The following is a 57671-nucleotide window of genomic DNA, read 5'->3' as shown; positions in this document are numbered from 1 at the left end:
ACACGTACATTGTCAATGACCTGAAAAGAGCTGCTGAATTATTACCTGCACAGGCAGAACTTCCTGCAAAGGATTACGGAAGACCTCATAAAGCGGCAGCCTGGGCATTGTTAGCAAAAGTATACCTGTTTATGAAAGACTGGAAGAATGCGGAGTTCTGGGCCAACGAAGTAATGACCAAAGGAAACAGAGCTTTATTGGGGAATTTTGCAGATGTCTTCAAAGCTGAAAATAACTACAGCTCAGAATACATCTGGTCTGTTCCCGGAACTACAAAGTTTACTGCCTGGGGAAGTATTCTTCCGGGGGTAATGCTTGAAAACAAAGGATGGGGAGAATATAACGGATGGGGATATTTTCAGCCAACAAAAGAGTTATTTGATGAATACGAAACGGGAGACCTTAGAAGAAGTGCTACCATTCTTAAAATAGGAGACAAGTTTACCTTTAACGGAAAAGAAAGAATATACGCTTCTACGAATTCCCTTACCGGATATCAGTTTAATAAATATATGGATGCCTTCAAATATGAGTTGAAAAGTGGTCACGTGAGTGCCAACGGAGATTATCCATGTACAGACCTTGCCGTTCCGATTATGCGTTATGCTGAGGTGATACTGATTAAAGCAGAAGCTTTACTGATGCAGGGAAAATCTGCTGATCAGGAGATCAATATGATCAGAGCACGTGCAGGTTTATCTGCTAAAAACGGATGTACAATGGCTGACCTTAAACATGAAAGACGTTGCGAGCTGGCAGGTGAATGGGCAGACAGACACAGAGACCTTGTACGTTGGGGAGATGCGCAGGCTGCTTATGCTAAGCCTCTGCATGGTATCAACGGACAGGTAGTCTGGGCCGCAAGAAACTTTAATCCGGCTGTACATAATGTTTGGGCAGTTCCACAGGCTGAAATCGTAAACAGTCATGGGATCATTAAACAAAATGAAGGCTGGTAAAATTTAATCTTTATCTACAAGCCGCTATATCATTGCAGAACTTTCTGTGATGATATAGTTTTTTCAAAGGCAGGCCTTTCTGGTCTGTAATATTATAAAGTTAAACGAATGAAACTATCAAAAATATGGGCTGTATTGGCCATTGCTGTTTTTTCTGAAAATCAGGCACAGAATTATCTAAATTATAATGTAGGGAATGCACATTCACATAATGATTATATGCAGGAGATCCCTTTCTGGCAGGCATATTATGCCAATTTCGGTTCTATAGAAGCAGATGTTTTTCCGGTAAAAGGCCAGCTTTGGGTTGCTCATACTGAAAAAGAACTTTCTCCGGACAGAACACTGGAAAGTCTTTATCTCGATAATATTTCAAAACAGATTAAGCTGAACAAAGGAAATATCTATCCTGATGCTGGTAAGAAACTTCAGTTGCTGATTGATATTAAGCAGGATTATAAAACTTCACTGGCAGCTTTAGTGAGTACACTGGAAAAATACCCGGAGATTACCGGAAACTCCGGAATTAAAATTGTGATTACCGGAGGAAGACCTCAGCCTGCAGATTTTAAGAACTATCCCAACTATCTTTACTTTGATGGAGATATTGACCAAAATTATTCTGCAGATCAGTTGAAAAGAATCGGAGTGTTCAGTGCAGATCTTCCGGGATTGGTAAAATGGAACGGGAAAGGAATTCCAAGGGATGAAGAAACCGCAAAAATTAAAAGTGTGGTTGACAAAGCTCATGTGAAGCAAAAACCTGTTCGTTTTTACGGAGCTCCGGATTTTCCGAATGCATGGGTAAATCTGATGGATTTGGGAGTAGATTATATCAATACCGATCATATTCCGGATCTTAAAAAATTCATGAACACGATTCCGAAAAATTTTTATAAGAATACAAAGGAATATGCCACTTATACTCCAACGTATCAGTCAGATGGTGTGGAGAAAAAAGTAAAGAATGTCATTCTTCTTATTCCGGACGGAACTTCTTTACCACAATATTATGCTGCCTTTACAGCTAATAAAGGGAAACTGAATGTTTTCAATATGAAATCCACAGGGCTTTCCAAGACCAATTCATCCAATGCCTATATTACAGATTCAGCACCGGGTTCTACAGCGTTCGCAACAGGAGTGAAAACCAAAAACACTTTTGTCGGAGTTGACAACATGGGAAAATCACTGGTACAGATCCCTGATATCATTGCTGAAAAAGGAATGGTTTCAGGCCTGATTTCCACCGGAGATGTTACAGATGCAACGCCTGCTGATTTCTACGCTCATTCGGATAACAGAAACAGTTCGGAGCCTATTCTGAAAGATTTTGCAGCTTCAAAAACGAAAATCCTGATTGGTGGCCCTACAAGTGGATTGTCTCAGGGAAATATGCAGAAATTTAAAGATGCCGGAATCGATCTCTATCAGGATTTGAAATCAGTAACGAAAATCAATAACCGTACGCTGGTTATTGATCCTCTGGCCTCACAAAGAATCAGCAATGGAAGAGGAAACTGGCTTGCAGATGCCTTTGATCTTACTTTAAATGATTTAAAGAATAATAAAAAAGGGTTCTTTATGATGATTGAAGCGTCGCAGACTGATGGAGGAGGACATAGCAATAATATAGAACAGCTGGTGACAGAATTACTGGATTTCGACCATGTTGTAGGGAAAGCTATGAAATTTGCTGACGAAAATAAAGAAACCTTAGTGATTGTAGTGGGAGACCATGAAACCGGAGGTTTAACACTTTTGGATGGCAGTCTGAAAGAGGGTTGGGTATTCGGGAATTTCAGTACAAATGATCATACTTCTATTCCTTCAAGTGTTTTTGCGTACGGACCCAATTCAAAAGAGTTCACAGGATTATTTGAAAATACGGAAATCTTCAGCAAAATACTGGCAGCTTACGGAATTCAGAAGTAGCTTTTGATTTACACTTTTTTACTTTTACAAAGAGAGACTGTTTCCATCCGAAGCAGTCTTTTTTCTCAATTTTCATTTTAAAAAAAGACTGTCTCAAAAATAGAGACAGCCTTTGAATAAATCTAACAAATAATAATTTAGAAATTGGTGTTAACGATCAATTGAGAAAGCTCAGCATTCACAAAATCAATAGGCATTATTCCGAATGTTCCCTGAGTATTGGTCTGGAAGAATGTTTTAAGTCTTGGATTGATATTATTGGATACGGTAGGAATGCTTGGGATCCCGAAGATTCCTGGTTTATAACCGCTGGTGAAATTCAAGAAAAGTTTGCCATTCGTATCAGTTTTAGCTTCGTTAAGCAGGCTGGAGATTGCATTCCACTTATCATCATTGTTGGTTACCTTGTAATAATCCTGAACTTTCAGCTGTACACCTGAGTTATTGATGTCAAAAGTAGTATTGTCAGCCCATGGTGAAGCGTTGATTCCCTTGGTTGTTCCTGAAGAGAATCTTCTTAATAATTTGATCTTTCCTCTTACAGCACCCAGCGTGGGAATATTAGCTCCAAGATCCCATTTAGACGGATTTTTCTGAACATAAGAATCAAAAGTCTGTTCAAAAGTTCTGGTGGTGTTGGAAGCATCATATTCTTCTTTAACAGACATGATAATGGTTTCTGACGGATTGTTCTGAAGGAACGTATAACAGGCATTCAGTACATCATCAAAATTCATATTCTGATAAATTGCACCATGATGAATGGTAAAAGCATTATCAATATGTCTGCAGCGGATATCCAGAAAACGTACACCGGCATTCAGCTGTTCTGCAATGCTGAGGTCCTGGGTTTTAGCCGTACCTGATACAAGAGGGGCATCTATACGTGCTCCGGAATCATGAGTACCGGGAATTGATATTTTTGAAATAGAAATATTATCCTGAAGACCGGCCATCCAGCTATTCAGAGAAACAGGCAGTAATGAAGCTCTGCCAGCTGTTTTTGTTAAAGAAGCGACATTGTTTTCATTGGAATCCCTTTCCAGGATACTGTCGTTTGAACAGGAAAAAAAGATGGATGCAGTAACCACTCCAAGAGTGATGGCTGTCATACGTTTCATGCTTTGTTTGAACATAGTTTTTTTATTTTTAAAGTAGCTTAAAAATAAGAATATATCAAAGCATTAGGAGTTAATTTAACTTTAAGAGATAATTAAGTTGGTTTAAAGTCAAGTAGCTGGAGGATGGATGATGGAAGTTTGATTTTCTTAACGCAAAGTTTATTTTTAATTCCGGAAATGTAGAGGAAGCAAAGATGAAATCAATAAAATTGATTCTTTCTAAGCGGAGGTATAAAAGAAAGCTTCATGACCGACGTATGTCGGCCTCTTAGCTCACTTTACTACAACATTAGAATTAATTTAACTTTGCGTTAAAGAAATGTGGTTATAAAAAATCATAATAAATGAGTGTTGAAGTTCACCGTCAAAGAGTAACCTCTAGCGTCCAGCTTCAATCTCCTCTCTTAAAACACAAAATCCTCTTTTAAACCGGGAAGCCTGAACTTGTGGTCTCCGATAAAGAAATCATTCATTTTAATAAGAGCCGGGAATTTATGAGTAAATTCTTTATGCGAGTTTTCGGGTAGTTTGGTATCATCATCACAGGATGAATATTCTCTGTCAACAATTACTTGGCCTGTAGAAAAATTGATTTCATTGGTGAAACTGAAATCACAGGTATCTTCAAAATGATCGTACAAACCTATCAGATAAAAATCTCCGTTCTGAAATCTGAACGTATGTTTATATTTCTGGGTATGCCTTGAATTGGTAAAAAACAGCTGTTCGATAACAAGACAGTTATTTTTTATATTGATTGTAAGAGTATTATCGGAAGGATAAAATCCGAATCCGCTTGAAAAAATGATATCAGAATTTTCTTTCCATAGTTTCAGACCACTGTTTTCCTTTTTCAGAATATAGAAAACCCTTTTATAGTCACTTGTACCTTCCGGGTTCTGCTCGTATGATGCTTTTATATTCGTATTAAATACAAGGACCGTTTCATCTTTTCCATCTTTGTCAAGATCACCTTTGGCTTCTGCAATCTGAGTATAACCCTTCGGAACCGAAAAACTTTTCAGCTTCTGAGCAGATAAGCTCGTCACAGATAAGAATATCAAAAAGTGAATGACAGATTTCATGATTATCAGTATCATTAAAAATGTGGTAATCCGAAATAAAAATCATTTTTCAAATTACCACATTTTTATATTGTTAAATTAATGAGTCAGTATGCTTTCAAGATCTTTCCAGAACATTGGATAAGACTTTTCTACCACATCTTCATCTTCAATATTGAGTTCTTTAATCAGGCAGAACGGAGCGAAACTCATCGCCATTCTGTGATCCTGATAGGTCTTGATTGAAATATGGTCTTGTGCTTCTCCAAAGCTGGTTGATTTAATTGTTAGATCTGTGATTTCTGTTTCGGTACCCAGTTTTTTAAGCTCATTATATAAGGCAAGAAGCCTATCAGTTTCCTTTACTCTTAAAGTTCCCAGTCCGGAAATTTCAAAAGGAATTTTTAAGGCTGCGGCTGTTACGCAAAGAGTTTGTGCAATATCCGGACAGTTGTTCATATCCAGGACAATTTTTTCCGGGAAAGAAAAGCCGGGCTGAGGTTCCAGCGTTAATTGATGCTCATCTTCAGAAAATGTAGTTTTAATCCCGAAGAACTTTTCGTAGATATCAGCAATGGCAGAATCTCCTTGTGTGGATTCTTTATAAAAACTTTTCAGATGAATTGTTTTTCTTCCCAATGCACAGATAGAGTAGAAGTAAGAAGCCGAACTCCAGTCGCTTTCCACTTCATAATTTGCAGCCTCAGCATTCTTGTCAGGAGTAAATGGTTCTACTTTGATGGTATTCCCTTCAAAGCTGCTTTGGATGCCAAATCTGGTCAGGATGTCAAGTGTCATTTCAATATAAGATCTTGAGGTCACTTCTCCTACAAGATTAATGACTAATCCGTTTTCAAGTTTTCCGGCAATAAGAAGCAGTGAAGTGATAAACTGGCTTGAGATATTCGCAGGAACATTTACCGAAGTCTGGGTGATTTTTCTTCCTGTAATCTTTAAGGGGGGAAAACCTTCATTCTCCATATATTCAATTTCCACTCCAAGATCCCTCAATGCACTTACCAGATTTTTGATTGGTCTTTCTTTCATTCTTCCGGAACCTGTAAGAACAGTTGTCTTTCCTTCCTGAATAGAATAATAAGAAGTAAGAAAACGCATCGCCGTTCCTGCATGGTGGATGTCCACGGTTTCTGTGTTCTCAGATAATGCTTTTTTCAGCAGCTGAGTATCCTGGGAATTGGATAAATTCCCGATTTTTATATTACTAAACAGGCTTTCCAGAATCAATAAACGATTCGAAATACTCTTCGAACCGCTGATCTGTACTGTTTTATCTCCCGATAATTTTGATTTTTCTAGCTTCATTATGATCTACATTTCTAAAAAAATAATGAGTTACAAATTGATGTGGTATTCATAACTCATCATTTATATTTATTTCAATTTTTCGTTGTTCTGATGCCGGTCTTTATCACGGTCAGTTTTTATTTTCATTTTTCTGTCGAAAGCATCCTGCAGATTAACTCCGGTTTGATTGGCTAAACATAATGTTACAAAAAGCACATCTGCCAGTTCTTCCCCAAGATTTTTAGTCTTATCACTTTCCTTCTCGCTTTGTTCACCATACCTTCTGGCAATGATTCTTGCTACTTCACCTACTTCTTCTGTCAGCATTGCCATATTGGTAAGTTCATTAAAGTATCTTACTCCAATGGTTTTTATCCATTCATCTACCTGCTGCTGTAACTGTGTAATTTCCATTATTGATAAGCTCCTAGAGTTGGGTTGGTGGTTCTGGAAACATTCACAATATCAAAAGGTACCGTTGCTGCAACAGTTGCATTTCCTTTTCCAAGGGCCGGAGAACCGGGTTTTACCCTTAAATTCATTTTAGCCATAAAATAATTGACAAACTGTGGTTCTGCATTCTTGACCGTTTGTATCACATTCGGATTATTGTCAAAAGTGAAGCCGGATCCTGTTGCACTGGTATATTTGATTAATGAATTTTGAAGTAAGAATTCAAACTGCTGGCCTGGGGTTTGTTCGAAATGAACCGCATCATCCCGGTCAGAATACACAATACTGTTTTTGATGTCAAGAAGCTGCAAAGCGCCCTGCTGTGATTGCCCGGCATCATTTTTCCATTCATTGGCTGCAAAAATTCCTGCTCTGTCAAAAGAACTCATCGTCCTGGAGTAATTGGCAATCGTAGCGTGAGTATAGCTATGTTTTCCACCAAGGAAAATACCGATACATGATAAACCGCAATTGTTCATGACAAGATTATTGGCATTCACGGTAGAACCCACGGCATAAATTCCGTATTCAAAGAAAGTATGGATGAAGGAATTGGTGATGGTAGCATTGGTTTGCTTCATATCCAGTCCTCTCGTACCGCCGAAAAGTCTTGCATGGTTCATCTTAAGGGTAGAATTGGCCTCCATTTTAATAGAATTCCAGTTTTTAGGAATCGTATCATAATAAGGATCATTCCTGTCTCCGCGAAGAATAACCTGATCCGCCTGAGTACCGTTAATATTTAAGACCGCTCCCGAAGAAACTTTCATTCCGCTGTTTTTGTGGAAGTATACTTTCGTTCCGGGATTGATATCCAATGTTATATTAGGATTAATGGTAAGATTTCCGTAGATGATCTTTGCTTTATCATTATTCCATGTTGTGGAACTGGTAATTACATTCGGGTTGCCAGGAGTCTGAATAAAAAATTCTGCATCCTGAACGACAGAAAATAAAGTTACATGCTGTTGTCCTGTTGGACTGGTAAAAAGAACTTTGTCTTCCGCTATGGCCTCCGGTCCTGTAGCTTCCGGGGCAATTTCAACAAAAATATAAAGACTGTCTTTCTTTCTTAAAGGAACATTCTTAAAATCATATCCCGGTTGTCCATCTACATTGATTCTATATAATGAAGCGGCTCCTTTTTCAAGGTTCACTCTTGGGATCATAATATCCTTATCTTCATTATTATATACTTTCACAACATAAGTTTCTGAACGTACCTGATGGTATACCGTATCACAAAATACCGTATCTCTTGAGAAACGAAGCTCCTGCGTAGGGCTGTCAAACGTTATATCATCTTTATTACATGATACTGCTACAAGTAACATCCAGAAGGAAAAAGCAAGTAATAATTTGAATTTCATTGAAATTAAAGTTTAAGTAAGTTCCAAATTTAACGAAAATACTTTGAATTTCTTATTAATAAAAAAATATTGAATTCAGTATTTGGAATTTTAAAAAAATGTTGTATTTTTGCAACCTAAAATTTAGCAGAGAAATATCCATTACTATTTCGAAAGCAAACTTTAATTTTTTTAAAAATAGTATTATGAAAAACGGAATCCACCCAGAAAATTATAGACTTGTTGTTTTCAAAGATATGAGTAACGACGAGATGTTTCTTTGCAAGTCTACTGCAGAAACAAAAGACACTATCGAGTACGAAGGACAAGAGTATCCTCTAATCAAAATGGAAATCTCTTCAACTTCTCACCCTTTCTACACTGGTAAAGTAAAACTAGTTGACACTGCAGGTAGAGTTGATAAGTTCATGAACAAGTATAAAAAATTCGCTAAGTAATTTTTGTACATTAAAAATATTAAAGTCTTCCAATTTTTGGGAGACTTTTTTTATTGTAAATTTGTTGATCTTGAATTTTAAACTTTAAACTTAAAAACTGAATGATGCAGTTGGTATTTTCAGACGCACAATATTGGGAAGATTTTCTTCCGCTTACTTTTACCCGCCCGGTTGCTGCGATGCGATGCGGAATCCTTACATTTTCTGAAAGATGGCAGAAAATACTTGAAAACACTGAGGTAACTTATTTCACAGAAATATACCTTCAGGATAAATTTAAAAGCCCGGAAGAAAAAGAAAGCCTTTTTCTTGTTCCGAATTTCCTGCCAACAGAAACCGTGATTCAACAGATTAAAGACCTTAAGCAAGGGGAAGCATTGGTGTATGAAGACGAATTAATCGCCGCAAAAATCAATATGAAAGGTTTTTCTCTGAACCAGATTGAGAAAATGACGGATATTAAGGAAGATCTTGTTTTCTTTAAAAGACCAAAAGATCTGTTTACCTATAACCATCATGCGATTGACTTTGATTTCGAGCTTCTTACCAAAGGAAAAACCTCACAGGAGCTGTCTTCAACCAATGGGTTCTTAGGCGATAAAAAAGATCTGTTTATAGAAGAAGGAGCTTATGTTGAATTCTCTACCATCAATACAAAAACAGGTAAGATTTATATCGGTAAAAATACTGAAGTGATGGAAGGTTGTCATCTTCGCGGGCCAATCGCCCTTTGTGATGATTCCAAATTTAATCTTGGAGCTAAAATTTATGGAGCTACCACAATCGGTCCTCACTGTAAAGTAGGTGGGGAAGTGAATAATATCATTATATTCGGATACTCGAGTAAAGGACATGAAGGTTTTGTAGGTAACTCTGTGATTGGCGAATGGTGTAATTTCGGAGCGGATACCAATTCTTCAAACATGAAAAATAACTATGGTAATGTGAAATTCTGGAACTACAGAACAAAATCATTTGAAGATACGGGATTACAGTTTGCAGGTCTGATTATGGGTGATCATTCCAAAACAGCCATCAATACCCAATTGAATACAGGAACGGTAATTGGAGTAGCTTCGAATATCTTCAAACCAGGTTTTCCACCTAATCTTGTAGAAAACTTTTCATGGGGCGGATTGAAAGGTGATGAAAGGTTCAAGCTTGATAAAGTATATGAGGTAGCAGAAAGAGCTATGGCAAGGAGAAAAGTTGCTTTAACAGAAGAAGATAAAGCGATTCTGAAACATATTTTTGACACGTATTAATTCGATTATAATAAAAACTTCAAATTTTTTTGAAGTTTTTTTATTTTTGATGTAATAGATAAGTAACTGCAATTGTCTTACCTATAAGAAACAAAACTCATGACCCAAGAAACTTTCAAGAATACGGTGTTTATTCTCAAAGACGAGATGTATCGTTTTGCGAAACGGTTTGTCATGAGCAGTGATGAAGCGGAAGATGTAGTACAGGATCTCATGATGAAGTTTTGGCAGAAGAAGGATGAGCTTGAGCAATTCGGGAATTTTAAATCCTATGCGCTGAAGTCGGTCCGGAACGAATGCCTGAACAGATTGAAGCATCACGACGTAAAGATCGGCTTTGCGGATATGCAGCTTCACCGCTCGGAGCTTTACAGTATGGAAGTTGATAACCTTAAGGAACATATTGTAGGATTTATCAATCAGCTCCCTGAGAAACAGAAGATGGTCATCCACTTGAAAGATGTAGAAGAATATGATGTTTCCGAAATTTCTGAAATGCTGGAAATGGAGGAAAATGCAGTAAGGGTAAACCTGATGCGTGCGAGACAAAAAGTAAAAGAACAAATCTCACAACTGATGAGCTATGAAAAAAGATCAATTACAAGATAAATACGACGAAGTCTTCCGGGAGATCAAGGAAGAAAAAATGGACTGGAGCTTTGAGGATTTTCTTCAGACTGCAGAAAGTACGGAACCTGAACAGGATGCTGTACCTATTATTCCATTGGAAGAAAAAAAGAAACCCTCTTTTCCCAAATGGTTCTGGATGGCCGCCAGTGTGATGCTGGTCTTCGGAATCGGCTTATTTCTTAATGATAATAATTCCGGCACAGCAGATGTGCAGGACAGAGAAAAACTGGTAAAAGATGAAATCTTAAAACAAAAGTCCGGGTTTATGGAAGAAAACAGTGATCACCAGGAACAGGTAGCGGTGAATCATACCGATTCTATTTCCGGAGTGAAAAAAGATTCTGTTTTTCAGGATAACCAGGTGGCAGAAAAAGATGTAATGGATGATATTCTACCAAAAAGAGGAAGGCTTAAAAAAGAAAGAAAACCCAGATATGTTGATAATTCTTCCTTCCCGGGTAAAAATTTAAATGATTCTGCAACAGCATACAATGACTCATATGTCATTGTAAACGGAAAAAGAATCAGCAGTGAAAAAGAAGCCATAGATGTTGCAAAATACTCCTTTATGAAACTAGGAAGTGAGTTAAAAAAAACAGTAGCATCTTCTCAAAAAAATGAAAATCTTGACAGCGAATACTAAAAATCAGATCAATCTCATGAAAAAAATATTTTTTATAATAGCCATAATGCTGAGCAGCTTTGCAACTTATTCTGCACAGACTGAGAAATTAGACAAGCTTTTTCAGGATTTTGAAAAAAGAGGAAGAGTAACCTCTATCAACATCAAAAAACCGATGTTCAAGCTATTGAATACCATTGATGTTAATGATGCCTATATCGGAAAGATAAAACCTATACTGAACGATGTAGAGGGGCTTAAAATTCTGATTATTCCTAAAATTACTTTCCCGGATCGTTTAAAAGATGAAAATCTTGCGAACATAAAAATGAATGAAGAAAAAACAGAGAGAATAAACAAGGCTTTAAACGCTCTCAACTTCAATGAGCTGATGTCCATGAGCAGTGACGGAACTTCTATGAAATTTCTGGCTGAGGAGGAAAAAGACAATTATCTGGAGAATCTGGTTTTTAATGTGGATTCCAAGGAAGAGAATATCATTTTTATCCTCAATGGAAAGATGAAGCTTTCGGATGTTAATAAGATCATTAATTCTGGTGAAACAATTACATCTTCTGTGACGAGTTCTGTAAGAAATGACCTTACATCAGGCAATACCTCTTCTTATCTGAATGGAGATAACAGAAATGTAGGCCAGTTTTCAAAAATAGATGCCAGCGTGGGAGTAAATGTTACCTTTAAGCAGGAAAATACCAGCAGTGTAAAAGTAATTGCAGATGCAGATAAACTTCAATATGTTATCACCAAGGTGGAGGACGGAGTATTGAAAATATACGTAGACAATAAAGGAGTCCGTAATCTGAGATTTAAAAATCTTAATGTTAATGTTTCTGCTCCTTCACTTCAAAGTATCAAGACTTCATCAGGAAGTATTTTTACAGCAGTGAATCCTGTTAATGAAAACAGTATGGAGATTGAAGCAGAGTCAGGTTCTGTTATTAAAGGAACTTTTAATGCGAGACAGGCTGCCGCTGTTACAGCGAGTTCCGGGGCTGTTTTGACTGCTGAACTTACCACACAGAAACTGGCTTTGGATACCTCGAGCGGAGCAAGCGTAAAATTATCCGGTCAAGCTGTTTCCGCCGTCATAGAAACGAGCAGTGGTGCTTCATGTAAAGCAGATGACCTTAAAATTGCCACGGCAGTAGCAGAATCTACTTCGGGAGCAAGTCTTTCGTTGCTGGTTACAGATAAACTGAAAGTAAATGTTTCTTCAGGAGCCGATGTAAAATTGAAAGGAAACCCTGAGTTGGATGCCAAAGTGGATAAAATTTCAGGAGGAAGCCTAAGACAAATCAAGTAAAAACTAGATGATATCAACGTCCCCAAAAGACCTAATTCCGCTGCTGTTCAATAATCCTGATAACTGATCTCCAAAACTTTTAACGCATGGAAAAATTAATAAGAGAAGTCCGGGTCCTTAAAATCTACGCCGCTGTACTTACCGTACTATGTGTAATGTTTTTCTTTCTTGCTTTTAAAAATCAGTCTTCCAACGAACGTTTCAAAGAAATAGATGTAGAACGTATCAATATCGTTGAGAAAGATGGAACTTTAAAGATGGTTATCAGTAATAAGGAGCGCCAGCATCCCGGATTGGTGAATCATAAGGAAATGAAACCCCGTGAAAGAGAAGCAGGACTTATTTTTTTCAATTCCCTGGGAGATGAATGTGGAGGGCTTGTGTATGACGGCAATGAGAAAGAATCCGGAATGGTCTATTCTGTAGACCAGAGAAATACAGATCAGATTATGCAGCTTCAGTATTTTGAAGGTTCAGGAAAAGACAAAAAAAGAGTATATGGTTTAAAACTCTGGGATCGACCTGATGATTTCCCGATGGAGGATATTATTAAGGCTGCTGATTCTATCAGGAAACTGAAAAATCCGGAAGCTTCTAAAAAAGCATTCGCACAACTACAGGAAAAAGGTAAACTGGGAAGTGAACGCTTTTTTGCAGGTAAGACAGCCAATGGTGATGTAGGCATATTTATCCGCGATAATAAAGGGAAAGTAAGATTACAATTATACATCGATAAAAATAATCAGACCCATATTGAGAATATTGATGAAAATGGAAGTCTCATCAAATAGATCTTACTGGCCCAATTTAACCTATAATAAAGTAGTTTCAAACTTATTCAATTATTTTGTACCGTAACCGTTCTCACAAAAGGGCGGTTTTTCGATTTAAGTTATTGATTATTAAATTTTATTTAAACTATCAAAAAGGATTTTCATATCTCACCAAAATAACCTAATTTTGCAAAGAAAGTAAAGATGTCTATTCATAACAAAATTGTAGAGACAGCCATCACTTTCGATGACGTTCTTCTAGTCCCTTCTTATTCAGAAGTTTTACCTAACCAGGTTTCATTAAAATCAAGACTTACCGACAAAATCACGCTGAATGTTCCGATAGTTTCCGCTGCGATGGACACTGTTACTGAAGCTGATCTGGCCATTGCTTTAGCAAGAGTCGGAGGGTTAGGATTTATCCACAAAAACATGACAATCGCTGAGCAGGCAGCTCAGGTAAACCGCGTAAAACGTTCCGAAAACGGAATGATCTCTGATCCGGTTACGCTATCTAAAGATCATACTTTAGGGGAAGCTAAAGATCTTATGTCAAGATATAAGATTTCCGGCCTTCCGGTAGTGGATGCTGATAATGTTCTGATCGGAATTATTACCAACAGAGATGTAAAATATCAGGAAAATCTTGATATGAAAGTGGAAGAGATTATGACCAAAGATAATCTGATCACTTCAGATAAAGATACCAACCTTGAAAAGGCTAAAGAAATCCTTCTTAAAAACAGAGTTGAAAAACTTCCTATCGTAGATAAAGATAACAAACTTGTAGGTTTAATTACGATCAAGGATATCGATAATCAGTTAGAATACCCTAATGCTAATAAGGATCAAAACGGACGTCTTATCGTAGGAGCCGGAGTAGGTGTAGGAGAAGATACATTAGCGAGAATTGAGGCTTTGGTACAGGCTGGAGTTGATATTGTAGCCATCGATTCTGCACATGGTCATTCTAAAGGAGTTTTAGATAAAATTTCAGAAATCAGAAAAGCATATCCTGAACTTGATATTGTAGGAGGAAACATTGTGACAGCAGATGCAGCCAAAGACCTTATCGCTGCCGGAGCAAACGTATTGAAAGTAGGGGTGGGCCCAGGATCCATCTGTACAACAAGAGTAGTTGCCGGAGTAGGTGTTCCGCAGTTATCCGCAATTTATAACGTTTACGAGTATGCTAAATCTCAGAATGTAGCGGTAATTGGTGACGGAGGTATTAAACTTTCAGGAGATATTGTAAAAGCCATCGCCAGTGGAGCAGGTGCTGTAATGTTAGGTTCACTTTTAGCAGGTACGGATGAGGCTCCGGGAGAAGAAATTATCTTCCAGGGAAGAAAATTCAAATCTTACCAGGGAATGGGTAGTCTTTCAGCAATGAAGAGAGGCGGTAAAGAAAGATATTTCCAAAGTGAAGCTAAAAAGTTCGTTCCGGAAGGAATTGAAGGAAGAGTTCCGCATAAAGGAAAACTGGAAGATGTTATTTTCCAGCTGACAGGAGGTTTAAGAGCCGGTATGGGATACTGTGGAGCAAAAGATATTGAAACCCTTCAAAAAGATTCCAAGCTGGTAATGATTACAGGAAGCGGATTGAAAGAATCCCACCCTCATGATGTAATTATCACGCAGGAAGCCCCAAATTATTCTTTATAAAATTATAATTGAATTTAAATATGAGAAATCGCACAATATGTGCGGTTTTTTTATTTAAATTATCTTATTGTCAGGATTACTTTATTCAATCTTCCTGTACTTAAACCTGGGTTTGATAACTTTGTTAAGAAATTGTCCCTTGGATCTGGCTTTTTTAAAATTCTCTATAATCTCAGGAGGTACCTTAAGATAGTCATAAACTGCTCCTGACTGATATATAATTCTTAATATTTCAGTATCCGGAAAATAGATGAAATGATTGACAACACTTGAAGGCATACTTCATTTCATGCAAAAAACATTCCTCGTCAAATAAAAAGCTTCCGGAATATCCGAAAGCTTCAGTAATTGATTTCTTGAAACAGAATAATACTTTATTTTTTCACGAATTTAAATTGATGTATCTGAAAATTCCGGGTATTTATTTTTAATATATATCCTCCGGAAACAAGTTGTGAAACATCAATCTTGGAATCAAACATTTCTGATTTTACCAGGCGTCCGTCAATATTGTAAATCTCGATGGTTAGCCCATCGTCAATACCGGAAATAGTAATAAAATCAACCACAGGATTAGGGAAAATCTGAATTTTATTTTTTGAAAGGTCTGAAGTGCCTAATGTAGTGGTCTGTACATCACCTGTCATGGTGGAGTTTACTGCAGTAAGATTTCCTCCACATTGCCCGTTAGTCATTGCTGTATTTTCAACCCAGGTTCCGACACTGTTACCGGGAGGTATCGGAACAGAATTATTAGCTGTTGAGTTATAATAAATCAGATAAGGAGTCGTAAAAGTTCCGTTTCCTTCATCACCAAGAAATTCCCATCTTGTAAGAGCATTGTTCCATTGGATTTTAAATTCACAGGTACCTAATCCACTACAATCTTGTCCGCCGTCAATAGGACTGGTCATGTAGATGTTCTTACTAAAGGCATCTACTCCTGTTTTGTTAAATACATACGTATTAGGCGGGCTATCAAACAGATTGGGACATCCACTGAAAGTTATTGTCTGTGTAAAAGCTGAGCTTCCTATAACAAGACATAATAAGTAAAGAATTTTCATAACGATTAGTTTTGAGATGGATAGACTCCTGCTAATGCAATGATACATTTCAGCGTAATAAACGGAGGTCTGTTTTCGTGAGGCTGGCTTCCTCCTGTGCTTCCTACCATTGTGTTTTTCATGGTCGTATTTGCCGCTGCATCGGAATATTCTTTGTCGAGTGTTTTGGTGTCTGCCGGAAGATTATTGGTGGGAGAATTTTGATTTCCTTCCGTCGTTACAGCATTCACAGTATGATTATGAGCCGGCATTTGTGTTATCAATAATGTTACACTCTCAGTTCCGCCGGTTTCTCCCATAGTATACATTGTAGGGCCGCCCGGAGCCTGTCCGTTATGAACGAGTACTCTTCCCCGCATATCAGGTAGAGCAAATGTGGTGGTTCCGTTTCCTCCATAAGTGGTTCCTAACAGTGAAAAAAGTGCTTGATTTTGCGCGATGGGCAGAAGCTGCCCATTACATTCTGCCCAGTATTTTGGAGCAAAATTATAAGGTACAAAGGCTATTTGCCCTAAAAATGGTTCTGATGCCTGTGCTTTTAGGGCAGGGGCAAATGCACTGCCTATCAGCAGTGTACATGCAAAAATTAAGTTTTTCATGATAGCAAGAATTTTAAGTAGTATAAAATTAGAAAATTTTTTACATAAAATACTTGATTAAAAGAAAAACCTTTCGTTATATAACAAAAGGTTAGATTTTATTTATTGAAAAATGATTTATTATAGATTTTTTCTCTAATATTTAACAGCAAATAATGTATTATATGATCATTTTAATTTTTTAGATTATCTTTAAAATCATCGATTCTGAAATCAGTCAATGCATTTCCTTTTTCAATTTTTTCTTTGGAGTATAATCTGAAATCGTTTTCTGTTTTTTCTAAAAGATAATCATAGGGGCCTACATGAGAGATCAGTTTTACCAGAACCGGAGAAATCTCAAGACAGATAAACAATCCCATGATAAAAGTGGCAGCCAGTCCAATGATAGCAGAATTCTTACCAAGTTCGTCCAAAGCCTGAAGCCTTGCTGCAAAACCATTGAATTTATCCTCAAAAGTTTCTGTAGATTTTCTTTCCGTTTCCAGATTTGTGTATACTTTGGATATTTCTTTGTCTAGATATTCAAGTCTTGGAGCCGCTTGTTTCTGATAATTTTCCAGATCCAGCCTGCGTTGCTCCTTCAGTTGCTGTTTACGTTTTGCATTGGGACCATAGCCTTCTTTTCCACTGGTAAGTCCGGATTGTTTACCCAGAATTTCTTTTTCAAGCTCTACCGAAGCCGAATCATATGCCTGCTGATACTGAGCGATTTTTCCTGAAATCTGCTGCTTTTCTGTTTCAAAAGGTCCGCTCTGCTGAAGAATTCGCCCGTTCATTTCACCCTGAAGCTGTTTTTTATTTCTTTGGATAATGGTATTCAGCTGTTTGTTGACTTCTTTCTCAAAAATTTTAAGCTCCAAAGGTTTGGAAATGATAATTCCCAGAAACGTAGCAAGGATAAGACGCGGGATAGCCATCAGGATCTGATTCCACCATGTTCCTGTCTTTTTGATGGAAGAAACAATATAACGGTCAAGATTGAAGATCATCAGACCCCACAGGATTCCAAATCCTGCAGCCGCCCAAATATTGTCGAATACTGTATACATCGCATAGCCTGCAGATAAAGTGGCGAATACTGCAGTGAAAAGTACAATACCCCCGATGCCGGAAAACTTGTTCCATTCACTCGGAGTTTTTCTCAAAATATGGATGTTCCCGCCTGAACATACCATCAGAAACTTTTGGAACCAGTTTATTGTATGAGTCCCTTGATTTATAGTTTGTTGGTTTGTTTTCATAACTGAAAATTTATACAAAGGTAGTACTAAAAATCATACCAATGTAAAAGATAGTATTATGTTTTACCAAGTAATTGAGTGTGTTTTCGTAAGATATTGTTTTTCAGTATGTTAATTTTTGATTTTGAAAAATTGAAAAAGAATGTGAATCTATTTCAATCTGTCCGGATTTTGTTTCAGGAAGCTCTCCCATCCGGAATACGATTTCGTATCTGCTATGGTCCCGGAATTAAAATGATGACATACGGCTACGGCAAGACCATCGGAAGCATCTAAATATTTTGTTGGAAATTCTTTTAATTTAAGAAGGTTCTGAAGCATTCCTGCTACCTGTTCCTTGCTGGCATTTCCGTTTCCTGTGATCGCCATTTTGATTTTTTTTGGAGAATATTCGGTTATAGGAATATTTCTGTAAAGACTGGCTGCCATAGCAACGCCCTGAGCACGGCCAAGTTTTAGCATACTCTGAACGTTTTTCCCATAGAAAGGAGCTTCAAGAGCAACTTCATCAGGGTGAAACTCATCAATAAGAGAAAGGGTTCTTTCAAAAATATACTTCAGCTTGGTTTCGTGATTGGGATATTTTTTCAGGATAAGTTCATGAATAGAAACCATCTCCATTTTTCCTTTTTTTACGGAGATGATACCAAATCCCATTACCGTAGTCCCCGGGTCAATTCCTAAAATTATTTTCTCTGAAATCATTGCTTCAAAGATAGGACTTTCTATGTTTTTTAGTGGAAAAAGTATTGATAATGATTTTCGTTTATGTTTAAAATTTTAATATCTTTAAATAAAAATGATCATGAAAAATGTATTTAATGTATTAATTGTTCCTGTCTTTCTCTTGTTTAGCTTTAAAGAGAGAAATAATTTAGTTCAGAATAAGCATTCAGAAACTTTGGCAGCAAAGAGCGAACGGATCATTTATTTGTTTTTCAAAGCAGATAAAGATCAGTCAGGAAATGCAAAAATTACTCTCCAGAGTACTAAAATTGCAGATGGAAGATTAAAACATACGCCTTCTTTTGAAAGAGATGCCGTCCGTAAGGGTGATCTTATAATTACATTAACAGGAGCTGATGGAAAAGAAATGGGTAAACAGCTTGTGAAAGATCCTTTCAATCCTGAACTGGAAGTATATGAAAAAGAGGGAATATCCAGGCATAAAGCTTCCCTTCAAAATACTGAGTTCAGTGCCAGGTTTTCTTACTCTGAAAATATACAGTCGGTAAAGATAGAAAAAGCAACTGAGGATGGTGCACAAGTAATATTCACACAAAAACTATAATCATGAAAAAAACTTTATTATCCCTTTTAATAGGAAGCAGTTGTTTTGCACAGACTTTTGAGACCGTTCCGCTATTACAGAACGGGGACAACAGTAAGCGGATCGTTATTGCAGTGTTGGGAGACGGGTTTACCGCTGCACAGCAAACTGCTTTTACCACATCGGCTCAGAATACAATCAATTATCTTTTTACGAAAAGTCCCTATACAGAATATAAGAATTACTTTAATGCCTATGCGGTAAAAGTGATTTCCACAGAATCAGGAGTAAAGCATCCCGGAACCGCTACAGATGTTGCAGAGCCTGTAATTCCTGTAACCAATCCCAATAACTATCTTGGGTCTACTTTCGATGTAGGAGTTCACAGATGTATATACAGCAATACTACCAATAAAGTAGGACAGGTTCTGGCCGCCAATATCCCGGACTATGATATTACCTATGTGCTGGGTAATTCTACAGAATACGGAGGTTGTGGCGGGACCTATGCTTTTGCTTCACTCAACGGTTCTTCCAATGAAATTGTAGTGCATGAGCTGGGGCATTCCTTTGGAAAATTGGCCGATGAATATTGGTTTTCAGGTTCGCTGGAATCTCCCAATAAAACACAAAATTCTAATCCGGCAACGATAAAATGGAAAAACTGGGTAGGATTAAATGGGGTAGGAGTATATGCCCATGCTGAAAGCCCAAGCTGGTTCAGACCCCATCAGAGCTGTGAAATGAGATATCTTAACCAGCAGTTCTGCTCTGTGTGTAAAGAGGCGATTATTGAAAGGATTCATACTCTGGTTTCCCCTGTAGATTCCTATACTCCGGCCAATAATACAACCGTTGATGCTACATCCAATGTTACCTTCACGGTCAACGAAATTCTTCCCATTCCGAACACGCTGGTTAATTCATGGAGCTTAAACGGAACGGCTCTGGGAGCAACGGGAAGTAGCATAACGATTACTCCCGGACAACTTAACAACGGAAATAATACTTTGACATTATCGGTAGTGGATAACAATCCGCTTTTAAAAGTAGACAATCACAGTACGCTCCATGTTACCAATGTTTCATGGACTTTGAGCAAATCAACTCTTAAACTCTCAGAAGTAAAAGCGGAAGAGCGCCGTTTCAGTATTTATCCTAATCCGACAGATGGAGAATTTTTTATTAAAGGCAAACAGGGCTTTTCAAAAGATGTAAAAGTAGAAGTGTATGATACTTCAGGAAAGCTTATCCCATCCAGATTTGAACTGAATGATTCTGCAATACGGATTAATATTAAAAACTATCCGGCAGGTACTTATCTGTTGAATGTAAAAGAAAATAAAAACCTGATCATTTCTCAGAAAATCATTAAAGAATAATTACACGAAACCGGCTCTGGGAGCCGGTTTTATTTTTCCAGTTTTTTCTCTGCTATGGGTACCCACCGTCCGTCATGGCGAAGAAGTATTATTTTATCGACTAAGAATTTAGTTTTGTATTCCATGTTTTCATATTTTTCCCAGGCTTTAAGATAATTTTCCCAGGCCAGATCTCTGTATCCTACAGTCATATGCGGATTAAACGAATACTTTGCGAAATTAAAACGCTCTTTTACCCTATGATAAAGTTCTGTTAATTGACGACTTTCTTTGGGCTGAATATAGAGGACAGGATTTTTAGGATTGGGAAAGCTTCCAAAACCATCCAGTTCTACTTCAAAAGGTGTAATTTGTGTATTGATTTTCTGAAAAGCAATGTGAATATCTTCTTCCAGTTCAATTTCTCTCGAAAAGGGAGGACAGAGTGTAATATGTGCTTCGTTTTTCAAAGCCTTGGAATTGGCATAATTTGTTGCCAGATCCTGTTTAAAAACTTTTATTTCTTCAATAATTTCCTGAGGAGGGTAAATGGCTATGAAGTACATTTTTTTCATACGGTAATTTAGTCTTTTTAAAATTCCGGAAATTAATGTTTTATCCTGAGCTGTGTAAGCGTATTCTCAAGATGATCAGTGATCTTTTTTACTTCAATATGAGGTCTGAAGATCGCGCCTTTTCCTCTTTCTTCATCTGCAATATTAGACAGAATAATCACAGACGTTTTGGTGTCCGGATAATAAATATTTAAAGAAGGAGAACCTTTTACATAACCACTGTGGAAATAGGAATTGGGCTGTCCGATGTTAAGCATAATTCCGTAAGCATAACCCATTTTCCCAAAGATAGCATGGTGTCTTTCCGCACTTTTGGCCATGAAGAGCTTCAAAGTTTCGGGTTTTAGAATTTTCCCGTTGTACAGGGCATTATTCCACAAATGAAGATCCCCAATGGTAGATAGTATTCCACCGGCAGGTGTTCCGATTTCTGATCCGCCTAATCTTTTCGGCATATTGGGAACTTCTGAGAACTTGGAAGGTGTCCCAACATAAGCACTGGCAAAGTTATTTCCTTTGAAAATGTCTCCTGTTGAGGAGTGAGTCATACCTGTTCTTTTAAAAAGTTCCAATGCATTTTCATGATAGGATTTTCCCGAGACTTTTTCCACAATTTTTCCAAGTGCATTGAAGCCATCGTTGGAGTAATAGAAATCTGAACCGCTTTTGAACATCAGTTTTCCTCCCATCAGATTCAATCCTGAGGTATGGTTTAACAGCTGGTGAATCGTAATGTTTTCATATTCTTTGATCTGAAATTCCTGCAGGTATTTTGAAGCCTTATCTGTTACATTCAGTTTTCCCTGCTCCATCTGAAGTAAGACCAAAACAGCGGTAAATTGTTTGCTCACAGATCCTATCGCAAAAATGGTATTGCTGTCAATTTTAGTTTTCTTCTTAAAATCAGAATATCCGTTTTCTCTTCTGTAAAGAGGAATGGTGTCTTTAAAAACAGCAATGCTCCCATTAAAATGATACTTTTTAAAAGCAGAATCAATCTGTTGTTCCAAAAGTGTTTTCTGAAAAGCCGAGATGGTGGAATCTATAATTGCTTTTTTATCAACCGGGGTAATTTTTGGACCCTCAGTTGTTGTACAGGAAAATAAAAAACAGAAAAAAGACAGGAATAATAAATTTTTGATCACAGGTGTTGTATTTTTAAATGATGATTATACTCTTAAAGATACTAAAATATCCTGAAGAGCATTAAGAGAAGCAAATTGCGTGCTAGGACAGGCTGCTGGAACAACTTTATATAGATTTAATAAGCTTTTGTGAAATGTTTCAATGTTATGAATAAAGGAATTACTAAGAAAATAAATATATTAAAAAACCTGTGGACAAAAGCTCACAGGTTTATCTTAATATCAGGTCACTGAACCAGAAAACATATTCTCCGTCTTCTTCTTCAGGACTTGCTTTAGGTTTAGGATAAGTCTTTTTGACGGTTTCCCCGATTTTGAATTCAACAGGATTTTTGAAAATAGGTCCATCAAAAGTAAAGGTATGAAACTCTCCGTTTTCTCCGCACGGATCTACATTTTCAGGAAGATCATCAATGAATTGCTGATCAATAATCCTTCCGGCGAAGCTTTTATCCAGAAAAGATCCGTTCACACACGTTACAATTGTTTTAAAGCCAAGATCTAAAAATTCACGGATGAGGTCAGTTGTATTTTGTTTCCATAGGGGAAATAAGGCTTTCATACCGATAGCATTTAATTGGTCTTCCCTGTATTTTCGCAGGTCTTCCAGAAAAATATCTCCGAAAATGGAATGGGTAATGCCCTGAGCCTTAATTTCAGTCATTGTCTTACTCATGATCTGTTGGTATTCTTCCATGGATGGTTCTTTGGGAAGTTCCATTTTGATCAAAGAAATCCCAAGGCTTTCTGCCTGTTTTTCTAAAAGCGATACATGAACTCCATGCATAGAAATCCTTTGAAACTCCTGATTGATGCTGGTAAGCAGTGTAGAAATCTCATATTGATCCTCCTGTAGTATTTTATAAAGAGCAAGGGAAGAATCTTTTCCGCTGCTCCAGTTGAATAATGCTTTTGGTTTCATTGTAAAATAAAAATCTCCCAAAAGTAGGGAGATTTTCTTATTTTGAAACGGGCTTTCCGTAGTTATTTTGGGGGCTTGTAATATCAAGCTTTTCCTTTTCTGCCTGTTCTCTTTTTTGTAATTCTTCAGTATTTCTAACCATATCGCTTTTGTGAGCATTTTCCACAGGAGTAGTTTTACAAGAACTTAATACCACAAAAAGATCAAACACCGAAATAATTTTAATACATGTTTTCATTCGAATTTTTTGATGACAAATATATAGGGTCAGGATAGTTTATATTTAATTTTTAACAAACATTATCAATCTGCTTATCAAAAATCAGCGTTTTTTCACATTAAAAATAAAAACCTCAAAGAAATCCTTTGAGGTTTTATATAAAAGATGTTTGCTGTATAAGCTTACATATTTCTTCTGTACTTACCACCCACTTCAAATAACGCGTTGGTAATTTGTCCTAAAGAACAGTACTTCACAGCATCCATCATCACTTCAAACAAGTTTTGCTGGTTGATGGCTGCGTGCTGAAGTTTTCTTAAAGCTTCCTCAGACTTATTTTCATTGGCCTGCTGGAAGTTGTGAAGAGACTCAATCTGTGCCTGTTTCTCCTCTTCCGTAGAACGGATAACTTCTCCTGGTAAAACGGTTGGTGAACCATCTTTTCCTAAGAAGGTATTCACTCCGATAATAGGATATTCACCGGTATGTTTCAGCCATTCGTAATGCATAGATTCTTCCTGGATTTTTGAACGCTGATACATCGTTTCCATCGCTCCGAGAACACCGCCTCTTTCTGTGATTCTGTCGAATTCCGTATATACAGCTTCTTCTACAAGATCCGTTAATTCTTCAATGATAAATGATCCCTGAAGCGGATTCTCGTTTTTAGCCAATCCTAATTCTTTATTGATGATTAACTGGATTGCCATCGCTCTTCTTACAGACTGCTCGGTAGGAGTAGTGATCGCTTCATCATAAGCATTGGTATGAAGTGAATTACAGTTGTCGTAGATTGCATACAGTGCCTGAAGCGTGGTTCTGATATCATTGAAATCAATTTCCTGAGCGTGCAGAGAACGTCCCGAAGTCTGGATGTGGTATTTCAACATCTGACTTCTTTCGTCTGCTCCGTATTTTAATTTCATCGCTTTTGCCCAGATTCTTCTTGCTACACGTCCGATTACTGAATATTCAGGATCGATACCGTTGGAGAAGAAGAAAGATAAGTTCGGTGCAAAATCATTGATATCCATTCCACGGCTTAAATAATATTCCACATAAGTGAACCCGTTAGCCAGTGTGAATGCCAATTGCGAAACCGGATTGGCTCCTGCTTCAGCAATATGGTATCCCGAAATAGAAACAGAGTAGAAGTTTCTTACTTTTTCTCTGATGAAATATTCCTGAACATCACCCATTAATCTTAAGGCAAATTCTGTAGAGAAAATACAGGTGTTCTGCGCCTGGTCTTCTTTTAAGATATCCGCCTGAACAGTACCACGAACCGTAGCAATTGTTTTAGCTTTAATTTCTGCGTATACATCAGCAGGAATTACTTCATCACCGGTTAATCCTAAAAGCTGTAATCCCAAACCATTGTTGGATGGAGGAAGTTCACCATTGTATTTCGGTCTTTCTAATCCTTTATCGTCAAATTTTTCCTTAAGCTTAGCTTCTACTTTAGACTCTAAACCGTTTTCTTTGATATATTTTTCAACATTCTGATCGATGGCAGCATTCATAAAGAAAGCCAACAGCATCGGTGCAGGACCGTTGATCGTCATTGAAACCGAAGTTAGTGCGTTGACAAGATCAAATCCGGAATATAATTTCTTAGCATCATCCAGTGTTGCAATAGAAACTCCCGCATTCCCGATTTTACCATAAATATCCGGTGGTAAAGCAGGATCCTGACCATATAAGGTTACAGAGTCAAATGCTGTAGATAAGCGTTTTGCAGGCATTTCTGCAGAAACATAATGGAATCTTCTGTTGGTTCTTTCAGGGCCTCCTTCTCCTGCAAACATCCTTGTCGGATCTTCACCGGTTCTTTTAAACGGATAAATACCTGCCGTGTAAGGGAAGCTTCCCGGAAGATTTTCCTGGCCTTTCCATTTGATCAGATCACCCCAGTCATTGTATTTTGGTAATGCAATTTTAGGAATTCTCAGGTGAGATAAAGACTCAGTAGAAGTTTCAACTTTAATTTCTTTTCCTCTTACGAAATAAGAATAAAACTCTGCATGGAATGCTTTTTTTGTATCATCCCAGGTCTTCAGGAAATCGATATTTTCCTGTTGCAGCTCTTTTTCCGCCTTTTGGTATTCAGCATCCAGAGCGTCATTGGAAATGATATTTTTTACGCCTTCAATATGATACATTTTTCTGGCAAGTTCAGCCTGTTTCTCAATATTGATGTCGTATTGTTTATTGTTTTCAACAATTTCAGAAAGGTAACGGACTCTTTTTGGAGGAATAATCGTTACTTCTTCTGTCACTTCCTGTTCTACAAAAGTTTTTAGATTCAATCCGGAGAATTTATCGTTTACTTTTGAAATTAATCTGTTGTATAATTCTGTTGTTCCATGATCATTAAACTGAGATGCCTTGGTGGCATACACCGGCATATCATCTAATGAGCTTTCCCATAGCAAATGGTTTCTCTGGAACTGTTTTCTTACGGCCTGAAGAGCATCCAGTGCTCCACGTTTGTCAGATTTATTCAATGCTACCAGATCCGCATAGTCTAACATATCAATTTTTTCCAACTGTGTAGAAGCTCCATATTCAGGAGTCATTACATACATGGAAACATCTGCGAAGTCAGAAACTTCTGAACCAGACTGTCCAATTCCCGACGTTTCAAGGATGATAACATCCGGATGAGCCAGTTTTAATACATTCAGTGCAGAATGAATAAATGGAGAAACAGAAACGTTATTTTCTCTGGTTGCCATAGAACGCATATAAACTCTTGGATCATTGATTGCGTTCATACGAATTCTGTCTCCCAATAAAGCACCTCCGGTTTTCTTTTTGGAAGGGTCAATGGAAATAATAGCGATTTTTTTATCTGTATTGGAACGTAAGAAACGTCTTACCAGTTCATCCGTTAATGAAGATTTACCTGCTCCTCCGGTACCTGTAATACCAATGATTGGAATAGTCAGATCTTTAGACTTTTCGTCAATAGCTTTTACAAGCTCAGGTTTTTCTTCCGAAAAGTTTTCTACGGCTGAGATGATTTGTGCAATGCTCGATGGATTTTCAAAGCTGATATTGTCAAGATCTTTTGCTGTAACATCTTTTCCTGTTGCAAAATCTGATCGGTGTACCAGGTCATCAATCATTCCCTGAAGCCCAAGCTCACGGCCGTCATCCGGAGAATAAATCCTGTCGATACCATAAGACATAAGGTCCTTGATTTCTTCCGGAAGGATTACACCGCCTCCGCCACCAAAAATTTTGATCTGCGGTGAGTTTTTTTCTCTTAAAAGGTCATAGATATATTTGAAATATTCATTGTGACCTCCCTGATATGAAGTTAATGCAATAGCATTGGCATCTTCCTGGATGGCTGTATTTACAACTTCCTCTGCTGATTTATCGTGTCCCAGGTGGATCACTTCACATCCTGTTCCCTGAATGACACGACGCATAATATTGATCGCAGCATCATGCCCATCAAATAATGAGGCAGCAGTTACGATTCTTACCTTGTTGGTTGGAGTATATTTTTGGGTTTCCATAAAAATTCTAGACAGTTTCTAAGTTCTCAAATATAGCAATAAAATAAAAACCTCGTATTGTAGGGTAAAATTCTGATTTTTAAATGTTTATGATAATTGTTTTTTAAGTTCGAAATACTTTGTTGGAGGCTAGGTCTGTATTTTACAGATTACTACACTATTCTGTAAAAATATAAATGTCAGCAGATAATAACCCGCTGACATTTTTTCTTTTGTGTCATGAAGTTTGGCCTTTATTTCATAAAAAATGACTTGTATTATTACTTTTCTGAAAAAAGTGTTTTTCTTTTGCTGTCCAGCCCCCAGTTTAATCCTAAAAATGTAATAAGATTATTCTTGTCACCATAATTTTTTCCAAAGGCAGCATTGATGTACACACTGTCAGAAACTTTATAGTTGATGACTCCATTGGAACGGTAGGTATCATCCAAATCGCTGCTTCTGTAGATGAACTCATAGCCAATAGAGAATCTGTTGTATACAAGCTCTATTTTTCCACCGAAATCATAATTATCAGTCCTGCTGAATCCGCTGGCTGCATCATAAACCGTTTTATCCTGCATGTATCTCGCAACGGCATAGAAATTTAATCTTTTTTCGATCTTTGAAGCATCTGTGGTAGAGGCTTCTTTGATGATTACTTTTGATTTTTCATTATTTTGATCTTCTTTTTTCTGTGGAGTTTTTGTTCTTTCCAGATTGATCCCGGAACTCATGGTCATCCAGAATCCCAATTTCCCGAATTGATTATTCTTAAACTGATTGTCTAAAAAGAAAGTACTGTAGGCAGAAGCTACATCCAGCTGAAAAGCAGGTTTTTCGTCCAGGTACTTTTTATATTTTTCAGTTTCGGTTTTGTAATACTCTGTGGCAAATTTTTCTAATGCTTTTGCCTTCTTCTCGTTTTTTTCATCCGGACTGGCACTGGATACTTCTATATCATTATATTCCTCTGATTTTTCAAACTCTGTCTGAATTTCAGTTAATGCCTTTGAAATATTTTTATTGGAGTCTGTAATAGCCTCTATATTTTTTTTGTTTCTTATTTTAAATACTGTGGTTCGTAATGAAAAAGATACCGAAGGATTTTCAGTGTCAAGATCTTCAATTTTATAATTTCTCAGAAAGGCAAATGAGACAGAAACGTTTTTGGCTTCACTGAATATGTTATTTTTATACTCATAACTATTATCTGGTTTTTTAATGCTTTTAATGCCGGCATACTTTAAAGCATCCATTTCCGTCAGAGGAAATAAATGAGTAGGAGTAAGTTCTACTGCATAGGCATTGGGAAGACCGTCGTTCTCGCTGAATGAATTGACAATACTGGACATAAAAGCCTTTTTTGATTTCGGGGTTTCCAGATCAGAACTTGCCAGGCCGAGAAGCATTACACTTGGTGCATTGGAAAGCTCGAGTTTGTTTAACTCTGCACTGATTTCTTTGCTTTGAGCAAACAATAATGTCATATTAGACATCAGCGCTGCTAGTAGTACTATCTTTTTCATAGCTCAACTTTTATGTATTTATAAACACCATAGATAAACTTACCGGATAAATCATCAGTGGTTTTACCTTCAAAAGGATTGAAATGAAAATTCCTGGAAGGAATCTGAGGAAATTCAAACTTTATCCTGCATGTATTGATTAAAATCTGCAGATGATTTACCTGCATATTAATATTGAAAGAAGTTGCGAAAAGTAAATGATCTGATGCTAAATCTGCTTTTGGAATGGTGAAAGAGAATTTGTCGTCATTTAAATTATTATCATCTACTCTCTTTCCGTTAATGATAAAATGAGGGTCGCCAAATTGTGTGTTGGCACTGATGATTACATTCACTTCAACATTATTTTCTTTAAAGTGAGTGATTTTTACTGTTTTTTGAGGGATTTTTTTCATGTCTGTTGACTTTTGGGTTTGTGGATTCAGCTCTTAATTCTATTTCAAATGTATAATTTGTAATATTGGTATTCAATTACCTTTTTGGGTGATATTGCATTGCTTTAAAATATAAAAGCAGTCTTTTATTCAATAATTAAATAGTTCCAATGATTCTGCGCCACAATTAAATTTTCTATTTTTGCAGCATATTTTTACAGACATGCAAAAAGCGTTGATATATTTCGCATTGGGAACTGTAGTAAGCTTCCTGATTAATTATTTCTTTTTAAGTTCAGAAAACATCGGTTTGGAGTTATACTATGCTGTTGCTTTTGGTGCTGCCTGGGGTATTGCTTATTATTTGGATACTCCGGATTTTACATTGGCTAAAAAGCTGGGACTATCTTTTGTAGTGATGGCTATACTGGTTGGGGCAGGTACTTTAATTTTTAAACTTGAACTGGCTATTCCATCTATACTGAAGTTTTCCATGGTATTTGTGGCCTATTATGTCATCGCAAGTTTCAGGGCAACAAAGTCACTGAGAAAATAAATAAAAAAGGGGCTGTCCGATACGACAGTCTCTTTTTTTTATTAATGAATCATCATGAAACTGATCAGGGCAAGACCCAGCAGTAAAAACATGAAGGCAATAAAGTTAATGGTGAATAATATCATCCCGACAATAATACTTACCAGGCCATGAGCACGATATACGCGCCGGTGGGCAATAAAGAAATAGGCCATCGTGTACAATGACAGGAGTGATATTGCTAAATACAAAATGGTATTAACCGGCCAGAGGTCTGTGAGACCTGCTAATTTGGAGAGTAAGAAAATGAATAAGATGGTGAGCAGTAAAAATGAGAAGTAATGCAGCGTGAAAATTCCGTGATCAAAATACCACCATTTTTTCTTGCTATGGAAAACCCATAAAAAGAATGCGAAAAGAGGGAGGTAGATAAAAAGTGCTTTGGGAAGATTGTGAAAAGACTTTTCTACCATACCGGCCATAATCTCTTTTTTCTTCACCCCTTTTTCTTTAAGTTCAAAGAATTTGTGAACAATTGGGGCTTCAATAAAACTAAGAGATGACGGATTTTTAGCTTTAGCCGAATCATAAGCCTTTCTGGTTTTGTATTCACCAAAACTAACATCCGGATCTATCTTTTTGTCCATGTCAATGATATCTTCTATTTCAGAAGAGTCGGGAACTGCTTTCAGGCCTTCAATGGCAAGAGAGTCTTCTCCATTCAGATGTTTTTTTGCTTTTATACTGTCTATCAGCTTTTGTTTTTCAACAGGCTTCATGACTTTCAGAAGATTCGTCTTTCCATTTTCTCCGGTATTTCTCTCTTTCGAAGAACCAATATTAACCATAGGAAAAAGGGCAAACACAAAAAATGTAATAAAACTGACAAAAATATAAAGCTTTACAGGAGGTACAAACTTCTGTCTTTTCCCTTCAAGATAAGTGTTGGTCAGTTTACCAGGTTTAAATAACAGGTTTTTTACAGTTCCCCAGAACTGGCCATCATAATGCGTGAAATCTTCAATGAAATGGGTAAAAAGAAAATAAAAGGGCTGCCGTCTTTCAGTATTTTCCTGTCCGCAGTGAGGGCAGTACCTTTCTTCAACCTGATGCCCGCAGTTCAGGCAGGTTTTGTCTTCTCTTAGTTTTCCGTGACTCATGGATATAGAATATGATTAACGCAAATATAAATATTTCAATGATATTATAATTATATTCAGGTGTTTTACGGAAATCTTTAAAGTAAATTTAATAAAAAGAAAGAGTTGAGGGAATAAACTCTTTGCTGTTTCATTGTGTTTTTAGAATCTTCGAAGTGTTTCTTTTCATCGGCACATGAGTTCACAACATCTGTGCCAAATTATAAATAATGTTAAAATCTAATGATAGAGGGGTATGACGTACAGATTATATAGATTAAATAAAATATGTTTTTGGGTTACAAAAATAATTTGTACCTTTGCACACCCTTTTAGGGGTAAATTATGTTTAATCTTTAACTAAAACGTGTGAATACATTAAGTTACAAAACTGTTTCAGCGAACAAAGCTACTGCTAATAAAGAATGGGTTGTGGTAGACGCTGAAGGACAGCCGTTAGGTAGATTAGCTTCTACGGTTGCAAAGATTTTGAGAGGTAAGCACAAAACGAACTACACACCTCACGTAGATTGTGGTGATAACGTAATCGTTTTGAATGCTGGGAAAATTACACTTTCCGGAAACAAGTGGGCTGATAAGACTTATATCTGGCATACAGGATATCCTGGTGGACAGAAGTCTATGACTGCGGCTGAACTTCAGAAGAAAGATTCTTTAAAGGTATTAGAGAAGTCTGTAAAAGGTATGTTACCTAAAAACAGATTGGGAGCTGCTATCCTTAAGAACCTTTATTTATATGAAGGAACTGAGCACAAACATGAAGCTCAACAGCCAAAAACAATTAATGTTAACGAATTTAAATAATTAATTATGTCTATAGTTCACAAAATCGGAAGAAGAAAAACTTCTGTAGCTAGAGTTTATGTAAAACCAGGTTCTGGTGTTATTACAGTAAACGGAAAAGATGCTAAAGAATATTTCTCTACAGACGTGATGGTTTACAAATTAAACCAACCGTTTATCCTTTCTGAGACTGTTGGTCAGTATGACGTTACCGTAAACGTATTCGGTGGTGGTAATACAGGTCAGGCAGAAGCTATCAGATTAGGTATTTCTAGAGCTTTATGCGAAATCAACGCTGAGTTCAGATTAGCATTGAAGCCAGCTGGTTTACTTACAAGAGACGCAAGAATGGTGGAAAGAAAGAAGCCAGGTCAGAAAAAAGCAAGAAAGAGATTCCAATTCTCAAAACGTTAAGAATTGCGATAAGCTTAAAGCAACATGCAATAAGCTATTTGAAAAACTTATTAAAATTTTTAATTCGCTTCAAAGCCTATGGCTTACTGCCTGAAGCTTAAAGCAAAAATTGCCCGTTACGTTTAGCATCCAAACGCTTCTCCCATCTAAAGAAGTTGTTGATTGTTTAAAAGACGGAAAGTAAACTAACAAAAACAGAAAACATGGCAAAAGCAAATGTAAAAGACCTTTTAGAGGCTGGCGTACACTTCGGTCACATGACCAGAAAGTGGAATCCAAATATGGCTCCATACATTTTTATGGAGAAAAACGGTATTCACATTGTAGACTTACATAAAACAGCAGTTAAATTGGATGAAGCTTGCAACGCTTTAGAAAAATTAACTTCTGCAGGTAAAAAAGTTCTTTTCGTAGCTACTAAGAAGCAAGCGAAAGAAGTAGTTGCAAAACACGCTTCTGAACTTAATATGCCTTATATTACAGAAAGATGGCCAGGTGGTATGTTAACGAACTTCGTTACTATCAGAAAGGCTGTAAAGAAGATGAATGCTATCGACAAAATGAAAAAAGACGGTACATTCGAAACTTTATCTAAAAAAGAAAGATTACAAGTTGACAGACAAAGAGCTAACCTTGAGAAGAACTTAGGTTCTATCGCTGACATGGTAAGACTTCCATCTGCTGTATTTGTAGTTGATATCTTGAGAGAACACATCGCGGTAACTGAAGCTAAGAAACTAGGTATTCCAGTTTTCGGTATCGTTGATACAAACTCTGACCCTAGAAAAGTTGACTTCGTTATCCCAGGAAACGATGATGCTTCTAAGTCTATTGATATGATCCTTAGCGTAGTTTCTGAATCTATCAAAGAAGGTCAGTCTCAAAGAAAAGCTGATAAAGAAAAATCTAAAGAAGAAGGAGAAAAAGTATCTGCTGATACAGATGCTGATTTCGATGCAGAATAATTGAAGATTTTCTTTAATATAGGAAAAACGCTGGATTTCGATCCAGCGTTTTTTTTATTGTTTATACTTAAGATTTCTTAGGACATACCATAAGTTCCGGGAGATCAGGGTCTGTACCAGGCACTATTACTCCTATTCTGCAAACACCGTTGCAGCACATTTCGCCAAGTTCAATACTACAGCCGTCTATACAGCTTCTGTATCCTCCTTTGATTGTTCTTAGCTCAGTTCTTGAGACTTTCTTTAAATTTTTCATGATTTTTAGTTTAGTTTTTTTCCTACTCTATATGCTTTTCGGATACCGCAATTATGTATTTCTAAATATATGGAAATATTTACTATCTGTTGATTTTATAGAATTATTTTTGAATTTGTGCCATTTATGATTTATAGAACTGCTTTCAGATCATATTCAAGCTTTCAAAATAATGTAATATAAACTTGATTTTAAGGCTGCATGTTTCTTTCTGTTCTATCAAAAATAGAAAACAGATAACTCATTAAAAATAAAAACCTGCAGAATTCTGCAGGTTATATCTTAATTTGAAAGTTTTATGGAATAAGAGGTTGTGATAAACTTTGTAGACTGGTATACCGAGTTGCAAAGAATACCCGATAATCTGTAATTTTGATTTTTCGGAACCATGGTATATCCAATTTTCCCTGCACCAATGGGGATTTTCTTGAAGAAATTACCCCCGCTTACTGTAAGCACCATATTGCATGGAGATTTGTTTTCTACAGAAATAGAAGTCCTTGGATTTTTTGGATCATCATTATTCAGAAGGTCGTTCAGAACTTCAGCAGTTTCCGGCTTATAGGTCTTTATAAGTTCATTATATTCTCTTTCTGTATTGGCTCTGTTGCCTGTTGAATTACCGGCAGGATAAGGATAGGAGGTTCTTCCCGGATAACCGCCGTAATTTACATTACAACCGGCAAAGATTACTGAAACTCCGGCAAAAACTAATAGTTTTTTCATACTATTTTATTTTTTGTTTTTTCTTTTGTTTGATGGCCTGTTTTTTCTGAACCTCATCCTTTTTGATTGCACTGGCTTGCGTTTCGGACATTTTAGGGCTGTCCACCGTTACAAATATACTTTTTTTAATATCTTTCTGGGAGAAATATTTTATATCACAAATATTACTGCTGAGCGTGTATGAACCTTTATTGATCACAATAAAATTTTCTCCGTGGGCAGGAACAGCGAGGTTATAGAAGTCTTTTCCTTCAACTCTCAACACAATATTACAATCAGAATTATTTTTAAATAAGAGTATAGCCTCCTTGCGTGTAATATCTTCATTGAACATTGCATTCAGAAGCTTCACTGTTTTCTCCTTATGTTCAGCAGAAGTCTCTGCGATAAGTTTTTTAAACTCTTCAGCATCATCTGAATTAGGGTTTCTCATAATGCTTTTAGGGATATCGGAGATAACAGGCCTTGCTTCCATAGGTTTGGCAGTACGGGCTCCCTTTGTCCATTCAGAGTTTTTTAAAGCAATAAGCTTAGGCTTCAGCACAGTTCTTTTGGGATCATCAGGGTGTGCATTCTTTAGGTATTCTTCAATTTCTTTAATATTCGTGCTTTTTAGAATATCTTTACTGCTTTTCTGAGCCTGTGTAAAGCCGGGAATAAGAAAAGTGAAGAATAAAATCGTTAAAAAATTTTTTTTCATCAGGGTTTTATTTCATCAGCTTATCCGGAATTTGATGTAAGTTATGGTTTTCCCTTTTGCTGAGAATAACTCTTCATAATACGTTTTGATATCTCTCAAATGCTCCGTATTTGGGTCGTATTCCGGGGCGCCATAGATATCATGATGAGCAGAAATGATCTCATAACCTGCTCCCTGTAAATATCCCAGCGTATACCCATGCAGGAATTCTGAATCGGTTTTCAGGTGGATAATACCTCCTGGCTTCAGAAACTTTTTATATCGGTTTAAAAAATCCGGATGTGTTAATCTGTGTTTTGTTCTTTTATATTTAATCTGTGGATCAGGGAATGTAATCCAGATTTCATCTACTTCATTTTCTGCAAAGAAATAATCTACAAGTTCTATTTGAGTTCTCAGAAAAGCTACATTAGTCATGTTGTTTTCTACAGCTTCTTTAGCGCCAAACCAAAATCTTGCCCCTTTAATATCAACCCCGATAAAGTTTTTTTCAGGAAATGTTTTTGCGAGTCCTACAGAATATTCTCCTTTTCCGCAGCCCAGCTCCAGTACAATAGGATTGTCATTTTTAAAGAAATTTTCTCTCCATTTTCCTTTAAGTTCGAAACCATTCAAAGCATCTTCTCTTGTTGGTTGAATGACATTCGGTAATATTTTGTTTTCTGCAAATCTTGCTAATTTATTCTTGCCCATTGAGTTATAAAATGAGTGCAAAAATAGTGAAAATTTATGGAGTCTCTATGTCTTTTGGTAGTAAAAGACATAGAGATCATTCGTTCCTGGTTTCTGTTAATGGCTTCCTAAAGCCACCATAATTGGCCTTTCAATTGTTTTTTGCGACGCATATTGAGCCCCGCAAACCAGGCTGGTGAAAAGATATTGCCCTTTATCTATCACAATGGAACCTTCACCCTGAGCAGGAACTGCCAGCCTGTATTTGGTAGTTCCAACACCTTCCATTCTTACAATGATATTACAGTCTGATTTATTTTGTATCAAAACGATGCATTCTTTAGTATTGGGATCATTATCAAATAAGGAATTCAGGATCTTTACAGTTCTATTTTTATGTTCTACAGGAGATACAGCCATCAGCATGTTGAATTCTTCTGCTTCAGTATTGGGAACGGCAGTATTGGCAGCAGCATTTACAACATATGTATTTTGAGCAGTGCTGGGCGTATACACCGTAGTAGATTGTTTTGCCGCAAGCTCAGCTTTATATTTTGCAATCTGTTTTTGTTTGATGATGGCATTCATTTCATCAAAAGTAATTTTGGTAGAAGGTCTTCTCCGTAGCATAGCAAGCATTTCCTGCATATCTTTTACTTTTTGATCAGCAGGATGTGCATTTTTGATATACTCTTTCATCATTTCCATGACCCTTGGTTTAAGAACGGACCTTCGGGGATCATCAGGATGGGCATCCCGTAAAAAAGCATTGATCTCGTAAATATTCTTACTTTTCAAAATATCACTGTAGTCTTTCCCTTTTTTTTGAGAAGACATAGTAACGAAAAACATACAACAAAGAAGTAAAAGTACTTTTTTCATTAATTCATATTAAGTTAGAAATTTGGTGTTTCTCTTTTAATTTGCTTTCACGGATCGGTTAGTTTTTATTTGGATAACGAAATACCAGTGTTTTTATTTTAAACACTTGTTTGTGAGATAAAATTAAACATATTTTTGAATATTTAAGAATAATATGTTTTAAAAGTTGAATAATTCATAGTGTAGTTGCTCTAATGAAGCTTCATTGCTGTTTTTCAGCCATTCAACAAAAAATACCCCATGTAACGTACATGAGGTATAAAATATTTCAAATGATTCTTTTATTAATTGCTGCCTACAACTTCCTGAAGATGTGAGCTTCTTAACCTTTTCTGATAAATAGGAAGATATTTTTCAATAGGGACTTTTATTGCTTCAAAGTTACCCGCCAAAACATAAGCCTGGATATTTTCTGAGGAATACACAAACTGAAGAAAGTTATCAATTAAGTTTTCCGGTATTTTAAATTTTGTGAAATAATCTTTACCCAGATAATTTTTAATCTGTGCTATAGAACTGTTCATTCTTTCATAAGCCTGGTAACGCTGTTTTTTCTTTCTTTCTCCGGAAAGAATATCATAGATGCTTTCCAGGCTGAAGGTAAGCCCGCCATCCCGGAGTCCGGCAACAGGAAGTTCCGGAGGTGTTCCGTCTCCTTTTGGTTCAGGAAGACCAATTACTTTTTTTAGAGCGTATGCTTTGTCTTCTTTTCTTAAAGAGTTTACATCATACCGAAGATTTCCGGTAGGTTTAAACCTGCTGAGAACGATTTCCTGAATTTCGTAATACGCGATTTTGAGCTCAACCAGATTTTTCTGCTCCATAGATTGAGGAGTCAGCTTGATGTCTTTTCTTTCGGTCACAATGGAGGTAAACCGGATCACGTCCCCGATATTGGCAGGAATATTAAAATTACCATTGTAGTCCGTGAGAACGGTTTTCTGTGTGTTCAGGTTGGTGACATACACCTGATTGAGATATAAAATAGAGTTGTCTCTCAGAAATACCTCCCCGGAATATATTTGTGCATTAATTTTTGCCAGAAAAACCAATAGCAGTAGAGTAAACAGTTTCTTCATATAATGCGCAAAATTACATAGAAATAAAGCAATTCTGTGTAATTAGATGAAGAATAGTGGTTAAAGTTATATTAAACTTTGGGATTTAATTGTTAAGGAGTGTTAGAAACTTGTCATATATTAAAAAATGGGAGATTTCTATAAAAAAAACCGGAAGAAAGAATTACTGAAATTTCAGGTACTCTTTCTTCCGGGTTTATGTTTTTATCTGTGTTTTACCAGCAGCCAGCTCGTGTATTTTATCATCAGGCTGGAGCCATATTCAGTCCAGGTGATAAAGTACCAGTAATTTGCGGTAGGAACATATCTGCCGCCCACTCTTCCGTCCCAGGTATATCTGTTTTCAGGAGTACCTCTGAAGACTTCTGCACCATATCGGTCAAAGATCCGGAATACGAGATTGTCATTCTTCATTAAAGCAGAATAGTCTATTACTTCATTATAACCGTCTCCATTCGGAGTAATGGTGTTGATCAGATTAATAATGGCAAATGGTTTTTTAACATCTTCACACATTTTAGAGTCTCTTACAAATACATTGTGTGCTCCTCTGGGTACATTGTAGAAAATATTGGAACTCTGCCATACCACCCCATCTAAAGAATATTCATAAGGAGGTGTACCGCCGCTTGCCCCAACTTTTACAGTTGTTCCATCAATTTCAATAGCGGTTATTATAGGCAGAGGCAATTCCGTAACATTTACATATTGCTTGTATACACAGCCATTAAAGGTAAGCTCTACCCAATAATTTCCAGAAGCAACATTCGTAATGGAGGGAGTGGTAGCTCCTGTACTCCAGAGGTATTTTTCAAATCCAGGCCCTGCATTAAGAGTGGTAGTGGTTTTCGGGCAAATTTCCTTGTCTTTTAAAATATCTGATTTTTTAGGAACTTTAATGTTGATTTTCAGAGTTCCTATTTCAGGACAAACTCCATTTTTTTCAAAACGGATATAATAAGTCTGTGAAGTAGTAATATTCACTGGAGATAAAACCGCATTTACATTATTCTGAGCATCTGCTAAAGTTGCATGAAAGGTGTAAGTTACATTGGGATCCAAGGTAAACTGAGGAATAAACTGTGTTAAATTGACACTTTTAATTCCGTCCAGATCATCATCACAGGCGCTTTCTGTAACGGTTTTTGTAATCAACGGTATTTTAGCTCCGATACTGAATTGTAAAGGTTTGATCACAGAAGCGCATCCGTCCGGAGAATCTACTCTGATATAAATGGTAGTGGTTGCTGTATAGCTCCAGTTGTTAGGAAGGGTATTGTTGTTCCCTGCATTGGCATCTGAAACACTGGCATAGTATCTTACATTAGTAAAGTAATTGGGATTATTAAGTACAATTGGAGTTATATTGGATAGTAAAACAGTAACTGTTCCATCCAGATTATCATCACAGAAAACACCATTGTAGTTATCCAGAACAATCGCTTTATTGAAGAGAGATAATGTTATTTGTGCGATACTTTTACATCCGATATTGTTTTTTACGACGGCATATACAATGGTACCGTTGGGTGCATTGTAAGCTGTTGTATTGCTAATCAGAGCTGCTGCATTTTCATTCTGGGCATCCAACATGGTAGGATAATAAGTAATGGTAACCGGGGAATTGGTGGTAATATTTGCTGTCGTCAGGTTGAAGGTTCCCTGCCCATTGATATCACAGGCAAATAATGTTGCATTCATTACCGTAAGAGCCTGGATATTGATGGTAACCGTAACTGTTTCACAATCCGGAAAATCAGGATCATTGCCGCAGAATGTATAAGTGAATGTATCTGTTCCGGATGTTCCGGGCGTATTTACAGTATAAGTAATAACTCCTGTTGTTGCATTTATTGTTGTGGTTCCCAGTGTAGGAGCTGTTGTAATCGCTACTGTATTAGGCGCAGTTGTTTGTGTAGAACTGCTTAATGTTGGGGTTATGGTCAGCGAGGTACATACATCGTAGGTTTTAGTACTTAGTTTTGTACAGTTCAGGACTTTGAGCTGTTGAGTAACCAAAGGAGCACAACTTCCCATTGTTACGGAGCATGTATAATACCCTGGTAGTGTAGGGGTGATTGATGATGTGGTAGCTCCGGGGACGATAATCCCGTTTCTGTACCATTGGTAGGTATCATAGATTAAAGGATCTACCGTTAGAACCATCCCGGGAATACAGCCGCCTCCTGATTGCAGAATAACAGGTTGGGTAGGAAAGCCGGCAAAAAATCCTCCGTACCCTACAGCATCACTTCCGGCAGTAATTCCGGCCATAATTGCTTTATCTGAAACCACTGTAATGGTACCTGTTACATTGGGAATACCATAGGTAACCCAATTGGTTGTACCAGTCATATTGTATGGGCCGGTTATTGCAGGTGGATTTGCTCCGTTTACTGTAATGTTAGCTCCTCTTTCTGTGATAAGATTTAACTTTGTTGGAATATTTAGAATACCTCCGGGATTACCATTGGAATGAACAAAATTTTCATTGATAAGGCCAAGTTCATTGATTTGCTTTGGTAGGTAACAGTTCAATGCGGGAATATAATTAAATCCACCGGTGGCTGTTTCATTTCCTACATTGGAGTCTCCTGCTAAAATTTGGTAGACATAAGCATTTTTTGATGTTTTAAGATACAAATTGTAATGTCCGTTTCCCTGGAGGATATATTTGGAATCCGGGATTACAAAGTATTTTCCGGCATTGATGGTTGCTAAAGGTGGAATTTCATTATTAACAAAAATCTGAGTATTGTCTTCGGTAGCAATAACAATAGCCCCTTCCATATGGGAGTCAATGGGACCATTACCTTTTACGAGTGCGAATTCATTTCCAAGTCTGTCGACAGGTACTGCCTGATCCATTAAAATATCTGAGCTGGAAGGGAAGTTTCCTGCGTATTGTCCGTTAAAATTTCCGTTGGTAACATTGATGGGTTTGTTTGATGTAATTTTTGAACCAATGAAACCATCAAAGTTTGAGGCTATATTTCCAATCCCATCAATAATATAAGATTGTCCTTTATTTAAAGTGAAAGTAATTGTTGGATTAGTTGCTCCGGTCGTCCCGTTTGAAAATTGAACGGTAGGGCTGTACCCGGAAATTGTAACGGATGTATTATCTTCAGTTGCCAATACACTCGTCATAAAGTTCAAGATAGGATTACTTACTGTGATGGGAGCGGAAGCTGCATAAAATTTTTGTCCTGTAGAGGGGATTCCTTTTGAAGTAATGATTTCTGCATGGTTAAATACTGAGAATCTTAAGTTGGCATAAAAAGGAAATTCTGCTTTAAGATACAGTCCTTTTGTCGTAGGAGTAAACAGATCTGTCTGCTGTGTGGTAATAATATAATTTCTTAAAACATCAAATTTCTGTGGATTGCTCTTACTGATGACTACTGTACCAATCAAAACATTATTATTGTAAATGCTTACCGGGAAGGGAGTCGTTCTGCTGGTAGATAAATACAGTTTCTGATTAGGATTCGGGGCGCCAGTTCTATCTACCATCGGAGCAAACCAATGTTCCCTGTCCAATTGGGCAAAAGAAGAGGAGAAAATATAAAATATAAATAAAAAAGATAGAATTTTCTTCATTCAGTATTAGTATTTATCGCAAATTTAATAATAAAAAGCATTGAATGTTTGAAAATATAATAAAAATAAGCCATGATTGTGCAATCATGGCTCATCAATATAGTTTTAAAACTAATTATTACTCTCTGTTTTTAACAAGAATCCAACCTGTATATTTTATTGGAGTCTTTTCTTTGTTGGATTCATTCCAGCTGATATGGTACCAGTATGTTCCTGTTCCCAGTTTTTTATCAAAATGTTTTCCATCCCATCTGTAGTTGTTGAATCTGTTTCCGGTAAACACCATGTTTCCGTATCTGTCATACACTACAAAGCTCAGGTTTTCCTTATAAGCCAGTTCGCTGTAATCTATATAATCATTTACATTATCTCCGTTAGGGGTAATGGCATTTAATAGATTAGGAATGGTAACTTCTACAGCAATAGGAGTACAGTTGTAAAAATCTTTTACATAGAACGTGTGCTGTCCTCTTGTTAAACCTGTGAAGATATTTGAATCCTGCCAGTTAGCAGTTCCGTCAACCGCATATTTGAAAGGAGCTTTACCGCCGCTTACAATTACAGTTGCTGTATTATTGTTGATCTCGATAGTTTGGATTACCGGGTCTTCCACTTTTTTCACTTTTACAGTCTGGGTAAGGAAGCATCCGTTCTTACCAAGGATTACCGTGTATTCTCCAACACCAATATCTCTGATACCTGAAGTGGTAGCTCCTGTGCTCCATTGGTATGAATCATATCCGGGACCTGCGTCCAGGTTCGTTTTTGCATCCATACAGATGTACTGATCTACAAGGACCGGAGATTTTTTAATTGGAAGTACAATTAATTCAATTTTGGCATTGGCCGTACATCCTTCAGCAGTTGTTACTTTCACATATACAAATCCTCCTGTTGAAGGGAAGTTTTCTGGTGTTGTGATTGCATTGATACCTGCAGTAAGATCATTCAGAGTACGGTAATATTTTTTGGTAACAGCATTATAGTCTGTTACCTTTGCTTTGGTAAGGTCAAAATAAGCATAATGATCTACATCATACCAGCAAGCTTTAATAGAAGTATCTGTTACAATGAATGGTACTACAGTAAGGTTCAGGGTTACCTGTTCGCAATCTGTAAACTCAACTGAGTTTCCGCAGAATTTATAAACGATTTTGTCTGGTCCCAGATATCCCGGATTAGGTGTATAAGTGATTGTTCCGTTTGGATTCACCACAGCTGTTCCTTTTGTAGGAGGAGTCAAAATTACTACCGTACTTGGAACCACAGTCTGAGTGGAAGAAGTAAACGTAGGGGTGATGATTTTAGTAGAACAAGCATTAAGAGCCTGCGTCGTTTCTTTTAAACAGTTTTGTACTTTATAAATAGGAGTTGTCACAGGAGGACAAGTTCCCATAGTTACTTTTACGGTGTAATTTCCAGATTGAGTAGGAGTGTAAGTGTAACTTGTAGCACCTGGGATAGCCACTCCGTCACGGAACCACTGGTAGGTTTCATATCCATCATCTACTTCAAGAACGATTCCCGGAACACATTCACCTGTCTTTTTTGCAATAACAGGGATTGATGAGAATCCTGCAAAGTAACCTCCATATCCTGCAGAGCTATATCCTCCGTTGATACCTGCTGTTACAGCCTTTGTAGAGGTAATCTTAATATTTCCGGTTACACTGTTGATGGCATACGTTACCCAGTTGGCATTTCCTGCAAGGGGGTAAGGTCCGGCTTCAGGGAGAAGAGGCGCATCATTCAACATTACAGTAGCACCAGCCTCTGTTAGAATGTTCAATTTTACTACCAGATCACTGGGAGTAGAGCTGGCTCCTCCCACGCCAAGAGGCATTTCATTAATCTTCCCGATTTCATCAATTTTTCTTGGAAGGAAACAGTTTAATGGCGGGATATAGTTGAATCCATTGGTTGCATCACTTTGCAAAACTCCGATAAACTGGTATAAATACACATTTTTGGTAGTGGAAATAAACATGTTTGAATGCCCTGATGTACCCTGAGCAACATAGCTGGTCTCGTTGATTCTGTACCATTCTCCGGCAGCAAGTGTTGCAACAGCAGTACCTCCGCCGTTTAAATATACTTCAGTATTATCTTCGGTAGCCACAATAAGACCTCCTTCCATGTTTAAGGAAGGTTGAGTAGACCTTGTTTTTACCATGGCAAAAGTATTTCCAAGTCTGTCAACCGGAACTGATTGGTCAAGAACCGGATCACTTCCGGTTGTTGAAGCAGAGAAGTTGGCATTACAGCTACCATTGGTCAGTGTTACCGGCTTATCAGAAACAATTTTGGCTCCGATAAAGCCTGTTTTGTTTCCGGACTGAGAACCGGATCCTGCAAGAATGAAAGATTGTCCTTTTTGTAAAGTAAAAGTCTGAGTATTTCCAGTGGGGTTTCCATTAATAAAAACAACTCCGGCAGTTGGATTCCATGATACGGTTACATTCGTGTTGTCTTCGGTTGCAAGTACACCTGCTGTAAAATTCTGAATACTGCTGGTATTGGTGTTGGGAGCGGCAGCCACGAAAAATGTTTTTCCAATTCCGGCTTTTCCTTTACTGGTTATTACTTCCCCGTGAACACTCTGAGCCAGTCTTAAGCTGCAGTAAAAAGGCTTGGCTGCTTTTAAATACAGTCCCTTATTACCCACAACAAATGCATCAGTAGTAGTGGTAGCAGAAATAAGACTATTGGTAACTTTGTAAGTCTGCGGATTACCTTTACTGATGGTAACGGTGGTTACTGGAGCATTGTTATTGTAAATGGTTACATCAACGGGAGTTGGAGAGTCTGTGGAAAGATAGAGCATGTTGACATAGCTGTTGCCGCCAACACTGTCGTAATAGGGAGCTATCCAGTGCTCGGTATCCCTTTGTGCAAAGAGTGTATTAATTGTCAAAAAAATTAATACCAAACTGAGTAGAAATCTTTTCATGAGTATGGAATTAGGATTTCTACAAAAATAAAATAAAAAATGAAATACTTTTAATAAAATTTAAATAAATGTTAAATAAAAGTCGTCTATTTTTAATTAAATGCCTTCTTGGGTATGAAACTTGTAATTAGCGTCTGGACTTGATCTTTCTGATTTTTAATTATTATCTCTTTAATATGTGAATTATTTAGATTTATTAATTTTTTTCAAATGTTTGATCGTATCGATAGATATGAATAGTGTCAATAAAAAATCCCGGTGAAATTCACCGGGATTCTATATTTTTGAAAAAGTCAGCTTATAGGCTTACTCTTACAAATCCTGTTACTTTTAAGTCTGCGTTTACAGATTTTACATAATCAGCAACTGAGATACTTCCGTCTTTAATAAAATCCTGGTGTACCAAAGTGTTGTCTTTGTAGAATCTCTGCATTTTACCTTTAAGGATGTTGTCGATAATGTTGGCAGGCTTACCTTCTTCAGTAAGTTTGTGTCTTTCGATTTCCAACTCTCTGTCGATAGTTTCCTGAGATACCGCAGTTTCGTCAAGAGCGATTGGGTTCATTGCAGCAACCTGCATAGAAACAGCTTTAGCAGCTTCTTCAGCTCCATCTACTTTAGCAGATAGGGAAGTGATTGCAGCAATTTTGTTTCCAGCGTGGATGTAAGCTCCTAAGAAAGCTCCCTGGATTCTTTCGAAAGATCCGATCTCAATTTTCTCACCGATAACTCCTGTTTGCTCAACTAATTTCTCAGCAACAGTGATTCCGTGGAAATCTGTAGCTAAAAGCTCTTCTTTAGTAGCAGCAAAGATCGCCATTTCAGCTAGTTCGTAAGCAAGCTCAACGAATGCTTCGTTTTTAGCAACGAAGTCAGTCTCACAATTTAAAGAAATTACAGCACCTAAAGTGTTGTCTTCGTTTACTCTTGCGATTACTGCCCCTTCAGTAGACTCTCTGTCTGCTCTGTTAGCAGCAACTTTTTGTCCTTTTTTTCTAAGGATATCTACCGCTTTTTCGAAGTCTCCTTCAGCTTCAACTAGAGCTTTCTTGCAGTCCATCATACCTGCACCTGTTTGGTTTCTTAATTTAGCTACATCTGCAGCAACTGGTGTATAAGACATAATATCTATTATTTTTTATTTAAGATTAGTATTAATTTTTAGCTTAATTTTAGAGCAGTGCAAAGATAATGATTTTAATGATAAACTAAAAAATGACTTTTCACGTTATTAATATATTTAATACTATTTTAAAGGTTTGATTAATGAAAAAAATCTTCTTCCTTCTATTTATATGCATTTTTGCACTAGGTTTTTCTCAAAAAAAGAAAAAAACAAAATCTAAAGCGGTTGTTGAAAAAGAAACGGTAATCATCTATACCGAACAGGAAGCCGAGATCTCAAAAGAGGCAAGGGTAATTGCCGGCTTTTTGAAGCAGAATCCCGGACATGCTAAAACAGACTATTTTAAAAGAAAGTTGATTGATATTATCATGGCAGGGAATTCTCCGGAAGCAAAACCTACCATAAAACCTATCAGCAAAGAAAAAATTGAAAATATCGTTAAAAATAATGAATTGAACAGCGGAAAGACGATGGCCGCAAAAAAAACATATACTGCTAATGGAAAACCTGTCTCTAATAATACAGCAGCTGCTATAGAAGCTTTAAAAGAAGAAAGAAGAACAACTACCTTTGCATCAGTAAGTTCTGCAAAAAGTGCCGGTACTTCTAAAGCAGGACCCAGTGAAGAAAATAAAAGAACAGCAGCAATGCTTACACACCTTTTTAATAATGATATTAATAAAAACGAAGCATATATCAATATTAAAAACAGATCCACCTGCAATCTTATTGTAAAGATAAGTGGTAAAAAATATTATAATCTCAGTGTACCTGCCAAAGGAGAAAATTTTATTCTGGTAGATAAAGGAGAGTACGTGCTGACCACAATGGTTTGTGATGCCAAATATTCTTCCTTAAAGAAAATCAGCCAGGATATTGAAATTGCACTGAATGTTGCAGAATAGAAACAGAAGAAAACTAAAGAAAAAAGGTTAAGAAAAAATTCTTAACCTTTTTGTATTTTTTATCCTTTGAACTGGCCCATTGCAATGAATTTGTCCTGTCTCTGGGTTTCAAGCTCCTGTCCTGTAAATTTGGAAAAAGCTTTGATATTTTGTAAAATTGAATTTTTCAGGTTCAGATAGGTTGTTTCCTGATCATAATGAGCTCCTCCAAGCGGTTCCTCAATGATACCGTCAATGAACTTTTCTCTTAAGGCATCTGCCGGAGTAAGATTCAATGCATTGGCTGCATCTTCTTTATGATCCCAGTTTCTCCATAAGATAGAAGAGCAGCTTTCCGGTGCAATTACTGTATACCATGTGTTCTCCAACATATATACCTTATTTCCTACACCTATTCCCAATGCTCCGCCACTGGCACCTTCTCCGATGATGTAAGTGAAGATTGGAGTTTTCAGCTGAACCATTTCAAAAATATTTCTTGCAATAGCTTCACCTTGTCCTCTTTCTTCAGCTTCCAACCCCGGATAAGCTCCCGGTGTATCTACTAAAGTTACCACAGGGATATTGAATTTTTCAGCAAGCTTCATTAATCGTAAAGCTTTTCTGTATCCTTCCGGATTTGGCATCCCAAATCTTCTGTGCTGTCTTTCTTTGGTCGTTCTTCCTTTTTGAGTCCCTATGATCATTACTTTCTGACCATCAAGGGTAATCAATCCTCCAATCATTGCCGGATCATCAGCGAAATTTCTGTCTCCATGAAGTTCTAAGAAACTGCCCTTGTCTGCCATTCCGTTGATATAATCCAATGTATAAGGACGATCCGGATGACGGGACAGTTGTACTCTTTGCCAAGGTGTAAGATTTCCATAGATTTCTTTTTTCTTTTCTAAAATCTTATCCTCAATCTGGCTGCATGCTAATTTTACATCAACACCACTTTCTTCTCCTACTAAAGAACACGTCTGGTATTGATCCATCAATTCTTTGATAGGAAGTTCGAAACTTAAATATTCCATTTCTTGAAGTAAATTAAATCTTTCAAATGTATGAAAAATTATGGTTATTCTATTTAAAATTATTTACAGCATTGTTTATTCTGGCGATACTTTCCTCTTTACCAAGGATTTCCAGAATATCCGGAACGTCCGGTCCTTTCAATTCTCCTACTAAAGATAATCGTAACGGCATCATTACTTTACCCATTCCTAATCCTTTGTTTTCCGCGAAATCATGCATGGTTTGCTTTAATATCTCAGCCACAAAGCCTGTTGTTTCAAAAGCAGTTGCCAATTCACCTAAAATTGCCGATGTTTCTTCATTCCATGCTTTTTTTGATGCTTTTTCATCATACGAAACTGGAGCTTCAAAGAAGAATTTACCATTTTCATAGATATCTTTTGGGAAAGTGGCTCTTTCTTTCATCAGATGAATTACTTTCAACAGCTTTTCATCCGATACACCGGAAAGGTCAAGGTCGGTATTTTTAAGGATCTGAAGAAGTTCCTCATCAGACTTCAGCTGAATATACTGATGGTTGAACCACTCAGATTTTTCTTTACTGAATCTTGCGCCCGCTTTATGTACTTTATGAAGATCAAATTCCCTGATCATTTCATCCAGAGGAAGTATTTCTTTATCATCTGCAGGAGACCATCCTAATAATGCAACCATATTAATGAAAGCATCAGGAAGATATCCGTTTTCTCTGTATCCTTTAGAAATCACACCGGTAGCAGGATCTTTGAAATCAAGCGGGAACACCGGGAATCCGAATTTATCTCCGTCTCTTTTGCTTAATTTCCCTTTTCCTTCAGGTTTTAAGATTAAAGAAAGGTGGGCAAACTGTGGTGCTTCCCACTGCATTGCTTCGTATAATAAAGTGTGAAGTCCTAAAGATGGAAGCCATTCTTCTCCACGGATTACGTGGGAGATTTCCATTTCATGGTCATCAATAATGTTGGCAAAATGATACGTTGGCATTCCATCATTCTTTACCAGAACTTTATCATCTAAAGTATTGGTATTGACTGAAAATTTTCCACGAATAATATCTTCAAGATTTAATACTCTGTCAACAGGCATTTTAAATCGAACTACATAAGGCGTCTTTTCGTCTAATAACCTTTGAACCTCTTCTTCAGAAAGGGCAAGGCTGTTTCTTAAACGGTTTCTTGTTTTATTATCATAAGAGAAAACATCACCTTTCGCTTCATATTCGGCACGCATTGCATCCAGTTCTTCAGCCGTATCAAAGGCAATGTAAGCATAATCTGTTTTCAGGATCTGCTCGGTATATCTGTCATAGATGTCTCTTCTTTCAGACTGTCTGTAAGGAGCGAATTTTCCTCCTTTTTTAGGACTCTCATCAGGAATGATTCCGCACCATTCTAAAGCTTCTTCAATATATTCTTCGGCTCCTTCTACATATCTGGCTGTATCCGTATCTTCAATTCTCAATACAAATTCTCCCCCTTGATTTTTAGCAAAAAGATAATCATATAATGCGGTTCTTACGCCTCCCAAATGTAATGGTCCTGTAGGACTTGGAGCAAAACGTACTCTTACTTTCTCCATTTCAATTTTAATTTTTGCAAATTTACTTAAAGTAACTTGAAAAATAAATTGTTTCATAGGAGAAAGTTTGAATTGTGATAATAAAAAAAACTATCTGAAAAACAGATAGTTTTTTTTATATGCTGAAAAGTTTTTATTTAGTAGATATCTGTAATTTCTTCTACGGCAATTTCGTGCCTTTCAGAATTATTTCCTTCAAGAATAAAAGTTGCATAATATTTAGTCCCGGTTATTGCATTGGTTTTTTTTATGATTTGAAGTTTAAATCCTGGATTTGATACTGATTCTGAATCTGTATTTGTTGCCCAGATAGCGTTTTCTGCTACATAAGGCTGCGCCTTGTATAATACCAAATTACCATCGCCTTGAGCTGATAAATAAGGTTGGTATAAGCCGGTTCCAAAATCTGTATTGGAAGCCCATTTTACTGGATAAGGTACTGGTCCCCAATAATTAATCGGACTTGCATAGAGCACTAAATTAGAATCAAATTGCATATCCAAATGTAAGTTCACATTTCCATATTTTAAAACTAAGGATTGCCCGGCATTAAGGCCTGACATTCTTTGGCTTTCAGCAAGTACCTCCGTCTTCGTCAATGAAATCCTCTCCTGAACGTTCATTTTTTCGACAGTTTGTATAGGTGGTTGCTCTGTCAATGAATCGGTTTCTCGTGAACATGAGGTAATAGCTAATGTAGCGAAGGCTAATGTAGAAATTTTTAAAAATTTTTGCATTTTTTAATTTTTTATCGACACAAATATATGAATTATTTCTTTTAACTGTGATTAATTTATCGTTTGTATTTCAGATAAATCTTGTAAATATAGGAGTTTTCGATTGTTTTTAATTCTCTTTTAAGTGATTATTTTTAATAGTATTTTAATAAAAAATTTACACTATGATTGTAATATTACATAAGTTTAGTTTTAATGTAAACTATTTATTTGTATAGATACCGCATATCTCAATTAATTATTTAGTAAAATTTCCTATTTGGAGAATGGTAATTATTGTACGAACTAAAATCTCATTTTCTGTTTATAATTAAACCCGTTTTTCAGCATTATTTAAATAAGTGTTAAATCCACTTAATATTGATATAAATCATTAGATGTTTCTTTTTTCACATAGTGGTGAATGTTATCTTTGCAGGAAACTTCTAAATAATACTATGAAAAAACAAATTTTATTTTGCTTCAGTAGTCTACTGATGCTTTTTATGAGTTCATGTTCAACAGAGGAACTGAATAGCGAGACAACTCCTGAAAGCCCTGCGGCAAAAGCTAGTAATCGCTTATCTGCTTCCAAGTTTGCGGGAGACGGAATTTATGATGTCTTAGGACATGGTTATAACGTTACCGGTGAGTATGCCAATGCAACAGCTGCCGGTTTTAAGGTGGTTGATATTGACCGCTTTAAACTGGAGCAAACCAACAGATTAATCAGCGAAAACACAAATTCTCAGGAGTACTCCGAAGATTATGGTGAAAATGCTGAAGCTTACTCCAAAATGGTTTCTACCAAAGTGGATGCAACAGTTAATTTTCCATTGTTTAAAAAAATACTCTCTGTAGGTTTTGGCTCAGCGGTAACAACCAACAATAGGTTTGATGCTAAATATATCTACGGAAGCTATAACCTTACGATTAAGCAGAAAAGAGTAAGATTCAACGCTACTACAGATATGCTGGGTGATTATATTACTCCGGAATTTGCACAGGATTTACAAACAAAAACTCCGCAGCAGATTGTTCAGGATTACGGAACTCACGTAATGACTGATATTTATACAGGCGCAAAGCTTGATATTTTATTCCAGTCTGAAACAACAAGCCAGACTCGTGATAAGGCAGCCAGAATAGGAATAAAGGCAGGAATGCTGAATATCTTTAATGTGAATGTGGATAATGATGTGAACACTTCTGAGTATCACATGAATTTTTCTAAAAAGTTGACCTACAAAACCAGAGGTGGGGATCCTTCAAAAGGTTTGGTAGGAGATTTGAATCTGGATCAGACCAATACTAAAGTTAATATTTCCGACTGGCAACTGAGCTCAAATGCGAGTAATTCTGTTTTGGTTGACTTTGGTAGCAACGGGTTGATTATTATTTATGACTTTGTAAAAGATCCTGTTAAAAAAGCTCAGCTTAAAGCTTATGTAGATCAATATCTGATTGATAATAAAGTGTATCTGGAATTTAATACCATTCCAATTTACAGATATTATAACGGAGTAGATCATTACTATACAAAAATTGCTGGAAGCTACAGCGGATATTCTTTTGAAGGAACAGAGTTTAACGCATTCCTGTACAAAGCTCCCAATACAGTTCCTATCTACAGATACTGGAATGGTAAAGATCATTACTATACAAAAACTCCGGGATATTATCCGGGATATGTAGATGAGGGAATCGAGTTTAATGCTTTTGCTACTCAGCAGCCTAATACAGTTCCTATCTATCAGTATTGGAATGGTAAAGATCATTATTATTCAAGATCCAGCACAACACCTCCTGGTTATATTAAGGAAGGAATTGAATTCTATGCCTATTAATTAAAAATATTGATATTCTATAACTACAAGCCGTCTCAGTTTTGAGACGGTTTTTTAATGATAAATAATATGATGTATTTTTTACCATTAAAAAATAGTAGTGCCTTACTGTTTGTATTCATTTTCATTTATTATAATAATGTGCTGTTAATTATTCCTTTTCCAGGATGTGCATATATGGACTTAGGCAAATGTTAAATTGATGTTGGATTTTTATTGTTTCTATGTATTTAACTCTTGGTTTGTAGATAACCTATGAATGTTTTTTACCTATATTCAATTCATTTTTTCTTTTACAACTAATTTTAATGGGGAATAGGAAGTATGATTTTTATTATTTATCTTTACATGAAGAAATAAAAAACATAAACTTATGAGAAAGCATTTATTAGCAATGTTTGGGCTATTGGCAGGAATTTGTATAATGGCTCAAAATATTACACTAGGCACTAATCTGGTAAAGGATAGAAGGTACTATTCCCAAAATGATCAGCACTTTCTGATTTTTCAAAACGATGGAAATTTGGTTGTTTATAATGATCAGAATCAGCCGGAATGGAGTTCCAGGACTCAGGGTAATGGTTCGAGAGCCATTTTTCAGGAAGATGGTAACCTTGTTGTTTATAATTCTTCAAACAGACCCTTATTCAGTAGCAATACAACCAACAAAAATGCAGGCAACCTTGAGATGCAGGATGATGGTAATCTTGTAATTTATAACAGAAGACGAAATGCATTGTGGTCTTCCAAGGGAGGTTCTAACGGAAACAATTTCGGTGGAAATGGAGGTTCTAATACAGGACGTTATAATAATGGTAATATTTACAAAGGATTTAGATTTGTAAAAGGACAAAAGATATTTTCTGAAAACTATAATTATTATTTAATTTTCCAGACAGATGGTAATTTGGTAATGTATAGTGACGGAACTAACAAAGATATCTGGTCTTCGGCAACCGCAGGAAGTGGAAGAACCGCTATTTTTCAGGAAGATGGAAATCTGGTGGTCTATGATTCTTCGCATAGACCTGTTTACAGTACAGGTATAAGCTCATCAAATATTGAAAGACTTTCAGTTCAGAATGATGGAAATATTGTGATTTACAATAACAACGGCAGTGTTGTTTGGGCAAATAAAAAATAATAATTTAATAAAAAAAGTTAAGTATAAAAAAGCTAGCCGAAAGGCTAGCTTTTTTTATGCAGTTTGTCTCGTCCTAACATAGCGTTTCTTTTGTAAAGAATATCGTACTCTAGCATTGGGAAATTATTTTTTTCCACGTACCGATCCAATCTTGTGTTTCATTTTCCAGGGAATAATTTTTCATAACAAATTGTGACGCTATTTTCCCTTTTTCAGAAAAAAGAGTCGGATTCTCATGATATTCTAATGCGTGGCTTTCTATTTTTTCAACAAAATCAATAATGTTACCTTCTTCAACCAGACAAGAAAATTCTTCTTTAAAATATTCTTTTCCTCCTTGTCCAGAGTAACCTATTACAAAACATCCACAAGACATAGCTTCTATAGGAGGAAGCCCAAAGCCTTCTCTATGATTGAAGCTTAAAAAAAATACGGATTCTTTTAAATGTTTTGCAACTTCCTGTTCATCCATATTGTCAATTGGGAAAAACTCCCAATCATCCATCTTTTTTCGCGCTTTTAAAATATTAATAACTTGTAAAGAATCCTCAGCAAGTTTCCTTGGCATAAAAGCAATTTTTTTCTTTTTTTTATTTTCAAAACTGAAAATATGGGTATCAATCCCTAAACGGACTCTATATAGACTAAGAGTAGGAAATACAACATTAAAATACTTTTGTGCATTTTCTGATGCTACAATAGTTCCTAAACAATTTTTATCTAGATAAGGATTTTTTTCATTATAATCAAATCCATACCCCTGAAAGGTGTAGTAGCAATTCTGGTTAAGTATTACGTACTGATGATTGGGAATAGTTTTATGGAATGATTTTCCATATATTTCCGGAAAAACAAATAGCGCATCTTTCTCTATGGGATGTGAAAATAAATTGTTATAGAACAGTTTTAATCTTTCATAAAAACTATTTTTATGTTCTTTAGAGTTGTTACTATTTTCTATGTTTTTTAAAAGTTCATAATGATAAGATATTTTTGTATCACGATACCAGATATTGTCTCTTTTTCTCTTTTTTTTTAATAAAACAGTAGCATTATAACCATGGTTGTTTAAAATATTTACATATTTATAAATTTGTTTTATACCCCCAAAAGGTACAGAAACCGATGGGCAAATGAAATATATCTTTCTTTTTTTCATAATGAAATGACTCTTTTTGAATACAATTTTTTGCGATATTTTTTGATTAGCGAAATCTATATCATTAAAGCTTTTGGTTTTATTTAGACATTACTGCTTTTGTTGATTAGTCGATAAATCTAGATAAACAGGAGTAAATTTCTTGTGCTCCATGGACAAAAGATAACCAACTTATTACTCTCATAGTTTACAATAAATGCTTAATTTTGTTTTTCTAAAAGGCAAGACAAAATAATAAATTTAAAATGGGAATTAAAAGGTTTTTTAAAAATAAAATAAAGGATCGAAATTTTATCAATAATAAGAGAAAACTGAAGATCAATCATTTTGAACTAGACTTTTTTAAAAAACATACATTTGACTTTATTTTTGAAAATGAGCCAGAAGTTTCTATCATAATTCCTGTTTATAATCAGATAAGATATACTCTTAATTGTCTATATACAATTGAGCAATATGATAAAGACGTATCAAAAGAAATTATTATTATCAATGATAATAGCTCAGATGAAACTTTAAAGTATCTGGATACAATTCCCGGAATTACAATTATTAATAATACTGAAAATTTAGGATTTTTAAGAAATATAAATAAAGGAATTCGGAAGGCAAGAGGAAAATATGTTTATTTATTAAACAATGACGTAGAAGTTCAGGAAAATTATCTGTCCAGTCTGTTGGAGGTTTTTAACAACAATAAAAATGTAGGTGCTGTTGGCTCTAAAATGGTATTTGCAGACAATACATTGCAAGAGGCAGGCTGTCTTATTTTTAATAAGACCGAAATTGTCAATCTAGGAAGGGGTGAAGCTATTGATACTCCAAAATATAACTTTTTAAGAAAAGTAGATTATTGTTCAGGATGTAGTTTGTTATTACATAGAACTGACACAGATGGAAAACTTAATCTTTTGGATGAAGCTTTTTTACCTGCCTATTACGAAGAAACAGATCTATGCCAACGTTTGAAATATGAGCAGAATCTGGATATTTATTATCAGCCTAAATCGGAAATTGTTCATTTTGAAAATGTTTCTTATACCGGAAAAGATAATGGAAAGGAACTTTTGCTTCAGAAAAACAGAACTGTCTTTATGAATAGATGGGATTCGTATTTTACTGATTCAAGGTTTCTGGATAATGAAGGAAGAAATAATATTAATAGGTTTTATAAAAAACCAAATATTCTTATTCTGGAGGAACGTATGCCACAACCTGATAAGGATTCTGGCTCAAGAAGGTTTCTTGAAATTGTAAAGATTCTGCAAAAAAATAATCATAGAGTTATTTTAGGGATTCAGCAGCCCAACCAAGAGGATGAGGTTTACGTTGATTTTTTTCGGAGCATTGGTGTGGAAGTTTGTAAAGACTATGTAAATGCTCAGAACAAAATTGTAAGAGTTTTGGATCAAGTGAAAGAAGCTCTTCATTATGTTGATATTGTTTGGATTTTCAGACCAATTGGATTTGATTTTTGGTATGGGAAAATTAAAAATGAGATCTCCGGAAAGAAGATTATTTATGATATGGTGGATCTTCATTATCTAAGAATGGAGAGAGAAAACAAATATATTGAAGTAACAAAGTCCCGTAAAAAAGAGATGAGATTCTTTAAGGAAAAGGAATATTTTGGAATGCAGAAGTCAGATGTGGTTATTTCCATCAGTGATGAAGAAAAGAAAATTGTCTCAGGCCAAGGGATCAAAAATGAAAAGATCTTTACTGTTAGTAATATTCATGAACCTGTAGAATGCAGGGATATGGACTATTCTGTTCGGGAAGGTATTTTATTCATTGGAGGTTTCTATCACATGCCCAATATGGATGCCGTGAAGTTTTTGTATGAAGATATAATGCCTTTAGTTTGGGCTAAAGACGATTCTATTAAAGTATATATTTTGGGGCCACATTTTCCCGAAGAGATTAAAGGAAAATATAATTCTGAGAAGTTTCAGATATTAGGCTATCAGAAGAGTGTGGACTACTGGTTTGAAAATTCGAGAATATTTGTTGCTCCGCTACGATATGGAGCTGGAGTGAAAGGAAAGATAGGGCAGGCTCTGGAGTTTGGGCTACCCGTAGTCACTACATCAATTGGGGCGGAAGGAATGGATCTTGAAGATCAGAAAACAGCCCTTGTTTCCAATGAAGATCCGCAGCATTTCGCAAATAAGATATTGGAACTATATTACGATGAAAATTTGTGGAAAACAATTCATAGTAACAGCGCACTACCACTGGCTAAGTTCTCAGTTGCGCAACAGGAAAAGAATATCAATAATATTATAAATTATTTAGGATTTAAAGATTAAATAAAGAAGGCTTTTATCAATAAAGCTTATTTCTATGTTATGATTTTTTTGATCCAATTACTGAAACCATATTTCTTTACAATGTCATCTGATAATGTAAAATAAGGTTTTTTTAGAAACTGTTCAATATTTTTATAATTATTATTTTCCACAACAAAGATATTATCAGGATGGTAAAAATCGTATTTTTTAACCATCACATTATCTGTAATTACTTTCTTCTTATAGTACATTCCTTCAAAGAAACGAATGGAAAGTCCGTTGTGTAATGGATCAACAAAATCCAAAAGAATGTCTGAGCTTTTTACAAGATCCAGATTTTCTTGGAAACTGATTCTGTTTTGAATATATTGTATTTTATCATTTTTCGTTTCAGGTTCCTGAAAATATTGAATGAAAATAGAAAGTTCAATAGATAAACCTGAGACTTCATCAATAAACCGGTTAATTTTTTCTTCACGGCTTTTCCAATATAAACCTACAAAGTAAAGCTTAGGCTTTTCTGCATTATATTTTTTTTCAGAAGAAGGAAGGTGATCAAAATAAAAATTAGTAATAGGTTGAATATTGGGCTGAGATTCGGCCTTTTCAAAACAAAAGAAGATATCAAATAAATTGAAATAGTTTCTGATCTCGGGAAATTTATCAATGCCATCCCATTGATAAGCAATTAATTTTCGGGTTTTACTTTTTAGATTCTTTATAAATGAAATTGGGAAATTGTCCGGACGAATCACCAGGACATAATCCAATTCTTCCGTAATGGCCGAAAGGTTTTTATTCAGCTCATCGAGAAAGTGCTTTTTAATAAGATTTTGTTTATACTCTTTATTTCTAAGAATATTTTTAATGAAAAAATTTTTTATGCTTTCAGAGCCTTTGTATTTGAATCTTGAAACATTGTCTGTGATTAAATAGGGTTCAAAACCTTCCTTCTCCAAGTTTTCTAAAAATAGCTTTGGAAAATCGGAATAATCAGGCATTACCAAAAGAAATGTTTTTTTTTTCACTTTGTTAATTTAAGTTAAGGATACTGAATATTAATATTTTGTAGTATTTTCTGAGACTGTTGACGGGATTATTAAAATATTCTTTTTTTATGGTCTCAGCATCTTTTAAACTGAGGGTATTAATATACCGGAAATATTTTTTCTCAATACTTTTCAATGAAATATTATCATTGAATTTAGGATTAACTTCTTTGAATACCGTTTCCATCTTATGAATTGCTGTATTGGAATAATTTGAATGGTGTTTGTAATTTCCAATAATAATTTTCTTTAAATAGGCAATATAATAGGCAATATTGCTTTGTTCAGGATATTGTAAATAGTAGTTGTTATATATCGTTTGAATAACACTCAGATATCCTAAAAGATTTTTATCACTGTTCTTTTTAGTGATGGACTGTGCGTTGTCGATAGTGTACAAATAAGTAATATCAGGAATAAAGACAACATTCTTTGCCTGGAACATCGTTTCAAAGAACCATAATTCATCTTCGTGATAAATTCCACTTAAAAAGGTGAGATTATTTTCTTTTAAAAATGAAGACTTATATAATTTATTCTGAGCAATTGGACTTAAGCCTTCCGCTATATTCTTAAGCAGGACTTCCGTATTTTTATTTTCTAAGCGTTGTTTTTCTTTAGGCTGAGGTAAGAATGAAACGTTTCGTTTCTCTTCCCATGAATAGGTTGATGTTTTTCCCACAATAATATCCTCTTTACCTGTATACTCGGATATGAGTGATTCCAAGGCATTAGAAGGAAGAAGATCATCACTGTCACAGAAAAAAATAAAATCTCCGGAGGCTTTTTCCAACCCGAAATTTCGAGTATCGGAAAGACCTTTGTTTTTCTGGTTGTATACATGGAATCTTTCGTCTGAAAAACAATTGATAATTTCAAGAGTATTATCTGTACTACCATCATTAATAATAATACATTCAATATTGTAATGAGTTTGGCTCTGTATACTTTCGAGTACTTCTTTTACATAATAAGAAGCGTTGTAGCACGGAACAATAATGCTGATTAAAAATAAAGAATTATCCATTCTTAATTAAATTTTTTTCAAAGTAGAACTTACGGACTCAATGGAAAATGGTTTCAGACTGTCAATAGAATTTTGACTTAATGTATTCCAAAGCTCTTCATCATTACTTAATTGAAGAATTGCCTGAGCAAAACTATTTTCATCATTCGCTATCAATACATTTTTATGGTTGGTGAGGCTCATTCCTTCCGCTCCGATATCTGTTGTGATTACAGGCAAGAAATATTCGAATGCCTGTCCGATTTTCCCTTTTACACCCGCTCCAAATCTTAAAGGCGCCACCATAATTCTGGAATTCATAAAATGCTCTTCAATGCTTTCCACAAAGCCTAAAAATTTAAACTTAGGAAATAGTTTAAGATCAAGT

Annotated in this window: 53 protein-coding genes (2 of these 53 cut by a window edge); 19 read left to right on the top strand and 34 right to left on the bottom strand. The window is 36.1% G+C overall.

Annotated elements, in window-relative coordinates:
- Both AC5YGI_RS09100 and AC5YGI_RS09095 read left to right on the top strand, forming a co-directional pair.
- A protein-coding gene (locus tag AC5YGI_RS09100) for a RagB/SusD family nutrient uptake outer membrane protein (RefSeq protein ID WP_110011696.1) crosses the window boundary here: on the top strand, positions 1-959 show its 3' portion. It extends 550 nt beyond the left edge of the window; 959 of the gene's 1509 nt are visible here — the last part of the coding sequence; its start codon lies off the left edge, out of view; the stop codon is at positions 957-959.
- 108 nt (positions 960-1067) lie between these two features.
- A complete protein-coding gene (locus AC5YGI_RS09095) occupies positions 1068-2894 on the top strand; it encodes an alkaline phosphatase (RefSeq protein ID WP_446104740.1) in 1827 nt (608 codons plus the stop codon).
- Between the two features lie 137 nt (positions 2895-3031).
- Here the strand turns inward: AC5YGI_RS09095 and AC5YGI_RS09090 are convergent, their stop codons facing one another.
- The 5 genes from AC5YGI_RS09090 to AC5YGI_RS09070 form a co-directional block, all read right to left on the bottom strand.
- A complete protein-coding gene (locus AC5YGI_RS09090) occupies positions 3032-4030 on the bottom strand; it encodes a phosphatidylinositol-specific phospholipase C (protein WP_496168046.1) in 999 nt (332 codons plus the stop codon).
- 389 nt (positions 4031-4419) lie between these two features.
- Positions 4420-5115 carry a hypothetical protein gene (locus tag AC5YGI_RS09085; protein WP_496168044.1) on the bottom strand — a complete coding sequence of 232 codons (696 nt, stop codon included), beginning with the start codon at positions 5113-5115 and terminating at the stop codon, positions 4420-4422.
- Between the two features lie 63 nt (positions 5116-5178).
- A complete protein-coding gene (locus AC5YGI_RS09080; protein ID WP_496168043.1) occupies positions 5179-6402 on the bottom strand; it encodes a 3-phosphoshikimate 1-carboxyvinyltransferase in 1224 nt (407 codons plus the stop codon).
- Between the two features lie 69 nt (positions 6403-6471).
- Entirely contained in the window at positions 6472-6798 is a 327-nt protein-coding gene (locus tag AC5YGI_RS09075; protein WP_496168042.1) for a nucleotide pyrophosphohydrolase, read from the bottom strand.
- Entirely contained in the window at positions 6798-8207 is a 1410-nt protein-coding gene (locus tag AC5YGI_RS09070; protein WP_496168041.1) for a hypothetical protein, read from the bottom strand. The genes AC5YGI_RS09075 and AC5YGI_RS09070 overlap by 1 nt, the downstream gene beginning before the upstream one ends.
- A 185-nt stretch (positions 8208-8392) precedes the next feature.
- On the opposite strand from AC5YGI_RS09070, the gene AC5YGI_RS09065 reads away from it, so the two are divergent.
- The 7 genes from AC5YGI_RS09065 (at position 8393) to guaB (ending at position 14923) form a co-directional block, all read left to right on the top strand.
- Positions 8393-8644: a type B 50S ribosomal protein L31 gene (locus AC5YGI_RS09065; RefSeq protein ID WP_062702555.1), complete on the top strand. Its 252-nt coding sequence runs from the start codon at positions 8393-8395 to the stop codon at positions 8642-8644.
- Between the two features lie 104 nt (positions 8645-8748).
- Entirely contained in the window at positions 8749-9909 is a 1161-nt protein-coding gene (locus AC5YGI_RS09060) for a GlmU family protein (protein WP_330747697.1), read from the top strand.
- A 99-nt stretch (positions 9910-10008) separates the two neighbouring features.
- Positions 10009-10518 (top strand): GFO_1088 family ECF-type sigma factor, encoded by a 510-nt coding sequence (locus tag AC5YGI_RS09055; protein ID WP_330744001.1) that lies wholly within the window; start codon positions 10009-10011, stop codon positions 10516-10518.
- Complete coding sequence (locus tag AC5YGI_RS09050; RefSeq protein ID WP_137905651.1) at positions 10493-11182, top strand: hypothetical protein; 690 nt, start codon at positions 10493-10495, stop codon at positions 11180-11182. The genes AC5YGI_RS09055 and AC5YGI_RS09050 overlap by 26 nt, the downstream gene beginning before the upstream one ends.
- Before the next feature lie 16 nt (positions 11183-11198).
- A complete protein-coding gene (locus AC5YGI_RS09045) occupies positions 11199-12485 on the top strand; it encodes a DUF4252 domain-containing protein (protein WP_496168040.1) in 1287 nt (428 codons plus the stop codon).
- 86 nt (positions 12486-12571) lie between these two features.
- Positions 12572-13276 carry a hypothetical protein gene (locus AC5YGI_RS09040; RefSeq protein ID WP_330743997.1) on the top strand — a complete coding sequence of 235 codons (705 nt, stop codon included), beginning with the start codon at positions 12572-12574 and terminating at the stop codon, positions 13274-13276.
- A gap of 186 nt (positions 13277-13462) precedes the next feature.
- The gene (gene guaB, locus AC5YGI_RS09035; protein ID WP_330743994.1) at positions 13463-14923 is read left to right on the top strand and encodes an IMP dehydrogenase; all 1461 of its coding nucleotides are present in this window, start codon (positions 13463-13465) and stop codon (positions 14921-14923) included.
- 81 nt (positions 14924-15004) lie between these two features.
- Here guaB and AC5YGI_RS09030 read toward each other — a convergent pair whose 3' ends face one another.
- The 5 genes from AC5YGI_RS09030 to ruvC all read right to left on the bottom strand — a co-directional run bounded on the left by AC5YGI_RS09030 (position 15005) and on the right by ruvC (position 18538).
- The gene (locus AC5YGI_RS09030) at positions 15005-15202 is read right to left on the bottom strand and encodes a KTSC domain-containing protein (protein WP_330743993.1); all 198 of its coding nucleotides are present in this window, start codon (positions 15200-15202) and stop codon (positions 15005-15007) included.
- Positions 15203-15297: 95 nt separating this feature from the next.
- Complete coding sequence (locus AC5YGI_RS09025; RefSeq protein ID WP_496168039.1) at positions 15298-15990, bottom strand: T9SS type A sorting domain-containing protein; 693 nt, start codon at positions 15988-15990, stop codon at positions 15298-15300.
- Between the two features lie 5 nt (positions 15991-15995).
- The gene (locus tag AC5YGI_RS09020) at positions 15996-16589 is read right to left on the bottom strand and encodes a phage tail protein (protein ID WP_330743989.1); all 594 of its coding nucleotides are present in this window, start codon (positions 16587-16589) and stop codon (positions 15996-15998) included.
- Positions 16590-16762: 173 nt separating this feature from the next.
- Positions 16763-17833 carry a DUF4407 domain-containing protein gene (locus AC5YGI_RS09015; RefSeq protein WP_496168038.1) on the bottom strand — a complete coding sequence of 357 codons (1071 nt, stop codon included), beginning with the start codon at positions 17831-17833 and terminating at the stop codon, positions 16763-16765.
- 150 nt (positions 17834-17983) lie between these two features.
- The gene (gene ruvC, locus AC5YGI_RS09010; RefSeq protein WP_034692903.1) at positions 17984-18538 is read right to left on the bottom strand and encodes a crossover junction endodeoxyribonuclease RuvC; all 555 of its coding nucleotides are present in this window, start codon (positions 18536-18538) and stop codon (positions 17984-17986) included.
- A 100-nt stretch (positions 18539-18638) separates the two neighbouring features.
- Here ruvC and AC5YGI_RS09005 point away from each other — a divergent pair, with 100 nt between their 5' ends.
- Positions 18639-19124, top strand: coding sequence for a hypothetical protein (locus tag AC5YGI_RS09005; RefSeq protein WP_330743985.1), 486 nt, complete (start codon positions 18639-18641; stop codon positions 19122-19124).
- A 2-nt stretch (positions 19125-19126) separates the two neighbouring features.
- The gene (locus AC5YGI_RS09000; protein ID WP_496168037.1) at positions 19127-20485 is read left to right on the top strand and encodes a T9SS type A sorting domain-containing protein; all 1359 of its coding nucleotides are present in this window, start codon (positions 19127-19129) and stop codon (positions 20483-20485) included.
- Between the two features lie 29 nt (positions 20486-20514).
- Here AC5YGI_RS09000 and AC5YGI_RS08995 read toward each other — a convergent pair whose 3' ends face one another.
- From AC5YGI_RS08995 to AC5YGI_RS08965, 7 genes are all read right to left on the bottom strand, one after another.
- The gene (locus AC5YGI_RS08995; protein WP_496168036.1) at positions 20515-21039 is read right to left on the bottom strand and encodes a 2'-5' RNA ligase family protein; all 525 of its coding nucleotides are present in this window, start codon (positions 21037-21039) and stop codon (positions 20515-20517) included.
- Positions 21040-21071: 32 nt separating this feature from the next.
- A complete protein-coding gene (locus AC5YGI_RS08990) occupies positions 21072-22184 on the bottom strand; it encodes a serine hydrolase domain-containing protein (protein ID WP_496168034.1) in 1113 nt (370 codons plus the stop codon).
- A gap of 211 nt (positions 22185-22395) precedes the next feature.
- A complete protein-coding gene (locus AC5YGI_RS08985; protein WP_496168032.1) occupies positions 22396-23106 on the bottom strand; it encodes a Dph6-related ATP pyrophosphatase in 711 nt (236 codons plus the stop codon).
- Positions 23107-23143: 37 nt separating this feature from the next.
- Positions 23144-23344 (bottom strand): hypothetical protein, encoded by a 201-nt coding sequence (locus AC5YGI_RS08980; protein ID WP_330743979.1) that lies wholly within the window; start codon positions 23342-23344, stop codon positions 23144-23146.
- Positions 23345-23508: 164 nt separating this feature from the next.
- Complete coding sequence (locus AC5YGI_RS08975) at positions 23509-26856, bottom strand: methylmalonyl-CoA mutase family protein (RefSeq protein WP_330743978.1); 3348 nt, start codon at positions 26854-26856, stop codon at positions 23509-23511.
- 260 nt (positions 26857-27116) lie between these two features.
- On the bottom strand, positions 27117-28364 hold the full coding sequence (locus AC5YGI_RS08970) for a hypothetical protein (RefSeq protein WP_496168029.1): 1248 nt from the start codon (positions 28362-28364) through the stop codon (positions 27117-27119).
- On the bottom strand, positions 28361-28759 hold the full coding sequence (locus tag AC5YGI_RS08965; protein ID WP_496168028.1) for a hypothetical protein: 399 nt from the start codon (positions 28757-28759) through the stop codon (positions 28361-28363). Before AC5YGI_RS08965 ends, AC5YGI_RS08970 begins: the two co-directional genes overlap by 4 nt.
- Before the next feature lie 202 nt (positions 28760-28961).
- Here AC5YGI_RS08965 and AC5YGI_RS08960 point away from each other — a divergent pair, with 202 nt between their 5' ends.
- Complete coding sequence (locus tag AC5YGI_RS08960) at positions 28962-29294, top strand: hypothetical protein (RefSeq protein WP_110011484.1); 333 nt, start codon at positions 28962-28964, stop codon at positions 29292-29294.
- Between the two features lie 41 nt (positions 29295-29335).
- On the opposite strand, the gene AC5YGI_RS08955 is transcribed toward AC5YGI_RS08960, so the two are convergent.
- Positions 29336-30433: a DUF3667 domain-containing protein gene (locus AC5YGI_RS08955; RefSeq protein ID WP_496168027.1), complete on the bottom strand. Its 1098-nt coding sequence runs from the start codon at positions 30431-30433 to the stop codon at positions 29336-29338.
- Between the two features lie 348 nt (positions 30434-30781).
- On the opposite strand from AC5YGI_RS08955, the gene rplM reads away from it, so the two are divergent.
- The 3 genes from rplM to rpsB all read left to right on the top strand — a co-directional run bounded on the left by rplM (position 30782) and on the right by rpsB (position 32595).
- The gene (gene rplM, locus AC5YGI_RS08950) at positions 30782-31237 is read left to right on the top strand and encodes a 50S ribosomal protein L13 (RefSeq protein WP_002976217.1); all 456 of its coding nucleotides are present in this window, start codon (positions 30782-30784) and stop codon (positions 31235-31237) included.
- 6 nt (positions 31238-31243) lie between these two features.
- Positions 31244-31630 (top strand): 30S ribosomal protein S9, encoded by a 387-nt coding sequence (gene rpsI, locus AC5YGI_RS08945; RefSeq protein ID WP_002976218.1) that lies wholly within the window; start codon positions 31244-31246, stop codon positions 31628-31630.
- 203 nt (positions 31631-31833) lie between these two features.
- On the top strand, positions 31834-32595 hold the full coding sequence (rpsB, locus tag AC5YGI_RS08940; protein ID WP_002976219.1) for a 30S ribosomal protein S2: 762 nt from the start codon (positions 31834-31836) through the stop codon (positions 32593-32595).
- 67 nt (positions 32596-32662) lie between these two features.
- On the opposite strand, the gene AC5YGI_RS08935 is transcribed toward rpsB, so the two are convergent.
- The 9 genes from AC5YGI_RS08935 to tsf all read right to left on the bottom strand — a co-directional run bounded on the left by AC5YGI_RS08935 (position 32663) and on the right by tsf (position 44586).
- Positions 32663-32851, bottom strand: a complete 189-nt coding sequence (locus AC5YGI_RS08935) for a bacteriocin-like protein (RefSeq protein ID WP_330743971.1) — start codon at positions 32849-32851, stop codon at positions 32663-32665.
- Positions 32852-33133: 282 nt separating this feature from the next.
- Positions 33134-33577 carry a DUF6759 domain-containing protein gene (locus AC5YGI_RS08930; protein WP_330743969.1) on the bottom strand — a complete coding sequence of 148 codons (444 nt, stop codon included), beginning with the start codon at positions 33575-33577 and terminating at the stop codon, positions 33134-33136.
- 1 nt (position 33578) lies between these two features.
- Entirely contained in the window at positions 33579-34277 is a 699-nt protein-coding gene (locus tag AC5YGI_RS08925) for a DUF6759 domain-containing protein (RefSeq protein WP_330743967.1), read from the bottom strand.
- A gap of 15 nt (positions 34278-34292) precedes the next feature.
- On the bottom strand, positions 34293-34970 hold the full coding sequence (gene trmB / locus AC5YGI_RS08920) for a tRNA (guanosine(46)-N7)-methyltransferase TrmB (protein ID WP_110011480.1): 678 nt from the start codon (positions 34968-34970) through the stop codon (positions 34293-34295).
- A gap of 96 nt (positions 34971-35066) precedes the next feature.
- Positions 35067-35831 carry a DUF6759 domain-containing protein gene (locus AC5YGI_RS08915; RefSeq protein WP_110011479.1) on the bottom strand — a complete coding sequence of 255 codons (765 nt, stop codon included), beginning with the start codon at positions 35829-35831 and terminating at the stop codon, positions 35067-35069.
- A gap of 284 nt (positions 35832-36115) precedes the next feature.
- Positions 36116-36910: a hypothetical protein gene (locus AC5YGI_RS08910; protein ID WP_110011478.1), complete on the bottom strand. Its 795-nt coding sequence runs from the start codon at positions 36908-36910 to the stop codon at positions 36116-36118.
- A gap of 204 nt (positions 36911-37114) precedes the next feature.
- Complete coding sequence (locus tag AC5YGI_RS08905) at positions 37115-40513, bottom strand: FIDD domain-containing protein (RefSeq protein ID WP_496168026.1); 3399 nt, start codon at positions 40511-40513, stop codon at positions 37115-37117.
- Positions 40514-40631: 118 nt separating this feature from the next.
- On the bottom strand, positions 40632-43463 hold the full coding sequence (locus tag AC5YGI_RS08900) for a T9SS type B sorting domain-containing protein (RefSeq protein ID WP_496168025.1): 2832 nt from the start codon (positions 43461-43463) through the stop codon (positions 40632-40634).
- 298 nt (positions 43464-43761) lie between these two features.
- Positions 43762-44586 (bottom strand): translation elongation factor Ts, encoded by an 825-nt coding sequence (gene tsf, locus AC5YGI_RS08895; protein WP_110011476.1) that lies wholly within the window; start codon positions 44584-44586, stop codon positions 43762-43764.
- Positions 44587-44729: 143 nt separating this feature from the next.
- Between tsf and AC5YGI_RS08890 the strand changes: the two genes are divergently transcribed.
- Positions 44730-45494, top strand: coding sequence for a DUF6759 domain-containing protein (locus tag AC5YGI_RS08890; protein WP_110011475.1), 765 nt, complete (start codon positions 44730-44732; stop codon positions 45492-45494).
- Positions 45495-45553: 59 nt separating this feature from the next.
- Here AC5YGI_RS08890 and AC5YGI_RS08885 read toward each other — a convergent pair whose 3' ends face one another.
- The 3 genes from AC5YGI_RS08885 to AC5YGI_RS08875 all read right to left on the bottom strand — a co-directional run bounded on the left by AC5YGI_RS08885 (position 45554) and on the right by AC5YGI_RS08875 (position 48805).
- Positions 45554-46510: an acetyl-CoA carboxylase carboxyltransferase subunit alpha gene (locus AC5YGI_RS08885; protein ID WP_062675714.1), complete on the bottom strand. Its 957-nt coding sequence runs from the start codon at positions 46508-46510 to the stop codon at positions 45554-45556.
- 49 nt (positions 46511-46559) lie between these two features.
- Positions 46560-48068 carry a glutamate--tRNA ligase gene (gltX, locus tag AC5YGI_RS08880; protein WP_496168053.1) on the bottom strand — a complete coding sequence of 503 codons (1509 nt, stop codon included), beginning with the start codon at positions 48066-48068 and terminating at the stop codon, positions 46560-46562.
- 137 nt (positions 48069-48205) lie between these two features.
- Positions 48206-48805, bottom strand: a complete 600-nt coding sequence (locus tag AC5YGI_RS08875; protein WP_330743951.1) for a hypothetical protein — start codon at positions 48803-48805, stop codon at positions 48206-48208.
- A 437-nt stretch (positions 48806-49242) separates the two neighbouring features.
- On the opposite strand from AC5YGI_RS08875, the gene AC5YGI_RS08870 reads away from it, so the two are divergent.
- Entirely contained in the window at positions 49243-50631 is a 1389-nt protein-coding gene (locus AC5YGI_RS08870; RefSeq protein WP_496168024.1) for an MAC/perforin domain-containing protein, read from the top strand.
- A gap of 373 nt (positions 50632-51004) precedes the next feature.
- The gene (locus AC5YGI_RS08865) at positions 51005-51775 is read left to right on the top strand and encodes a hypothetical protein (RefSeq protein WP_496168023.1); all 771 of its coding nucleotides are present in this window, start codon (positions 51005-51007) and stop codon (positions 51773-51775) included.
- A 109-nt stretch (positions 51776-51884) separates the two neighbouring features.
- On the opposite strand, the gene AC5YGI_RS08860 is transcribed toward AC5YGI_RS08865, so the two are convergent.
- Positions 51885-52934 carry a glycosyltransferase gene (locus AC5YGI_RS08860; RefSeq protein WP_496168022.1) on the bottom strand — a complete coding sequence of 350 codons (1050 nt, stop codon included), beginning with the start codon at positions 52932-52934 and terminating at the stop codon, positions 51885-51887.
- A 245-nt stretch (positions 52935-53179) separates the two neighbouring features.
- Between AC5YGI_RS08860 and AC5YGI_RS08855 the strand changes: the two genes are divergently transcribed.
- Positions 53180-55246, top strand: coding sequence for a glycosyltransferase (locus AC5YGI_RS08855; RefSeq protein ID WP_496168020.1), 2067 nt, complete (start codon positions 53180-53182; stop codon positions 55244-55246).
- A 32-nt stretch (positions 55247-55278) separates the two neighbouring features.
- Here AC5YGI_RS08855 and AC5YGI_RS08850 read toward each other — a convergent pair whose 3' ends face one another.
- The 3 genes in view from AC5YGI_RS08850 to AC5YGI_RS08840 are tightly spaced (at most 6 nt apart) and all read right to left on the bottom strand, a layout consistent with a single transcriptional unit that may run on beyond the window.
- A complete protein-coding gene (locus tag AC5YGI_RS08850; protein WP_496168019.1) occupies positions 55279-56256 on the bottom strand; it encodes a WaaS/CpsH family glycosyltransferase in 978 nt (325 codons plus the stop codon).
- A 4-nt stretch (positions 56257-56260) separates the two neighbouring features.
- Complete coding sequence (locus AC5YGI_RS08845) at positions 56261-57304, bottom strand: glycosyltransferase family 2 protein (RefSeq protein WP_330743941.1); 1044 nt, start codon at positions 57302-57304, stop codon at positions 56261-56263.
- A 6-nt stretch (positions 57305-57310) separates the two neighbouring features.
- Positions 57311-57671: the 3' portion of a glycosyltransferase gene (locus AC5YGI_RS08840; protein WP_496168018.1), read on the bottom strand. Its footprint extends 827 nt past the window's final position; the window shows 361 of its 1188 coding nt (coding positions 828-1188); its start codon lies beyond the right edge, outside the window; the stop codon is at positions 57311-57313.

The organism is Chryseobacterium sp. CS3K3.1, assembly GCF_059515165.1.
The sequence above is the reverse complement of the archived record's forward strand: the minus strand, read 5'-3'. Positions and strand labels throughout refer to the sequence as shown.

Bases quoted from the DNA above. Each gene is read 5' to 3' on its own strand.
- AC5YGI_RS09095 (WP_446104740.1), top strand. From the start codon at position 1,068: ATGAAACTATCAAAAATATGGGCTGTATTGGCCATTGCTGTTTTTTCT.
- AC5YGI_RS09090 (WP_496168046.1), bottom strand. From the start codon at position 4,030: ATGTTCAAACAAAGCATGAAACGTATGACAGCCATCACTCTTGGAGTG.
- AC5YGI_RS09085 (WP_496168044.1), bottom strand. From the start codon at position 5,115: ATGATACTGATAATCATGAAATCTGTCATTCACTTTTTGATATTCTTA.
- AC5YGI_RS09080 (WP_496168043.1), bottom strand. From the start codon at position 6,402: ATGAAGCTAGAAAAATCAAAATTATCGGGAGATAAAACAGTACAGATC.
- AC5YGI_RS09075 (WP_496168042.1), bottom strand. From the start codon at position 6,798: ATGGAAATTACACAGTTACAGCAGCAGGTAGATGAATGGATAAAAACC.
- AC5YGI_RS09070 (WP_496168041.1), bottom strand. From the start codon at position 8,207: ATGAAATTCAAATTATTACTTGCTTTTTCCTTCTGGATGTTACTTGTA.
- AC5YGI_RS09065 (WP_062702555.1), top strand. From the start codon at position 8,393: ATGAAAAACGGAATCCACCCAGAAAATTATAGACTTGTTGTTTTCAAA.
- AC5YGI_RS09060 (WP_330747697.1), top strand. From the start codon at position 8,749: ATGCAGTTGGTATTTTCAGACGCACAATATTGGGAAGATTTTCTTCCG.
- AC5YGI_RS09055 (WP_330744001.1), top strand. From the start codon at position 10,009: ATGACCCAAGAAACTTTCAAGAATACGGTGTTTATTCTCAAAGACGAG.
- AC5YGI_RS09050 (WP_137905651.1), top strand. From the start codon at position 10,493: ATGAAAAAAGATCAATTACAAGATAAATACGACGAAGTCTTCCGGGAG.
- AC5YGI_RS09045 (WP_496168040.1), top strand. From the start codon at position 11,199: ATGAAAAAAATATTTTTTATAATAGCCATAATGCTGAGCAGCTTTGCA.
- AC5YGI_RS09040 (WP_330743997.1), top strand. From the start codon at position 12,572: ATGGAAAAATTAATAAGAGAAGTCCGGGTCCTTAAAATCTACGCCGCT.
- guaB (WP_330743994.1), top strand. From the start codon at position 13,463: ATGTCTATTCATAACAAAATTGTAGAGACAGCCATCACTTTCGATGAC.
- AC5YGI_RS09030 (WP_330743993.1), bottom strand. From the start codon at position 15,202: ATGCCTTCAAGTGTTGTCAATCATTTCATCTATTTTCCGGATACTGAA.
- AC5YGI_RS09025 (WP_496168039.1), bottom strand. From the start codon at position 15,990: ATGAAAATTCTTTACTTATTATGTCTTGTTATAGGAAGCTCAGCTTTT.
- AC5YGI_RS09020 (WP_330743989.1), bottom strand. From the start codon at position 16,589: ATGAAAAACTTAATTTTTGCATGTACACTGCTGATAGGCAGTGCATTT.
- AC5YGI_RS09015 (WP_496168038.1), bottom strand. From the start codon at position 17,833: ATGAAAACAAACCAACAAACTATAAATCAAGGGACTCATACAATAAAC.
- ruvC (WP_034692903.1), bottom strand. From the start codon at position 18,538: ATGATTTCAGAGAAAATAATTTTAGGAATTGACCCGGGGACTACGGTA.
- AC5YGI_RS09005 (WP_330743985.1), top strand. From the start codon at position 18,639: ATGAAAAATGTATTTAATGTATTAATTGTTCCTGTCTTTCTCTTGTTT.
- AC5YGI_RS09000 (WP_496168037.1), top strand. From the start codon at position 19,127: ATGAAAAAAACTTTATTATCCCTTTTAATAGGAAGCAGTTGTTTTGCA.
- AC5YGI_RS08995 (WP_496168036.1), bottom strand. From the start codon at position 21,039: ATGAAAAAAATGTACTTCATAGCCATTTACCCTCCTCAGGAAATTATT.
- AC5YGI_RS08985 (WP_496168032.1), bottom strand. From the start codon at position 23,106: ATGAAACCAAAAGCATTATTCAACTGGAGCAGCGGAAAAGATTCTTCC.
- AC5YGI_RS08980 (WP_330743979.1), bottom strand. From the start codon at position 23,344: ATGAAAACATGTATTAAAATTATTTCGGTGTTTGATCTTTTTGTGGTA.
- AC5YGI_RS08975 (WP_330743978.1), bottom strand. From the start codon at position 26,856: ATGGAAACCCAAAAATATACTCCAACCAACAAGGTAAGAATCGTAACT.
- AC5YGI_RS08970 (WP_496168029.1), bottom strand. From the start codon at position 28,364: ATGAAAAAGATAGTACTACTAGCAGCGCTGATGTCTAATATGACATTA.
- AC5YGI_RS08965 (WP_496168028.1), bottom strand. From the start codon at position 28,759: ATGAAAAAAATCCCTCAAAAAACAGTAAAAATCACTCACTTTAAAGAA.
- AC5YGI_RS08960 (WP_110011484.1), top strand. From the start codon at position 28,962: ATGCAAAAAGCGTTGATATATTTCGCATTGGGAACTGTAGTAAGCTTC.
- AC5YGI_RS08955 (WP_496168027.1), bottom strand. From the start codon at position 30,433: ATGAGTCACGGAAAACTAAGAGAAGACAAAACCTGCCTGAACTGCGGG.
- rpsI (WP_002976218.1), top strand. From the start codon at position 31,244: ATGTCTATAGTTCACAAAATCGGAAGAAGAAAAACTTCTGTAGCTAGA.
- rpsB (WP_002976219.1), top strand. From the start codon at position 31,834: ATGGCAAAAGCAAATGTAAAAGACCTTTTAGAGGCTGGCGTACACTTC.
- AC5YGI_RS08935 (WP_330743971.1), bottom strand. From the start codon at position 32,851: ATGAAAAATTTAAAGAAAGTCTCAAGAACTGAGCTAAGAACAATCAAA.
- AC5YGI_RS08930 (WP_330743969.1), bottom strand. From the start codon at position 33,577: ATGAAAAAACTATTAGTTTTTGCCGGAGTTTCAGTAATCTTTGCCGGT.
- AC5YGI_RS08925 (WP_330743967.1), bottom strand. From the start codon at position 34,277: ATGAAAAAAAATTTTTTAACGATTTTATTCTTCACTTTTCTTATTCCC.
- trmB (WP_110011480.1), bottom strand. From the start codon at position 34,970: ATGGGCAAGAATAAATTAGCAAGATTTGCAGAAAACAAAATATTACCG.
- AC5YGI_RS08915 (WP_110011479.1), bottom strand. From the start codon at position 35,831: ATGAAAAAAGTACTTTTACTTCTTTGTTGTATGTTTTTCGTTACTATG.
- AC5YGI_RS08910 (WP_110011478.1), bottom strand. From the start codon at position 36,910: ATGAAGAAACTGTTTACTCTACTGCTATTGGTTTTTCTGGCAAAAATT.
- AC5YGI_RS08905 (WP_496168026.1), bottom strand. From the start codon at position 40,513: ATGAAGAAAATTCTATCTTTTTTATTTATATTTTATATTTTCTCCTCT.
- AC5YGI_RS08900 (WP_496168025.1), bottom strand. From the start codon at position 43,463: ATGAAAAGATTTCTACTCAGTTTGGTATTAATTTTTTTGACAATTAAT.
- tsf (WP_110011476.1), bottom strand. From the start codon at position 44,586: ATGTCTTATACACCAGTTGCTGCAGATGTAGCTAAATTAAGAAACCAA.
- AC5YGI_RS08890 (WP_110011475.1), top strand. From the start codon at position 44,730: ATGAAAAAAATCTTCTTCCTTCTATTTATATGCATTTTTGCACTAGGT.
- AC5YGI_RS08885 (WP_062675714.1), bottom strand. From the start codon at position 46,510: ATGGAATATTTAAGTTTCGAACTTCCTATCAAAGAATTGATGGATCAA.
- gltX (WP_496168053.1), bottom strand. From the start codon at position 48,068: ATGGAGAAAGTAAGAGTACGTTTTGCTCCAAGTCCTACAGGACCATTA.
- AC5YGI_RS08875 (WP_330743951.1), bottom strand. From the start codon at position 48,805: ATGCAAAAATTTTTAAAAATTTCTACATTAGCCTTCGCTACATTAGCT.
- AC5YGI_RS08870 (WP_496168024.1), top strand. From the start codon at position 49,243: ATGAAAAAACAAATTTTATTTTGCTTCAGTAGTCTACTGATGCTTTTT.
- AC5YGI_RS08865 (WP_496168023.1), top strand. From the start codon at position 51,005: ATGAGAAAGCATTTATTAGCAATGTTTGGGCTATTGGCAGGAATTTGT.
- AC5YGI_RS08860 (WP_496168022.1), bottom strand. From the start codon at position 52,934: ATGAAAAAAAGAAAGATATATTTCATTTGCCCATCGGTTTCTGTACCT.
- AC5YGI_RS08855 (WP_496168020.1), top strand. From the start codon at position 53,180: ATGGGAATTAAAAGGTTTTTTAAAAATAAAATAAAGGATCGAAATTTT.
- AC5YGI_RS08845 (WP_330743941.1), bottom strand. From the start codon at position 57,304: ATGGATAATTCTTTATTTTTAATCAGCATTATTGTTCCGTGCTACAAC.